We start from the raw sequence: 56,157 nt of genomic DNA, 5'->3' as shown, positions 1-56,157 counted from the left end.
GCTGCTGGGCGCGGCGTCCGCGCTGGCCAGGCGGGTCGGCGAGGTCGACGTGGCGATCCGCTGGGCCGCCCGGGGCGTACGCGCGGAGCCGTCGAAGATCGGCGAGGTGTGGCTCGGGTACGCCTACCGCAGCGCCGGCCGCACCCGCGAGGCGCTGACGGCACTCGGCCGCGCCGTGGAGCACGACCCCGACGACCTCACCGTCTACGCCGACATCGCCGGAACCCTCGCCGACAACGGGCGGCTCGACGAGGCGCTCGACTGGATAGACCGGGCGCTGGCCCGGGACCCCTCCTTCGACTGCGCCGTGCACACCGCGCACCGGCTGCGGCACCAGCGCGACGGCGACGTGGCGCACCTGGTCGCGCTCGCCGACTTCGTCCGGGACCATCCCGACGACACGCACGAGCACGGCGACCTGGCCGAGAGCTGCCGTGGCCGGCCCTGGCTCGGGCAGGTCACCCCGGCCACCGGGGCGGTGGTGGACGCGCTGCGTCAGGCCGTCGCCGACGAGCGCGTGGGCCTCGGCGCCGTACGGCTGGACTCGCCCGCGCCGCCCAGCGCCACGCGTACCGCCGCGACGGCCGCGCCCGGGCTGCGCATCGAGGTGGCCGGCGTGCCCGACCCGGACCCGCGCGAGCCCCGCCGGGCGGTCGCCTCGCAGCTCTGGCGCCACGACGGTACGACCGTCGCGCCCGCCGTGCCGGCGCCCTCGCCGGAGGCTGCCGCGCGACTGCGGCAGCTCGCCCACCCGGCGTGGCCGCACCCGCCGGCGGCGTACGACGCGGCGGTGGGCCTGGCCACCCTGGAACTGGCCGACCTGCTCGGGCTGCTGGCGCACCCCCCGGAGGCGCCGCCCACCGCGCTGGGCCGGGTACTCGGGCAGGACCCCTCGCTCTGGGTGCGCTGCGTCCAGGTGTGGGCGTGCCTCGGTCTGCTGCACCACCGCACCGACGAGCCGTGGGCGGAGTCGACCCGGCGCCGGGTGCTGCTGGACCTGGTCTGGGGTGTCGAGGACTGGGTCACCGAGGCGGCACTGTTCGCCCTGGTCACCGCCGCCTGGGTCGACCCGGCGGTACGCCCCGACGTGGCCCGGGTGGTCGCCGAACGGCTGGCGGACGCGGCGGCGGCGGCCCGTACCCGCGCGGTGCCGATCGCGCCGTCCCTGGCACACCTGGCCCTGGCCAGCCCGGCCCTGGACCCGGAGACGGCGACCCTGGCCACCTCGCTGACGGCCACCCGCCCGCTTCCCCGGCCGCGTTCCCGCCTGCACCGTCTCTGGCGACGCCTCACGCGCCGGTGACGGTGGGGCCGGCTACCTCCCGCCGGGGCAGCCGCTCACGAGCTCCAGCCGGAGGCCGAGCAGTTCCACCCCGTCCAGGGGCACCCAGTCCAGCTCGGGCACCCGCACGAAGCCGCGACGCTGGTAGAGCCGCTGGGCGGCGGCGGCGAAGCCGCTGCGGACGCAGATGACCACGGCGGAACAGCCCAGCTCGGCGGCCCGCGACACGCAGGCCTCGACCAGCGCCGCGCCGACGCCCCGCCCCTGCCCGACCGGGTCCACCGCCAGCATCCGGAACTCCGCCTCGCCCGGCCCGGACAGTTGGGCGTACCGCGTGCCGGGCAGGACGAAGGTCACCGAGCCGAGCAGTTCGCCGGTGGCGTCGTCGGCGGCGACGAACACCTCGCCGTCCTCCGCCCGGGACGCCACGTCGGCGAGCACCGTGGCGTAGCCGTGCTCGCTCTTGAGCTGGCCGTCCGCCTCGTACGCGGCGACCGTCAGCCGGGCCACCGCCGGGAAGTCGGCCGGCCCGGCCCTGCGGACCGACAGGCCGCTCAATCGATCACCGCGATCAGGTCGCCGTCCTGCACGACGTCGCCCTCGTTGACCGCGAGCTGCTTGACGACACCGTCGGACTCGGCGACGACCGGGATCTCCATCTTCATCGACTCCAGGATCACCAGCGTGTCCCCCTCGGACACCGTGTCCCCGGCCGACGCGACGACCTTCCAGACGTTCGCCACCATCTCGGCGCGGATCTCCTCGGCCATCTTCAGAGCCCTCCCTCTAGCGACTTCCTGCCGACGTATCCAATCATGCGGGTGCCCTCCGGCGGGCGTGGAGCGGACCGGAGCGTACGGATCGACTCCGGTGCCGGGCGGCGGCGTGTCGCCCGGCGCGGCGTACGGCCGGCTGCCCCGGCGGACGACGGTGGGTGCCGGCCGCACTAGCATCAGCGGGTCGGACCCCGGCGCCGGGAGGACCGGTGCGTGCACCGGCGCCGAGCTCGTGCGCAGGCGGATCCGACCATCACGAGGAGGTCACCATGGCGAAGAAGGCCCGTAAGAAGAAGGCCCGTAAGAAGAGCGGCGCGAACCACGGCAAGCGCCCCAACTCCTGACCGGCTGCCGGGCCCCGCGGCCCGGCGTCGAGCAGTCAGCAAAACGCCGGTGGCCCGGGTCGTCACGACCCGGGCCACCGGCCGGCCCGGCCTCAGTCGGCCAGTTCCCGCGACTCGGTGTTCTCGAAGACGACCAGCTCGGTGAGGCGCAGCCGCAGCCGCTCCCGCAGATCGTCGGGCGCGGTCTCGTTGCCGCAGCAACGGGCGACCAACGCCCTCACCTCCTGCTCGATGCCGTACTCGCGCAGGCACGGCCCGCACTCGTCGAGGTGGTACCGGATCAGCGTGCGCCGCTCCTCGGCGCACTCCAGATCCAGGTAGAGGTAGACCTCCGCGATGACCTCTCGGCAGTCCGTCTCGTGCGGCTTCCCACAGCTCACGTCACACCTCCCGGCCGGCGGCAGCGGTCGAGCCCTTCTTCGACGCCGCGGCGCTGAAGCCCCGCTCGGCGGCGTACTGCTCAAGCAGCTTGCGCAGATTACGCCGGCCGCGGTGCAGGCGCGACATGACCGTGCCGATCGGCGTGCCCATGATGTCGGCGACTTCCTTGTACGAGAAGCCCTCGACGTCGGTGAGGTAGACAGCCAGCCGGAACTCCTCCGGCAACTCCTGGAGGGCCTCCTTGACGTCGCTGTCCGGCAGCCGGTCCAGCGCCTCGGTCTCGGCCGACCGCAGCCCGCTGGAGGTGTGCGACTCGGCCTCGGCGAGCTGCCAGTCGGTGATCTCGTCGGTCGGCGCCTGGATGGGCTGACGCTGCCGCTTGCGGTAGGAGTTGATGTAGGTGTTGGTCAGGATCCGGTAGAGCCAGGCCTTCAGGTTCGTGCCCTGCTCGAACTGGTGGAAGGCCGCGTACGCCTTCAGGTACGTCTCCTGGACCAGGTCCTCGGCATCCGCCGGGTTGCGGGTCATCCGCAGCCCGGCAGCGTAGAGCTGATCGACGAAGGGCATCGCGTCCCGCTCGAAGCGGGCCCTGCGCTCGTCCGTCTTCTCGGTGGTCAACCGCACATCCCCTCGCGTCGGATGCTTTCCCGCCGAGGATACGCGTACGGACGTACCGGCAGATTCACTTCCGGCGGGTGTGCTCGTACTCACCGTGCTCGCCGCTGCCGGGCCGAGCGGCGGCATCGCCGCAGGCCAGTCCGGGCCACCCAGCAGCCGTCGTACCTGCCGCGCTTCCCGCTCGTCCCGTTCCCGGGCCCGCGTCTCGGTCGGCACCGGTCTCCCCCCTCGCCAGAAATGTCATCCGGAGGGTGCAACGCCCTCGACGGGGCGGGGCATTCCGCTGTCCTCCCCCCGTTCCTGGTCCCGGCGCAGGCAGAGGCCGACGCTGGGACCAGGAAGGGCCTGGGAGGACAGGCGCCGACCGCCCGGAGCGGGCGCGCGACACCATCCGATGCAACGACCCGCCGCGCCCACCGGACACGGCCCCCCGACCCGCCCACCCTGCCCCCTCCCCGTCCCCTTCTCCCCCAAAAAGCACCCCACCGACACCAGCCCGCGGACCAGGATCCGCCACCAACACCGCCGATCTTGCACTTTGGGGCCACGAGATGCACTTATCGCCCTTTTTGTCGGGGCGCAAACTGCAAGATCGCGGGCGTTCAGGGGCTGCGGGGCGCGACAGGCTCGGGGGCAGGGGTGGGGGTCAGGGGTGGGTCCAGGGTTGTTGTTGGAGCCAGGCGCGTACCACTGCGGCCGTGCCGGGCGGGTCTGCCCGTAGGTCGTGCCGTTCCCCCGGGCGGGTCACCACGCGCACCTCCGGCCCGGGCTCCGGCACCCCGAACGGGTCACGGTCGCCGTTGACCACGAGGGTCGGCAGGCCGGTCGCCAACTCCGCCGCCCGCGACCGCTCCGGGCGGCTGGGCGGATGCAGCGGGAATGCGAGCGCCACGATCCCGGCGGCGCCCACCGCCGCTGCGGTGCGACACGCCACCCGCGCGCCGCTGGAGCGTCCACCCACCAGCAGGGGTACGCCGGGATGCCGCTGCCGCAGCACGGCGAGCACGGCGATCCACGCCTCGTCGAGGTGCCCCGCCGGAGCCGGTGCGCGCCGGCCTGCGACCCGGTACGGCTGGGTCACCCGGGCCACCACCAGCCCGGCGGCGACCGCAGCGTCTCGAACCGCACGCAGGTCGGGGGCGTCGACGTCACCGCCCGCGCCGTGGCCGAGCACCAGCAGGGCGCTCGGCGCGCCCGCCGGCAGATCGGTGTCGACCCGGGCGGGTCCGCGCGGGGTGGGGATCTCGTCGTCCTGCGGCACCGGCCCATTCTGCGGCGTCCGGGTCACGACGGACAGCCGGCCCGCCGAGCACGTCAGGCTGGCTGATGCCACCCGGCCGCCGGCGACCGCCACCCGGGCCTACTACGGCGGCCAGATACGGCACAGGCCGACGGCAGCAACGCCGACAGCAGCCAAGGCCGGATACGGCAGGCCGACGGCGGCGGGCCGGATACGGCGGAGGCCGACCAGGTGGCTGGATACGGCGGAGGCCGACATACGGCAGGTCGGATGTGGGCGGTTCAGTCGAGGGTCAGCTCAGCGGCACCAGCGTGAGCAGCCGGTCCCGGACCGGCGGACCGGCCTCGTCGGCGGCGTCCGGATCCGGTTGCACCTCATCGCGCCAGGCGACCAGCATGGCCCGCCGTTCGCGCGGGGTGGTGCCGCCCCAGACTCCGTGGCAGTCACCCACGTCCAGCGCCCAGGCCAGGCAGGATCCCTGCACGTCACAGCTTCGGCAGAGCGCGACGGCCGCGTCGGCCGGCTCGTTCGGCGCCGGAAAGAACGTTTCCGGGTCGACGTTCTGGCATGTTCCCCTGGTCCGCCACGCCTCGTCCTGTCGCCGCTCCCGCAACGCCCGCAACAGCCGCGGATCTCGTCGTGCGGCGGCCACCTCGTGCGGGCGGGGCATACGTGCCCGTGTCATCCACCCACCTCCCCCGTGGGACCGGCAAGATCGATGAGCGTCGTCCGCCCCGTGCGAGTCGCGCCCACTACCGGCGCTGTGTTGTATCGCACTTCCGGACATCGGGACAAGACTTCACGGTAAATTCGGGCCAACAACGATGCGACGTTTCGCCCGCAACTCAGGCAAATCACACCCGACAATGTGTCGGGCTGTCAGAAGAGCGTCATTTCCTCCGGCGCGGCGGCCCGGGCGATCGACACTCTTGCCGTCAACTCCGGCCCGTCGTTGCGTACGTCCCCCACCGCCCTCCCCACCGGGCGGATCTCCAGCGTCGCCAGCCAGTCGGGCGGGGGCGGGGCGAGCAGCCCCTCCGGCTCACCGGTCGACGCCAGCCACGCCCCCCAGCGCTCCCTGGGCAGCAGCAACGGCATCCGGTCGTGCACCTCGGCCAGTTCGCCCAGCGCGGCGGTGGTGAGCACGCTGAAGGTCAGCAGCGGACTGCCGGAGCCCTCCCAGACCGACCAGATGCCGGCGAAGGCGAGCACCGAGCCGTCCAGCGGGGTCATGTAGTAGGGCTGTTTGTGCCCGTCCGCCGAGCGGACCCACTCGTACCAGCCGTCGGCGGGGACGAGGCAGCGGCGACGGGCGAAGGCCCTCGCGTACGCCCGGCTGGTGGCGACCGTCTCGGCGCGGGCGTTGATCATGCGAGCGGCGCCGGCGGGCGACCGGGACCAGGCCGGTACGAACCCCCAGCGACCGACCGACAGCGCGCGGTGGCCTTCCGGGCTGACCCGCACCAGCGGCACCGGGTCGGTGGGCGCGACGTTGTGGTCAGGGCCGGCCCGGCCGTCGGTCTCGTCCTGGGACTCGAACAGCGCGCTCAGGTCGCCCGCGCTCCGGGTCGTCGCGTACCTCCCGCACATGCCGCACACGCTAGCCCCCCGCAGGCCGCCCGGCTGTCCCGCTGACCGGGAGCACGCGCACCGGCCAGCCTCGCCCGCCGTCCGGACACGGCAGAATGTAGGCGTGGGGAACCTGATCGCGACCCGGCCGCCGCAGCCGTGGACCGCTCCGACCGCCTCCGACCCGGTCGAGGCGATGCTGCGCCTGCCCGGGTCCAAGTCGATGACCGCGCGCGCCCTGGTGCTGAGCGCGCTGGCCAGCGGCCCGTCGACCCTGGCCGGTCCGCTGCGCGCGCGGGACACCGAGCTGATGGCCGCCGGGCTGCGCGCGATGGGCGCGCACATGTCGATCAGTGACGACGAGCGCTGGCTGGTCCGCCCCCACCCGCTGGTCGGCCCCGCGCACGTCGACGTCGGCCTGGCCGGCACCGTGATGCGCTTCGTCCCGCCGGTGGCGGGCCTGGCCGACGGGCGGATCACCTTCGACGGCGACCCGCAGGCCCGCACCCGGCCCCTCGGCCCGCTGATCGGGGCGTTGCGTTCCCTCGGCGTACGCGTCGACGCCCCCGCCACCGGCAGCCTGCCGCTGACCGTGCTCGGCGCGGGGCGGGTGACCGGCGGCGAGGTGGTGATCGACGCCTCCGCCTCCAGCCAACTGGTCTCCGGGCTGTTGCTGGCCGCACCGCGCTTCGACCGGGGTGTGGTGGTCCGGCACGTGGGCCCGCCGGTGCCCTCCGCGCCGCACCTGCGGATGACGGTGCAGATGCTCCGGGCCGCCGGCGCTGCGGTCGACGACGGCACCCCCGACGTGTGGGTGGTCGAGCCCGGCCCGTTGACGGGGCGCGGCTGGGAGATCGAGCCCGACCTGTCGGGCGCCGTGCCGTTCTTCGCCGCCGCCCTGGTCACCGGCGGCGAGGTGACCCTCCAGGGCTGGCCACGCAGCAGCGCCCAGCCCGTCGAGCAGCTCCGCTCGCTGCTCCAGCGGATGGGCGGCGAGGTGACGCTCTCCACCGCCGGGCTGACGGTCCGGGGCACCGGCGTGGTGCACGGCCTGGATGCCGACCTCTCCGACGTCAGCGAGCTGACCCCGGCGCTGACCGCGCTGGCCATGCTCGCCGACTCGCCGTCCCGGTTCACCGGCGTCGGCCACATCCGGGGGCACGAGACCGACCGGCTGACCGCGCTGGCCCGGGAGTTCGCCGCGCTCGGCGCCGACATCACCGAGTCCGCCGACGGGCTGGAGATCCGGCCCCGGCCGCTGCACGGCGGGGTGTTCGAGACCTACCACGACCACCGCATGGCGCACGCCGCCGCGGTGGCCGGTCTGGCCGTGCCGGGCATCGAGTTGAGTGACGTGGCCTGCACCTCGAAGACCATGCCCGAGTTTCCGGCACTATGGTCGGCGATGGTGACCGGCAAGAGCTGACACGACGGGGGGGCGGTCCTGGCGACCAGACGGCGGGAGTACGACGAGGACGACGTCCGGGTGCGGCCCGGCAGGTCGTCGCGCCCGCGTACCCGCACCCGACCCCGGCACGAGGACGCGGTCGACGGCTTCGTGATCGCCGTCGACCGGGGCCGCTACACGTGCGTGCCGCCCGACGCCGGGCCGGACGTGCCCACGATCACCGCCATGCGGGCCCGGGAGCTGGGGCGCAAGTCGGTGGTGGTCGGCGACCGGGTCGGCCTGGTCGGGGACACCTCGGGCGCGGCCGGGGCGCTGGCCCGGATCGTCCGGATCGCCGAGCGGACGTCGGTGCTGCGGCGTACCGCCGACGACGACGAGACCACCGCCGAGGGGCGGCTGGAACGGGTGGTCGTCGCCAACGCCGACCAGTTGGTGATCGTCAGCGCGCTCGCCGACCCGCCGCCGCGCACCGGTTTCATCGACCGGTGCCTGGTGGCCGCGTACGACGCCGGCATCGAGCCGCTGCTCTGCCTCACCAAGGCCGACCTGGCCGGCCCCGAGACGGTGCTCGGCTACTACGCCGAGTTGGAACTGCCGTACGTGCTGATCCGCCCCGAATCCGACCTCGACGCCCTGCGCAGCCTGCTCGCCGGGCGGATCTCGGTCATGGTGGGGCACTCCGGGGTGGGCAAGTCGACGCTCGTCAACCGCCTCGTGCCGGACGCCGCGCGGGCGGTCGGCACGGTCAGCGCGATCGGCCGGGGCCGGCACACCTCCACGAGCGCGGTGGCACTGCGGCTGCCCCGGCTGCCCGATGGCGACGATTCACGCGCGTCCGCCGCCGCGCCGCGCCCCGGAGCCGACGCCGGCTGGATCGTCGACACCCCGGGCGTGCGCAGCTTCGGGCTGGCACACGTCTCCGCCGACAGCCTGCTGCACGGCTTCCCCGACCTGGTCGAGGGGACGGTCGACTGCCCCGCCAACTGCCCGCACACGCCGGACACGACCGACTGCGGCCTGGACGCCTGGGTGGCCGCCGGCAAGGCCGACCCGCGCCGGCTGGCCTCGTACCGCCGGTTGCTGGCCTCCCGGTCCGGCGAGGGCGACCCGCGGGGGGAGACAACCGACCAGCGCGACCCGCCCGCCGGGGCCTGACCCGGGCGTCGCTACCGTTGCGGCATGCCCGGGTATGCCGACGACATCGCCCTCGCCCACCTGCTCGCCGACGCCGCCGACGCCGTCTCCACGGCCCGGTTCCGGGCGCTCGACCTGCGGGTCGAGGCGAAACCCGACCTGAGCCCGGTCTCCGACGCGGACACCGCGGTGGAGCGGGAGATCCGCGCGCTACTGGCCGCGCACCGGCCGGGCGACGGCCTGCTCGGCGAGGAGTACGGCGAGGAGCCCGCCAGCGGCCCGGGGGGCCGGCGCTGGGTGGTCGACCCGATCGACGGCACGAAGAACTTCATCCGCGGCGTACCGGTCTGGGCCACCCTGATCGCACTGCTGGAGGGGGACCGCCCGGTCGCCGGGCTGGTCTCCGCACCGGCGCTCGGGCGGCGCTGGTGGGGCGCGCTCGGCGAGGGCGCGTACGCGGGCCCGGACGCCGCCAGCGGTGCCCCGATCCGGGTCTCCGCAGTCCAGAACCTCGCGGACGCGAGCTTCTGCTACTCGTCGCTGACCGGCTGGGAGTCCACCGGCCGGCTGGACGCGATGCTCCAGCTCATGCGGGACACCTGGCGCAGCCGGGCGTACGGCGACTTCTACGGCTACATGCTGTTGGCCGAGGGTGCGCTGGACGTGATGGTGGAGCCGGAACTGTCGCTGTGGGACGTCGCCGCGCTGGTGCCGATCGTCACCGAGGCGGGCGGGACGTTCACCGACCTGGCCGGCCGGCCCGCCCCCTCCGGCGACGCCGGCACCGAGAGCAGCGCCGTGGCCAGCAACGGCGCGCTGCACGCCGACGTCCTCTCCCGGCTGGGTCGGCCAACCGAGCACTGACCTACCGCAGCCTCTATCCTCGCCAGGTGGTCTCCTCCGGTTGGTGTTTCCTGGCGGCGATGATCGTCGCGTACGGCGTCGCCAACCTGCTCCAGTCGGTCGCCGCCGCCCGCACCACCGTGCACCACTCCTTCGACCCGGGGCTGCTGCTGCGGCTGGCGGGGCACCGCACCTACCTGGTCGGGCTGGGCTGCCAGGTGGCCGGGTTCGTGTTGGCCCTGCTGGCCCGGCGGGACCTGCCGCTCTTCCTGGTCCAGTCCGCCGTCGCCGCCGGGCTCGGGGTCACCGCCCTGCTCGGCGTACTGGTGCTGAAGTGGCGGTTGCCGGCCGCCGAGGTGGCGCTGCTGGTGCTGTTGTTCGCCGGGATCACCGCGCTGGTGCTCTCCGCCGAGCCCGCGCCGGCCAAGCCGCTCGGCAAAGCCGGCATGGTCGTCCTGGCGGTGACACTCGGCGTGATCGCCGTGGTCGGCTTCTTCGCGGTACGCCTGCACGGTGCGCCCGGTTCGGTGGCGCTCGGCGCGCTGGCCGGGTTGGCGTTCTCCGCCGCCGCGGTGGCCGCCCGACCGCTCGCCTCCGCCCCGACGCCGGAGGCGTTCGTCCAGGATCCGCTGCTCTACCTGCTGATCGCCCACTCGATCGTCGGCCAACTGCTGCTCGGCCTGGCCATGCAGCGCGGCTCGACCACGGCCGCCGTGGCGGCGATGGACGCCGCCGGGGCGGTGCCCGCCGCGATCGTCGGCCTGCTGCTGCTCAACGACAAGATCTGGCCCGGGCGGGAGTGGCTCGCCGCGGTCGGGTTCCTGGTCACGCTGGGCGCGGTCATCGGTCTCACCCGGTACGCCGAACCCCAGCACCACCACGCGGTCGCCGGGGAACGGGACCGGGGCATGGTCGGCGTCGGGGCAGCCGGCCGTCCGCTGTAGCACCCGGCCGCCGGTGTGTCGTGGACCTTCGCGCGCCGGCCGGCCCCTCAGGCCGCCTCGACCGGCTTGCGGCGGCTCACCACCCGCTCGTAGAGGCGCTCCAGCGCGCCCGCCGTCCGTTCCCAGGTGTAGCTGCACCGCACCCGGTCCACGGCGGCGTGCCCGTACGCGAACCGCCCGGCGTTGTCGGCGAGCAGCCGGCGTAGCGTCACGCCCAGCGTGCGGACGTCGCCCGGCGGCACCAGCCGCCCGGTGACCTCGTCGACCACCGCGTCGGCGATCCCGCCCATGGCGTAGCCGACGACCGGCACCCCGCAGGCCATCGCCTCCAGCGACACCCGGCCGGCGGAGGAGTAGTGCGGGGTGCAGGCGACCACGTCTGCCGAGCGGTACCAGGTGGCCATCTGGTCGTGCGGCACCGCGCCCACCAGCTTCACCTGGTCGGCGACCCCGCTGCGCTCGGCCAGCTCGCCCAGCCGCCGGGCCTCGGCGTGGTTGGCGAGCTGCCCGGCGGGCGGGCCGCCGGCGATCACCAGTTCGGCGTCGCCGACCAGGCGCATGGCCCGGATCAGGTCCTCCTGGCCGTGCCCGGCCGAGAGCCCGCCGACGGAGAGGATCCGGGCCCGCTGGTCGCGGGGGGCGGCCTCGCCGTCGGGGTGGAACTGCGTGGTGTCGACGCCGGCCGGCACCATCGCCACGGAGGCGCGTTGCAGCCCCATCCGGGTCAGCTCGTCGACCTCGTCGTTGCACTGGGCGACCGCGATGTCCACCGCCCGGGTCAGCGCCCGCTCCAGCGGGATCCGCTCCCCCGGCCCGTCGTACTGCCGGCCGAGGTGGCGCAGCTGTTCCACGCCGAGGGAGTGGAAGGTCTGCACCACCGGGATGTCGGTCTCGCGGAGCGCCTGCGCGGCGGCCAGCCCGCCGATCCAGTAGTGCCCGTGCACCACCTCGGGGCGCCAGTCCCCCGCCCACCGGTCGGCCAGCCAGGCGCCGAACGCGGACACGTGCGGCACCAGCTCGGCGGTGGGCAGCGGGGCGGCCGGGCCGATCGGCACCCGCTCCATCCGGTAGCCGTCGACCGTCGCCGTCTCCGGCAGGTCCGGGTCGTCCCGGCGTTCGTACACCCGGACGTCGTGGCCCCGCGCGGCGAGTTCGGCGGCGACCCTGGCGATGTGCTGGTGGGTGCCGACGGTCAGGCCGTCGACGCCCCTGGGCGGGCCGGCGTGCGCGCAGACGAGGCCGACGCGCATGGGTCACCTCCATGCGATCTTCTCGAGTGGTGGTCCTCGGTCAGAGGGTCCCATTAACCGAACCCCCGGGAGCCGAAACCTGGCAGATCGGGAAGAGCCCGGCGGGTACTTGCGTCACGGCAACTGTTGTCGGATGCCGTCCGGCTCCACGGGCCATCCGATCGGCGTCGGTCGCATGACCCCTGCCAGCGGGGGTAGGGGCGAGAAATGCCTCTCACCCGCAGCCTCGCCGACGCCACCGTCGTGCTCACCGGCGCCTCCAGCGGCATCGGTACGGCCACCGCGTACGCACTCGCCCGGCGCGGTACCGCCGTCGTGCTGGCCGCCCGGAGCGAGGTGGCCCTGGAGGAGGTCGCCCAGCGATGCCGGGAGCTGGGCGGGCGGGCGCTGGTGGTGCCGACCGACGTGACCGACCCGGCAGCCGTGGACCGGCTCGCCGCCCGCGCGGTCGCCGAGTTCGGCCGGATCGACGGCTGGATCAACAACGCCGCGGTCGGCGCGGTCGGGCTCTTCGACGAGATCCCGGTCCAGGAGTTCCGGCGGGTGCTGGAGGTGAACCTGCTCGGCGCCGCGTACGGCACCCGGGCCGCCCTGCCCCAGCTGAGCGCGGCGGGTGGCGGGGTGCTGGTCAACAACGCCTCGGTGCTGGCCGAGGTGGCGATGCCCTACCAGTCGGCGTACAACACCACGAAGCACGGCATCCGCGGGCTGGCCGACACGGTCCGGCAGGAGATGCGGGTGACCGGGCGGGGCAACGTGTCGATCTGCACGGTGCTGCCGGCCACCATCGACACCCCGTTCTTCCGGCACGCCGCCAACCACACCGGCCGGGAGCTGGTGCCGCCGCCCCCGGTCTACCCGCCGGAGGTGGTGGCCGAGACGATCGTCCGGCTGCTGCGCCGGCCCCGACGCGAGGCGTACGCCGGCGGGGCCGCCCGGCTGATCAGCCTCCAGTGGCGGCTCGCACCGGCGCTCGCCGAGCGGCTCCTCGCCTGGTACGCGCACCGCACCCAGTTCGGGCCCGCCCCCCGGCCGGACAGCACCGGCAACGTCTTCCACGCCGACGCGGCGGCGCGGCGCGAGGGCGGCTGGCACGGCCGACGACGGCACCTGGTCCGGATGACCGCCGCCTTCGGGCTGGCGGCGGCGGGAACAGCCGTCGGGACGGTGGCCGCGATGACCCGGCGAGCGCGGACGGATCGCTGATGTCGGGGGCCGAGCGGTCGGGTGCGCGATCCGGGCCGGCGGTGCACAATGAAGCGATCATGCCGACCGACGTGCGCTGCCGCGTGGAGACGGACGAGGCCTCCGGGGTGGTCCGGCTGACCGGCGTGCTCGACCGGTCGGGCGTCGACGTGGTGCGCGACGGCCTGCTCGCCCGGCTCTGCGGCCGGCCCGGCCCGGTGGTGGCCGACCTCACCGGCCTGCGGGTGACCGATCCGGTGGCCGGGGGCGTGTTCGCCGAGGTGCGCCGGGAGGTGCGCGACTGGCCCGCGGCCGACCTGCTGCTCTGTGATCCGAGCGGCGCCGTCGACGGGGTGCCGGCCTGGCCGACCCTGGACGGGGCGAGGGCCGGGCTGGCCGCCGCGCCGACCGCGGCGGTCCACGCCGACCTCCCGCCCGTCGTCGAGGCCGCCCGGCAGGCCCGGCAGCTCGTGGCGGAGGCGTGCGACCGCTGGGGCCTGCCCGAGCTGGTCGAGCCGGCCTGCATCGCGGTCACCGAGATGGTGAACAACGTCGTCGCCCACGCACGCACCGCGATGACGGTCCGCCTGGCGCCCCGGGACGACACCCTGCGCCTGGCGGTACGCGACCACTCGCCCCGGCGGCCGGCGTTCGCCGGGCCGGCCCCGCTGGACACCGTCGGCGGGCGGGGCCTGCTGCTGATCGACACCGTCGCCCGTAGCTGGGGTAGCAGCCTGGTGCCGGACGGCAAGGTCGTCTGGTGCGTCCTGCACCCCGACGACGAGGCCGCCGCCCACCACGGCTGACCGCCGTCCCGATCCTGCCCCGCCGTCCCTCTTCCGCCCTGATGGCCACGGGCGGTACCGGTTATGCCGGGAGGGCAGTGGGTAGTGATCTGCCATGCGCGACGACGAGTACCCGACCCCCGTGTCCGACCCCGAGGCGGACGGCCTGCCCGACACCGCCGACGACGACTCGAGCGCCAACGACGACGTCCTGACCGGGCGCGAGGCGGACGGCCCGGAGCCGGCCCAGCTGCCCGGTGACCGGACGCCGGTCGCGGTGGACCGGTACGGGACCACCGCCGACGAGCAGCTCGACGGCGAGTCGCTGGACTACAAGCTCGACCGGGAGCAGCGCGAACGCGCGGTCGACGACCCGCTGGCCGGCCCCGTCGACCCGGGGATCGCCGCCGAGGCCGACAGCGAGGAGGCCGCGGCGCAGGCCCAGCTCGACGCGGATGTGATCGACCCCGGCCCCACCTCCGACCCCCACTCGCCGGTCTCCATCTACGACCACGGCAGGCTCGGCAGCGTCGCCGACAGCCAGGTCGGCCGGCTCGTCGAACCGGACGAGGGGGCGCACACCGACCAGGAGACCGACTCGGTGGCGTACGACGCGGGTTCGGCCGGCGGCGGCGCGAGCGCCGAGGAACTGGCCATCCACGAGACGCGGCCACCGCACTCGGTCTGAGAGGGGGCCAGGCCGTCGGGAACCCTCGGGGTGGTTCCCGGTGGCCCCTCAGTCGTCCAGGCCCCGCTCGATCGCGTACCGGGTCAGCTCCACCCGGTTGTGCAGTTGGAGCTTGCCGAGCGTGTTCTGCACGTGGTTCTGCACCGTACGGTGGGCCAGCCCGAGCCGCTCGGCGATCTGCTTGTAGGACATCCCCTTCGCCACCAGGCGCAGCACCTCGGTCTCCCGGTCGGTGAGCCGGGGCGCCGGGCCGGCACCTCGCGCACCCCGCCCGGCGGCAGGGTCGGCGCCACCCGGGTCGGCCGCGAGCCGGCGGTACTCGCCGAGGACCAGCCCGGCCAGGCCCGGCGTGAAGACGGGCTCCCCCGCCGCCGTTCGGCGTACCGCCTCCAGGAACTCCGCCGGGGCGGCCGACTTCACCAGGTAGCCGGTGGCGCCCGCCTTCACCGCGTCCAGCACGCTCTGCTGCTCGCCGCTGGCCGAGAGCATCAGCACCCGTACCTGCGGCAGCACGGCCCGCAGCCCGTGGATCACCTCCACCCCGGAGACGTCCGGCAGTTGCAGGTCGAGGACCACCACGTCGGGCCGCGCGGCGGCGGCGACCCGGACGGCCTGCCGCCCCTCGCCGCTGGTGGCGACGACGGTGTGACCGGCCTCGGCGAGGTCCCGGGCCACCCCCTCCCGCCACATCGGATGGTCGTCCACCACCATCACCCGCACACCTGTCACGGGCTCTCCTCCGTTCGCGACCGCGGGTCTCGCAAACCCGGCTCACTCCTCCCGCTCACCGGGCCCCCTCCCTCAGGACGGTCAGTTCCAGCTCGGTACCGACGCCCGGCGCGGAGGTGATCCGCACCGTGCCGCCGACGTCGGCGAGGCGACCCCGGATCGACCGGGCGATGCCGAGCCGGCCCTCGGCGGCGGCCTCCGCCAGCCGACCGTCCGGAAACCCCGGCCCCTCGTCGCGGATCGACACGGTCACCGTCTCCCCCTCGTCCTCGACCAGCACCCAGGCCCGCCCGTCCGTGTGCCGGGCCACGTTGTCCAAGGCGGCGGCGGTCGCGGCAGCCAACTCGTGGGCGATCCGTCCGGGCAGCGGCACCGCAGTGGCCGGCGCGGACAGCGAGACGGTCGCCGAGGCGTACCGGCCGAGCAGCCCGCGCAGGTCCACCGGCCCACCGTCGATGCTGACCCCGACCGGCGCGACGCCGCCGATCAGGGCGCGCAGCGCGGCCTCCTGCTCCCCGGCGAGCCGGGCCAGCTCACCGGCCTCACCGTCCAGGTGGGCGCCGCGCCGCTGCACCAACGAGAGCACCTGAAGCACCGAGTCGTGGATGTCCCGGGCCAGCCGCTCCCGCTCCCGGGCGGCGGCCTCCAGTTCCACCGCCCGGTGCAGCCGCTCCTCGGCGGTCACGGCCAGCCTGGCGACGTGCCCGACCACGACCCCGGCGAGCAGCAGCAGGATCGCCCCGGTGAGCGACGACTGGCCGATCCGCTCGCGGGTGGCGAGGTCCGCCGCGCCGAGCGCCAGGGCCGCGACGACACCCCGGCGCCGGCCGCCGGAAACCGCCCAGGCCAGCACCGGGCCGGCCAGCCACGCCACCGCCAGGGTGGGCACGCCGGCGGCGAGCGCCGCCCGTCCGATCACCCACGGGGTGGCCAGCATGATGCCGAGGACGACCCCCAGGTCCGCCAGGAGCAGCGGCCAGCCCCGGCGGGCCGGGTCTGCGTAGCCGACAGCGGTCACGCCGGTCCAGGCCACCATCAGCAGGACCAGGCCGCCGGCCGCGAGCGGATGGGCGTACCGGTCGGCGTCCCGGAGTGCCAGCACGCAGACGTACGCCAGGGAGGCGACCCGGAACACGGCGATGGCCCGCCAGAGCGGGACCTCGAAACCACCGGGCGGCGTCGACACGCCCGTCACGATGCCACAGCCGACGGAACGGCCGGCGGGCCGACCGATGCACCCGGGAAACCTGACGTACGGTGGGAAAGCCGCGAAACCTCCGCGATCCGCTGTCAGGACGGGGCCATGACGAATGCGGAACCCGGTGCACAGCGTACGGTTGTGCCCATCGAACCTTCCCTCCTCATCGCCGAAGCCTTCGACCGGGCTCAAGTGACCGAGCTTCGACACTCGGTCACTTCCTGCGCGCACGCGGCGGGTCTGGGTGGGCAGCGCCTGGACGACTTCGTACTGGCGGTCAACGAGCTGATCACCAACGCGGTCCGGCACGGCGGCGGGCGAGGCACGCTGCGGATGTGGCAACAGTCCGGGAAGCTGTTCTGCGAGGTCTCCGACGACGGGCAGGGAATCAGCACGCAGCGGCTGGACGACCGGAGCCGCCCCGCCGCGGACACCGCCGGTGGATGGGGCCTCTGGCTGGCCCGGGAACTGAGCGACAGCATGGACGTCGAGACCAGCACGAACGGCACGACGGTCCGCATCGGCACCATCGTCGCCGCCCCGCACCCCACCGTCCGCCGCCGCCACCCCTGAACCGGCGCCCCTCGGCACCTCCTTCGCCCCGCCCCGCGCGCCCCTCCCCTCCCCTCCCCTCCCCTCCCCGCCCCGCCCCGCCCCGCCCCGCCGATCATGCACTTTGGGCCCGCGATGTGGGCGTTCTGTCGTGGTTTGTCGGGGCAAAAACTGCAAGATCGACGGGGCGGAGCGGGGCGAGCGCGAGGTTAGGGGCGAGGGTGGGGTGAGGGTGGGGGCGAGGGCGAGGGTGGCCTGGGTCAGGAGAAGAGGGTGCTTACCGATTCGCCGTTGTGGATGCGGCGCATCGCTTCGGCCAGGGCCGGCGCCACGGAGAGGATCTTCAGCTTCGGTACGCGCTTGTCGCCGGGGAGCGGCACCGTGTTGGTGCAGACGATCTCCAGAACGCCCTTCTGCTCGCTCAGCCGCTGCAACGCGCCGCTGGAGAAGAGGCCGTGTGTGCAGGCCAGCCGGATCGAGCGGACCTTCAGCTCGCGCAGGTGCTCCATCAGCTCGATCACCGTGCTGCCCTTGGCGATCTCGTCGTCCAGCACGATCACGTCCCGGTCGGCCACGTCACCGATCACCGCACTGATCTTGACCCGGTCGTCGCTGAACCGCTGCTTCGCCCCGGCGGCCACCGGGGTGCCGAGCCGCCGGGCGAACGCCGCCGCCTCCTTGGCGTTGCCCAGGTCCGGCGAGACCACCACCGTGTTGCTCAGGTCGTAACGGGTGAAGTGGTCGGCCAGTTCGCGCAGCGCGTGCAGGTGGTCGACCGGCACGCTGAAGAATCCGTGCACCTGCGGCGAGTGCAGGGTCATCGCCAGCACGCGGTCCGCACCCGCCGAGGTGAGCAGGTCGGCGACGAGCCGTCCGCCGATCGAGATGCGCGGCGCGTCCTTCTTGTCCGACCGGGCGTACGCGTAGTGCGGCAGCACCACCGTGATCCGGCCGGCCGAGGCGCCCCGGGCGGCGTCGATCATGAGCAGCAGCTCGACCAGGTTCTCCTGTACGGGCGGCACCAGCGGCTGGATCAGGAAGACGTCCCGCTCCCGGCAGTTGGCCTGCAACTGCACTTCCAGACAGTCGTTGGCGAAGCGGGACACCCGCACCGGATGCAGCGGCACACCGAGGTGGGCGCAGATCTCGGCGGCGAGTTCGGGGTGGGCGGTTCCACTGAATACGGCGATGTCACGCACGTTCGCACATCGTACGGGCGGGGGCCGGGCCGGGCCCCGTCGGCCGGCGGAGGGCGGCCGGTCCGGGTACGGTGCTGCCGTGACCCCCCAGTACGTCGCCGCCATCGACCAGGGCACCACCTCCTCGCGGTGCATCGTCTTCGACCGGGCCGGAGAGATCGTCTCCGTGGCCCAGCGGGAGCACCGGCAGATCTTCCCCCGGCCGGGCTGGGTGGAGCACGACGCCGAGGAGATCTGGGACAACGTGCAGCGGGTGGTCCGGGAGGCGCTGCACACCGCGGGCACCGACGCCGCCGGCCTCGCCGCCGTGGGCATCACCAACCAGCGGGAGACCACGCTGGTCTGGGACCGGGCCACCGGCCGCCCGGTGGCCAACGCCGTCGTCTGGCAGGACACCCGCACCGGGTCGCTGCTGCGCGAGCTGGATCAGGCGTACGGCGAGGAGCGGTTCCGCTCCCGCACCGGGCTGCCGCTGGCCACCTACTTCGCCGGGCCGAAGCTGCGTTGGCTGTTGGAGCACGTCGACGGGTTGCGCGGGCGCGCCGAGGCCGGCGAGGTGCTCTTCGGCACGATGGACAGCTGGCTGATCTGGAAACTCACCGGCCGGCACGTCACCGACGTGACCAACGCCAGCCGCACCCTGCTGATGGACCTGAGGACCCTCGACTGGGATCCGGAGCTGCTCGACGCGATGGGCGTGCCGGCGGCGATGCTGCCGGAGATCCGCAGCTCCGCCGAGGTCTACGGGGAGGCCACCGGGGTGCTGGCCGGGGTGCCGGTGGCCAGCGCGCTGGGCGACCAGCAGGCCGCCCTGTTCGGGCAGACCTGCTTCCAGCCGGGCGAGGCCAAGTGCACCTACGGCACCGGCAGCTTCCTGCTGCTCAACACCGGCGCCAGCCCGGTGCCCTCCACCCACGGCCTGCTCACCACGGTCGCCTACCGCATCCACGACCAGCCGGCCGCGTACGCGCTGGAGGGGGCGATCGCGGTCACCGGTTCGCTGGTGCAGTGGTTACGGGACAACCTCGGGTTGATCTCGACCGCGGCCGAGGTGGAGGAGCTGGCCCGTACCGTCGACGACAACGGCGGCTGCTATGTCGTGCCGGCCTTCTCCGGGCTGTTCGCCCCGCACTGGCGCAGCGACGCGCGCGGGGTGATCGCCGGCCTGACGGGCTACATCACGAAGGGGCACCTGGCCCGGGCGGCGCTGGAGGCGTCGGCCTGGCAGACCCGCGAGGTGGTCGACGCGATGAACGCCGACTCCGACGTGGCGCTGCGCCGGCTGCGGGTCGACGGCGGGATGACGGCCAACGGGCTGCTGATGCAGTTCCTCGCCGACGTGCTCGACGTGCCGGTGGTCCGGTCCCGGATCACCGAGACCACCTGCCTCGGCGCCGCGTACGCGGCCGGCCTGGCGGTCGGCTTCTGGCCGGACCTGGCGACACTGCGCGGTCAGTGGCGCTCCGACGCGCAGTGGGAGTCGACGATGGAGCCGGCGCACCGGGAACGGGAGCTGCGCAACTGGCGCAAGGCCGTCCAGCGGACCCTCGACTGGGTGGAGTGAGCGCCAGCCCGCCCGCCTGAGGGCTCAGTCCCAGCGGTTGCCGGTGAGCTTCTCGTAGACGTCCACGTAGCGGGCCCGGGTCGCCTCGACCACCTCGGCCGGCACCTCGGGCGCCGGGGCCTGCTTGTCCCAGCCGCTCTCCACGGCCCAGTCCCGGACGTACTGCTTGTCGTAGGAGAACTGCGCCCGGCCCGGCTGGTACGACTCCGCCGGCCAGAACCGGGACGAGTCGGAGGTGAGCAGCTCGTCGCCGACGGTCAGGGTGCCGTCCGGCGTCCAGCCCAGCTCGATCTTGGTGTCGGCGACCAGGATGCCCCGGTCGGCGGCCAGCTCGGCGCCCCGGCGGTAGACGTCGAGCGTGATCCGGCGCAGCCGCTCGGCGGTATCGGCGCCGACCTTGTCCACCACCTCGGCGAAGGTGATCGGCTCGTCGTGCTCACCCACCGGCGCCTTGGTCGACGGGGTGAAGATCGGCTCGGGCAGGATGGACGCCTCGACCAGGCCGCGCGGCAGCTCGACGCCGGAGACGGCCCCGGTGCGCCGGTACTCCTTGAGGCCGCCGCCGGTCAGGTAGCCCCGGGCTACGCACTCGACGGGAACCATCTCCAGGCGCCGGCAGCGGATCGCCCGACCGGCGAACTCCGCCGGCACGTCGGTGGCGGAGATGACGTGGTTCGGCACCAGGTCGGCGAGTTGCTCGAACCACCACAGCGAGAGCGCGGTGAGCAGCTTGCCCTTGTCGGGAATCGGCGTGGGCAGCACCACGTCGTAGATCGAGATGCGGTCGGAGGCGACCAGGATCAGGTCCGCGCCGTCGGCGTAGACGTCCCTGACCTTGCCCGAGTGCAGGAGTTCCACGCGCCCTAGTACACCATGTGGGCCGCGTACGGCCGCCGCCGGTGGCTGCGGGCATCGATGCGTACGCCTGGGACGCGACGGTGTGGCCGGACGTACGTTGACACCCTCCCGCGGTGCCTGCGTGAATGGTCCGGCCGCCCGCCCCCACCGGTCCGCCAGGAGTTTCCGTGCCCGCTGTCCGTTCCCCGCTGCCCCGCGCCGGAGCAGATCCGGGCCGGCGTCGGGTGCTCGCCGCGTTGCTGGGTGCGCCGGCCCTCGCCATCGGCGGGCTCACCGGGTGCAGTGAGGACCGGGCGGCCCAGGTGGAGAGCGGGCCGGTCGAGCTGTCGGTGTTCTGGTACGGCGGTGCGAAGCGGGCCGAGCTCACTGAACGGGTGCTGCGGCTCTACACCGACCGCAACCCCCGGGTCGGTTTCCGGGTCACCTGGCAGGGCCCCGACGGCTACTACGACCGGCTGGCGACCCAGGCCGCGGGCGGCAACGTGCCCGACCTGATCCAGCTCGACGACAGCATGCTCACCGAGTACGCCCGCCGCGAGATCGTCCTGGACCTCAGCGGGTACGCCGCCGATCACCGCCTGGACCTGCGTACCCTGCCCTCGGGCCTGGTCCGGTACGGGCAGGTCGACGGGCGCACGGTCGGCGTCGCCGCGGCACAGACCGCCGCCGCCGTGGTCTACGACCGCACGCTGCTGCGCCGGCTGCGGCTGCCCGAGCCGAGCACCGGAATGTCCTGGGCCGAGTACGTCGCCTGGGCGCGGCAGGTCACCCGGGTCGGCGAGGGGCGGGTGGCCGGCACGATGGACCCGTCCGGCGACTACCGGGCGTTCTGGCTCTGGCTGCGTGGCCAGGGCGACGAGCTCTACCGGGGGCAACAGCTCGGCTTCGACGCGGACGCACTGATCGAGTGGTTCGAGCTGTGGCGCCGCGCCCGGTCCGGCCGGGCCACGCCGAGCGCCGCCCTGGTCGAGCAGGCCGACGGCGGCGAGCCGACCCGGCAGCTCGTGGTCACCGGTGCCACGGCCGCCTCGTTCGCCTGGTCGCACCAGCTTCCGGAGCTCCAGCGGCTCACCGCCGCCGAACTCGGCCTGGCCGCCCTGCCGGGCCCCCCGGAGGCGCAGTGGCACCGGGCGTCGATGTACTGGGCGGCCTTCCGCGGCACCCGGCACCCCGCCCTGGTCGCGGACGTGATCAACTTTCTGACCGGCAACGGTGAGGCGGGAACCGTGCTCGGTCACGAACGCGGTCTCAGCCCCAGCCTCGCCGTGCGCAGCTACGTCGAGGGCAGCATCACCGACCCGGCCCAGCGGCGCGCGGCGGCCCTCGGCACCGCGCTGGCCGACCGGCTGGGCCCGGCACCCGGCCCACCGCCGGAGGGCCACTCCCGGGTGCGGGCGCTGCTGCTGGAGGCCGCCGAGAGCATCCGGGGCGGCGCGGCCGGCACCCGGGCGGCCACGGCCCGCTTCATGACTCAGGCGAACGCCGCGCTGGCCAGGTAGGGCCAGCCGCCGCGAGGCAGCGCGCGTGGGTTCCGGGGGCGGCACGGCGCGGTGGTGCCAGGGCGTACCGCTTCGGGTTGGCGCGGCGGTGCCGCCACTCAGCGCGGCGGGCCGCCCCGACGGTTACGCATCATGCGCAGCAACAGGAAGACGATGCCGGCGACCACGACCAGGCAGCAGAGCAGGCCGATGAAGCCGAAGCCGCCACCGCGCCGCCGCCGTGCGGCCTCCACCACGAGCTCACCCGTGCCGGTGGACGCCCATGCCGCGACGGGCACGAACACCGACAGCACGACCGCACCGAGGACAGCGGTCAAACGGCCCCACCACTTACCAAAGGAAGACATGCCTACATCCTCGCCGACATCCGCAACCTCGGCACGTCGGTCGGCCGGGGAACGCGCCGCCGAGTCCGGCAGTCTTCCCGCCGGCCGGCCCGGTCCCGACGCGGACGCCGACGGGCACGCACGTCGACGCCGGAGGCCGGAAATGCGGAACGGCCCCGAGGAGATATCCTCGGGGCCGTTCCGACGTGGTAGCGGGGACAGGATTTGAACCTGCGACCTCTGGGTTATGAGCCCAGCGAGCTACCGAGCTGCTCCACCCCGCGTCGGCTCGTTAACTCTAGCGCACCCGACGTCACGATGATCAGCGGACCCCCGAACCCGCCGCGACCCCCGCCCTGACCAGCACAAACGACACCCTGTTACGCCGAGCGGCCTGCCGCGCACCCCGGACAGGGACGGCACCTCAGCGAGCGGAGTGCCCTGGAACCCGGGAACGGACGACACCGGGCCGGGCGTCTCGGAAATGCAGAACGGCCCCGAGGATATATCCTCGGGGCCGTTCCGACGTGGTAGCGGGGACAGGATTTGAACCTGCGACCTCTGGGTTATGAGCCCAGCGAGCTACCGAGCTGCTCCACCCCGCGTCGGTCTCCATACGGTATCCCACCTACCCCCGTCACCGCAAAACGACCCGGCGGCCGGCCGCCCGGGCCCGCATCCGACCCGGGCGGCGTACGCCTCAGCGCAGCCAGTCCTCGATCGCGTCCACCGCCCGCCGGCTGTCGGCGTCGACCTGGGACCGCGGCGACGAGGTGCCCTCCCAGCCCTGTTCCCAGAGCACGGTCACCACGTCGTCGACCCGGATCGCCCGGACCAGCCGGACCTCGTCGCCGCCAGTGGGGTTGCCGTCGACGTCCCGGGCCGGGGTCCGCATCTCGAACAGCACCGACCCGTCGCCGAAGCCGCCGTCGGCCAGCAGCCGCAGTCGGGAGGTCGACGCGTTGCCACCGCCCACGCCGGGCTGGGTGGGGCAGTCCCGCACCGCCGCCCGTAGCTCGCGGAGGAACTCGTCGGCCCGCCCCGGGCGGTAGAGGGTGACGGTGTGCGCGTAGCTGCCGTCCGGGACGTACCCCTTCGGGGTCTGGGGCAGCTTGTAGGCCAGGTTGCGGGTGCGGCGCTGGACGATCCCGGCGTCACTGCGGTAGCGGGCGTCGCAGAGCGCCGGCAGCGCCTCGGTGTCCCGGAAGGCCGGCTCCATGCCCGTCCGGTTCCCGGCCGCCTGGACGAAGAACGCCCGGTCCGGGACGGAGCGGGGTGCCCTCGGCGGCGCGGCGGCGGTGCTGCCCGGCGTCGCGGCGGGCGTGCCCGTCGCCGAGGGCACCCCGCTGGGCGGGGTCGTGGCGGCCGGTGGCGCGGACGCGGTCGGCGACGCCGGCGCGGCGGGCGGCGGAACGGTGGCGGGCGGCGGAACGGTGGCGGGCGGCGGAACGGGACCGCGCCTCTCGGCGAGCACCAGCCCGGTGCCGGTCGCCAAACCCCCGACCAGCAGCGCCGTCCCGAGCACGGCGCCGGTGACCCGGAGCCGGGCCCGCCGGTCGGCGCGCCGCCGCAGCTCCTCAGGGGCGGCCGGGGTACGGCCGTCTGCGTCCTCGGCGAGCGACCGGTAGAGATCGGACAGTTCACGCGACATCGTTCGCCTCCAACTCCTCCGCGAGCAGGCCGGGCAGCAGCGTCGCCAGCCGCGCCCGCCCCCGCGACAACCAGGACTTCACGGTGCCGGCGGGCACCTGCGTCTCCCGGGCGATGTCCCGCACCGACATGTCGAAGAGGTAGTGCAGGGCGAGCGCCTGCCGCTGGGCGGCCGGCAGCCGGCGCAGCGCGCCCGCCAGCAGCACGGCGTCCTCGTTCGGCGGCGGCACCGGCTCGGGCGGCCCGGTGCGGCTCAGCGCCGCACGCCAGCCCTGCAACCGGCGCCACCGGTCGGTGGCCAGCCGGGCGACCACCAGCCGCAGCCAGGCCTCCGGCGCCGGGTGGGCGGCCAGGGTGCCCCACTGCCGCCAGGCCCGGGCGTACGCCTCCTGCACCAGGTCCTGCGCCTCGGTGTGGTCACCGGCCACGCCGTAGCCGTAGCGGAGCATCCGCCGGGAGGTGCTCCGGTAGAACTCGTCGAAGCTCGTCGCGTCTCTCATGTCCCCGACCACGCTCCCCCGGTCGTACCCGCCTCTTGCAGGAGAGACGGCGCCACGTGGCGGCGGGTTGCGGGTGCCCGGCCGGTCGTCGCGAACGCGACAGCGCCCCCGGCGTCGGGACCGGGATCGGTCCGTGGGCCGGGGGCGCTGTCGGGAAGGGCGCGGGTCAGCCGCCCGGGGTGGGTGTGGCGCTGCCGCCCGGTGCCGGGGACGCCGGCGCGCTGGCGCCGGGCGACGGGGAGGCCGGGGCGCTGGCACCGGGGGCCGGGGTGGAGGCGGCCTGCTGGGCCTGCTGGAAGGCGGTGAGCGCCTCGTCCAGCGCCTTCAACGCGCGCCCGTACCGCTCGAAGTCGCCCGAGGTCTGCGCGGCCCGGACCTCCGCGATGGCGGTCTGGACGCGGTTCGCCGCCTCGGCCAGTTCGCCGGTGAGCGGGGGCGCGGTCCCGCCCGGCGGGGTACCGCCGGGCGGCGTGCCACCGGCCGGCGGCGGCGTGCCCGGGACGGTGGCCTGCTTGCCCTGCTCGACGAGCTGCTTGATGCCGTCGGCCACGTTGTTGGCCAGCACCACGTACGAGCCGCCGTCACCGTAGGACATCAGAACCCGCTGCAACAGCGGCGGCGCGTTCTGCGCGGCGGTCTTCACGTAGACCGGCTCGATGTAGAGCATGCCGTCGCCGAACGGCAGGGAGAGCAGGTTGCCGTACTGCACCTGGGCCTGCTGGGACTGGAGCAGGTTGAGCTGCTGCCGGATGTTCGCGTTGTTGGTCATCGACTGGTGCACCTGCACCGGGCCGGAGACCCGCGTCTGGTCGGGCAGGTCGAGCACCTCCAGCCTCGGCTGCCCGTCCACGTACGACCCGGAGATCAGCGCGGCCAGGTTCTCCCGGCCGTTCGGGGTGACCGCCGAGGTGAGTTGGAAGCGCGCCGAGTCCTGGCCGGGGAACTGCGTGAAGAGGTAGTAGGGCGGCTGCTTCTGGCCGGTGTCGGGGGCGTCCGGCACGTTCGGCACCTGCCAGAAGTCCGTCTCCGAGTAGAAGGCGCCCGGGTCGGTCACGTGGAACCGGGTCAGCAGGTTGCGCTGCACCTTGAACAGGTCGGCCGGGTAGCGGAAGTGCTCGGCCAGCTCCGCCGGGATCTCCGACTTCGGCACCACCAGGTCGCCGCCGAACGCCTTGTTCCAGGCCTTGAGCACCGGGTCGGCCTCGTCGAACTCGTAGAGCTTGACCGTGCCGTCGTACGCGTCGACGGTGGCCTTCACGGAGTTGCGGATGTAGTTGACGTTCTCCCGGGCGAGCTGGAAGGTGCCCCGACCGGTCAGCTCGTCGGCCGTCTGCTCCTGGAGGTTGACCCGCTCGGCGTACGGGTAGGTCGCCGCCGTGGTGTAGCCGTCGATGATCCACTGGATCCGGCCGTCCACCACCGCCGGGTACGGGTCGCCGTCGAGGGTGAGGAACGGGGCGACCTTCTCCACCCGGTCCCGGGGGTTACGCACGTAGAGCAGCTTGGAGTTGTCGTTGACCGCGTCGGAGAGCAGGAAGTTCGACTCCTGCTCCTTGATCGCGTAGAGCAGCCGGCGGGTGAACGAGCCGATCTCGACGCCGCCCTCACCGGTGTAGGTGTAGGACTCGCCGCCCTCGCCGACCGGGCGGTCGAACTCCGCCTTCCGCTCCGGGTTGCTCTGGCCGACGATCGCGTAGTCGCTGGAGTCCATCCGCTCGCCGTAGTAGACGCGGGGCTGCTTCGCCGCGATCTGCTCGGTCTGGGCGGCGCACTGCTCGCTCGTCTGCTGGCCCTGCTCCTTCTGCTGCTCCTGCGGGTCGCCCAGGAAGCCGGAGACGAAGAAGGGCTGGCCGCCGCAGACCACCCGGTTGCCGGGCGCCGCCACCAGCCCGTAGCCGTGGGTGTAGACGGTGTGCCGGTTGATCCAGGTGTTCTGCTGGGGGGTCAGCTGCCGGTAGTTGACCTCGCGGAGACCGACCACGTAGTCCTGCACCTTGCCGTTGACCCCGTACCGGTCGACGTCCAGCTTCTCGCCGAAGTCGTAGAACTGCCGGACCTGCTGGCGCTGGGTGTACGTCTCCGAGACCAGTTGCGGGTCGAGCAGCCGGATGTTCGGCACCACGGAGGTGTCCGTGGCCAGGCTCGCCGGTGGGGTCAGGTTGCTCGCCGCGTACGGCGTGGTGGTGGCCGACTGAAGGCCGAACGCCGCGCGGGTGGCGGTGATGCTGCGCTCGATGTACGGCGCCTCCTTCTCCTTCGCGCTGGGCTTGACCTCGAAGGTCTGCACCGCCCAGGGGTAGATGCCGCCGATGGCGACGGCGGAGACGCCCAGCAGCGCGAGCGAGATGCCCGGCCAGACCAGGTTCCGCATCCAGGCGTTGGAGAAGACGATGATCGCGATCGCCACCACGATGGAGATGTACGCGAGGATCTCCTTGGCCGGCAGCAGCGCGTTGACGTCGGCGTAGCCGGCGCCGTAGACGGGACCGTTGCCGTACTCCAGCAGCATCGCCCGCCGGTCCAGCACGTACGCGATCGCCTTCAGCAGGACGAAGACCGCGACGAGCGTGCTCAGGTGGGCCCGGGCGGCGTTGGTCATCCGGTCGCCGACGCCCTGGAGCCGGACGCCGCCGAAGATGTAGTGCACCGCGAGCGCGCCGATCACCGACAGCACCACCGCGGTGAAGCCCACCCCCAGCAGGTAGCGCCAGAACGGCAGCTGGAAGACGTAGAAGCCGACGTCGATGCCGAACTCCGGATCCTTCACGCCGAAGTCCCCGCCGTTGCGGAAGAGCAGCCACTGGTTCCACCGGCTCTGCGCCGACAGCCCGGCGAAGAGGCCGACCATGCCGGCGACCAGCACGATCCACAGGCCGAGCCGGGGGCTCAGCAGCATCCGGTAACGCTCCAGGGTGGCCTGCTCCGGGGAGTGCGGGCGCAGGCGGGGGCGCAGCCGCTGGGCCAGCCAGAGGTTCCCGCCGACGATCAGCGCCATGCCCAGCCCGACGGCGAGGAAGAGCAACACCCGGGTCGTCAGCACTCCCGTGAAGACCCCGGTGTAGCGAACCTCGTCGAACCACAGCCAGTCCGTCCACGCCTGGACGCCCCAGCCGAGCAGGGTGAAGAGCACGAACACCCCGACCAGGACACCGATCGTGACGCGTCCGCGTCGGCTCATCCTCGGCAGGGGGCTGCTGCTACGCATGACCACTGTTGGCTCCGCACGCTCGATGTGATCGGCTCCGACCAGGCACCCAGAGTACGGGGTGTTCCTGAACGTCTCGGCCCAAGGTCACACGGCGAGCGCCCGACGCCACGCCGGACGGCAGGGCCGTCGATGGACGCGTCCCGCTCGGACGCCGCCTCTCGCACGCCGGGACCGCCCGCACGGCAGGGGTCAGCAGCGGGTCGGCTGGCCCCCGGCACGCAGCGTCTCCAGCGCGGTCAGTGCCTCGTCCAGCGAGCCGACCTTCAGCAGCGGCAGCCCGGGCTGCGGGTTGCGGACGGCCTCGGCGCAGTTGTCCGCCGGCACCAGGAAGGCCACCGCGCCGGCGTCCTTCGCGCCCACCAGCTTCTGGGCGATGCCGCCGATCGGGCCGACCCGGCCGGAGTCGTCGATCGTGCCGGTTCCCGCGATGATCTTCCCGCCGGTCAGGTCCTCCGGGGTCAGCTTGTCCACGATGCCGAGGGCGAACATCAGGCCGGCGCTCGGCCCGCCGATGTCCTCCAGGTCGATGCTGAGGGTGAACGGGTGCGGCTGCTGCTGCTCGATGTCGACACCGATGCGGGGCCGGCCGCCCTGCTCCCGGCTGGTGACCGTCGCCGTCGCGGCGACGCCGCCCCGGGTGTAGCCGATCTCCAGCGCGGTCCCGGCCGGTTTCGCCCGGATCAGCTCCGTGAGCCGGGCGGCCAGCGGCACCGGCTGCCCGTCGACCGAGGTCAGCACGTCGCCGGGCTTGAGCACGTCGGCCGCCGGGCCGTCGGCGGCGACGGTCTTGACCACCACCTGCACCGGGTACCCCAGCTCGCGCAGCGCCGCGGTCTCGGCGCTGGTCTGCGAGACCTTGAAGTCCTCCGCGTTGCGCTCCTCGACCTGCTTGCGGCTCTCGCCGGGCGGATACACCAGCTCGCGGGGCACCACCGCCTCGTCGTCGGAGAACCAGCCCTGGATGGCCGAACGCAGCTTGACCGTGGGCTGCACCCCGACCGTGGTCAGCCGGAGCTGACCTGCGGAGGTGGACGTCTCCCGGCCGGTGATCTGGATGACCTCCTTGCCGTCCTCCTTGCCCAGCGTGTTGACGGTCGGCCCGGGGCCGAGCACCACGTACGGGATGGGCGCGCCGAGCACGCCGATGCTGAGCAGAGCGGTGAGCAGAGCACCGAGCAGGACGGTCACGCCGCGACGTCTCATGCGGCAGAGCGTACCGACCGGGGTCGGGGCTTCCGGCGGGTGAATCACGACTTCGCCCTCAGCGCAACGCCAGCGGCGGCTACCTGGGGCGCGGCGCGCGTACCGTAGACGTCGTGCCTGATATTCCGTTCGGTTTCGCGCTCCCCGGTGGGCAACCACCAGACCCCAACGATCCCGCGCAGATGCAGCAGTTCATGTCGCAGTTGCAGCACCTGCTCTCCGCGTCGGGCAGCGGGCCGGTCAACTGGGACCTGGCCCGGCAGGTGGCCGCCAGCCAGCTCGCCGCCTCGGGCGACCCGGCGGTGTCGCCCTTCGAGCGCAACGCGGTGGAGGAGGCGTTGCGGCTCGCCGACCTGTGGCTGGAGCCGGCCTCCGCCCTGCCCTCGGGCATCCAGACCTCGGTGGCCTGGAACCGCAATGAGTGGATCTACAAGACGCTCGACGTCTGGCGCAAGCTCTGCGACCCGGTCGCCAGCCGGATGGTCGGCGCGATGGGTGACCTGGTGCCGCCGGAGGCGCGCGCCCAACTCGGCCCGATGCAGTCGATGGTCGCCACCCTCGGTGGCGCGCTCTTCGGCGGTCAGCTCGGCCAGGCGCTCGGCTCGCTCGCCGCGGAGGTGCTCTCCGCCGGCGACATCGGGCTGCCGCTCGGCCCGGCCGGCACGGCCGCGCTGATCCCGGCCAACATCCGGGCGTACGGCGAGGGCCTGGAGCTGCCCGAGGACGAGGTCCGCCTCTACGTGGCCCTGCGCGAAGCCGCCCACCAGCGGCTCTTCCAGCACGTGCCGTGGCTGCGCGGGCACGTGCTCAACGCCGTCGAGATGTACGCCGCCGGCATCCGGGTCAACCGGGAGGCGATCGAGGAGGCGATGGGCCGGGTCGACCCGACCGACCCGGAGTCGATGCAGGCGATCGCGCTGGAGGGCATCTTCACCCCGGAGGACAGCCCCGCGCAGAAGGCGTCGCTGGCCCGGTTGGAGACCGCCCTTGCCCTGGTCGAGGGCTGGGTGTGCCACGTGGTGGACAGCGCGGCGAGCGGCCGGCTGCCCAACGTCGTGAGCCTCGGCGAGGCGTTCCGCCGCCGCCGGGCGGCCGGTGGCCCCGCCGAGCAGACCTTCGCGGCGCTGGTCGGCCTGGAGCTGCGTCCACGCCGGCTGCGTGAGGCGGCGGCGCTCTGGGCGGCACTGACCGAGCACCGGGGCATCGCCGGCCGGGACGCCCTGTGGGGCCACCCCGACCTGCTCCCCTCGGACGACGACTTCGCCGACCCGGTGGCCTTCGCGATGTCCGAATTCGACCTCAGCGAGCTGGAGAGCTTCGACTTCGGCGCGCCGGGTGGCCCGGAGGAGAAGGCCCCGGGCGAGCCGGAGCGGCGTCCGGACGACACCGACGGCGGCGACTCGCGCCCCTGACCCGGCCAGCAGCGGGTGCCGCCCGACCTGCCAGGGTCGGGCGGCCTGACCGTGATCCGGTCGCCCGACCGTGGTCTGGGCAGTGGTCTGGCGACACTCTGGCCCGGTGGTCGGGTCAGCGAGGCCGGGCGGTGCCGGAGAGCAGGGCGCGGGTGGCCTCCCAGCCCTCCACCGCCGGATCGAGGAAGGCCAGGTCACCCGGCCCGCGCAGGCGCCGCCAGGCCGGGGTGACCGCCAGGTCGCCGGGTCGCGGCGCTGCCGCGCGCACGGCCGCGGGCCGCGAATTGTCCATGTCCAGCGCCGGCAGCCACGCCGGTACGGGCAGACGCGTGGCCACACCGAGCAACCCCGGTCCGCCACCCTCGACCGGCGCGACCGCGACCGACCGGGTGGTCAGCGGCCGCAGCAGCTTGCCGATGGTCAGGCCCGGCACGTCCGGCGCGTCGCCGGCGATCACGGCCACCTGGTCGTAGCCGGCGCCGGCTAGGGCGGCGAAGACGGCGTTCGGAGTCGCCTCGGGTACCTCGTACACGGCCGTGTCCGGCCAGACCACCACGTCGGCCAACTGCCGGTCCGTCGGGGTGACGGCGACCGCCGTCTCCACCTCGTTGAGCGTGGCGAGCAGGTCGACCACGTCCTCGGCGAGCGCGGCCCGCCAGTCCACCGGGTCGACGCCGGGCGGCGCCCAGGCCACCGGTCCGAGCAACGCCACCACCACACGTCGGGCCACCCCACGACCCTAGCCGGGCCCCGCCCGGACCGAGGGCGCGGGACAACGAGCCCAGAACGACTATCGCGGGCGGGGCCGTGCGCCGAACGACGAGCGACAGGCGCGGAACGACAGGCGCAGGCACGAGACGACGAGCGTGAGCGCAGAACGACGGGCGCGGGCGGACGCGGGCACGGGCGGGCACGGGGCGGGCGGGCGGGGGCGGGGGCGGGGCGGGACGAGCTGACTCAGCCGGTGGTCCTCGCCGGTTGAGCGACGAGTGCGGGCGCGAGACGACGAGCGACAGGCGCGGGATCACCAGCGACGACGGGCACCCCGACCGTGGGGGCCATCAGCCGGAAGCGTGGCTGGGCGGCCATCATGAGGCGGTGTCGAGATCTTGGTAGAAACATGCCCCTGGAGGGGCCGTTTCCTGCCAAGATCTTGCCGGCTCCACGCTTCGGCACAGTCAAAGCACCGGCAACCCCGGACGTATGTCGGGAACGGCGCGTGCCGGAGACCGCGCGCCGGCCGGAAACCGCGCATGCCAGCAACGGGCGTGTCAGCAACAGCGCGTGTCGGCAACGGCGCCGATGCCCAAGACGGCGCAGGTGCCGGCAACGGCGCGGACGCCGAAGACGGCACGGATGCCAGAGACGGCATGTGCCGGAGTGAGCTGCACGGCACCGCACGTCGAGGGGTCAGTCCGTCAGCGGGGTGCCGGAGACCGCCGCGACGCCCTCCAGGTAGCCGCGCGCCCGCTCGGACTTCGGGTAGCGCGCGACGAGCGCCCAGAACCGGGCGTTGTGGCTGGGCACGATGAGGTGCGCCAGCTCGTGCAGGAGCACGTAGTCGATCACCCAGTCGGGCATGTCCTGGACGCGGTGCGAGATCCGGATCGTGCCGTCGGCCGGGGTGCAGGACCCCCATCGGCCGTTCTGGTTGGTGACCCAGCGGACGCTCGTCGGCACGGCCTGCGTGCCGTGCTCGGCGAGGTAGAGCTTGATCAGGCGGGTCGCCCGGGCGAGCAACTCGGCGTCGGACCGGGCGAGGCGTCCCTCCCGGGCGGCGAGCCGGGCGAGCATCCTGTCGACCCACTCGCTCTCCTCGGCCCGGGAGAACTGGTCGGGGATGAGGACGACGACCCGCTCACCATCGCGGTACGCGGACACCGTGCGTCGCCGACGCTGGCTGCGTCGCACTTCGACGACCGGCTTCCGCGCCCCTGCCATCAGTGGGCCGCGCAGCCTCGGATTCCTGCCACGAAGGAAAGCTAATGCGTACTGACCAGGGGTCCGCAAGGGTCAACACCCCGACAGTCGCCCGGAAAATGGTGATTGGTCGCCCGGAGTCCCGAAAAAATCTTTGCCGGGCTGCGGCGAATCGTCGCCGTCACCCTTCGTGGCGGCCGTCGGTTGGTACGACGGGGACGCATCCACACCGTAGGTGATCTCCGTTGCGAGCGCACCCCGGGGTGCCCCGCACGGGGCATCTGGCCGGATTCGGTCGGCGTGTCCCCGCGAAACTGACTTATCCGACGTAATTCGCCATGCACACTCTCGACGTCGACTTGCTCACAGTGACGAAGCACAGCTGACATGGAACTGCCCAGACCTGGGTAGGGTCCGCGCACCAGCGGTCACGAGCGTGGCCGTGGGAGAACGACCCAGCGCCGGCGCCCGAGTGGCCCGCCGCCGGGAACCCCGCCGGGACGGCATCGGCCGGCGGACGAGACGAGGAGGGCACCGTGGCCGACCAGGCCCAGACCTACAACGGTTACTGCGTCAAGTGCAAGGAGAAGCGGGACTTCGAGGGCCGCGTCGAGGTCTCGAAGACCGGGATGAACATGGCCAAGGGCAAGTGTCCGGTGTGCGGCACAACAGTGAACCGCATCCTGGGTAAGGCGAAGGTCTGACGCGTACGGATGCGTCGGAGGGGGCGGCCGTCGGCCGCCCCCTCCGGCACGACCACACCTGATCCGCCGCTCGCCCGACCACCGGCGGCGCCCCGCCCTCCGCCCGGCCGGCGCACCCCGCCCTCGCGCCAGCGCGCCCGCCGCCAACTGTCGGCTCGCCGACATGGTTACCAGCCGGTTGTGGATATCCCCGGAAAGTCCTGTGGACAGCCCTGGACAGGGCACCGCGCACCTGTGGACAACGATCGACGGTGAGCGCAGGCACGGTCACTGTTCGTGTCATGCCCCGTGTCACACTGCCCCGACCCACCCTGCTGCCGGGCCTCACCAGACTCTGGCGGGACCGCCACACCCTCCAACTCGGTGTCGAGGCCGGTCGCGCCGTGCTGCTGGAGGTCACCGACCCCCGGGCCGCCCGGCTGCTCGACCTGCTCGACGGCACCCGCAGCGAACGGCTCGTCCTGGCGCACGCCGTCGCCGCCGAGGTGGCCCCCGACGAGGCCCGCGCCCTGCTCGACGCCCTGCGCGCGGCCGGCCTGGTCGTACCCGCGCACACCCTGCTGCCGAAGGACCTGGCCGGCCCGCCCCGGGCCCGGCTCACCGCCGAGGCCGGGGCGCTCGCCCTGGCCGCCGCCCGACTGCCGGGCACGCCCGCCCAGGTGCTGCGCCGTCGGCTCGCCGCCCGGGTGGTGGTCAGCGGCACCGGCCACCTCGGCGCTCCGGTCGCCCTCGCGCTGGCCCAGGCGGGAGTCGGGCACGTGCACCCCGACCTGGCCGGCCCGGTGCGACCGGCGGACCTGGTCGGCACCGGCATCCCGGCCGCCGCGCTCGGCCGCCCGCTCGCCCCTGCGGTACGCGACGCCGTCGAGCGGACCGCCCCCGGCACCGGCACGGGTCCCCTCCGGCGGGGTCGGGTCGACCTGGTCGTGCAGCTCGGTGCGGACCGACCGGCCGCCCTGCTCGCCGCCGGTCACACCCAACGCCGCCAGCCGCACCTGCTGCTCAGCCTCCGGGAGGGCGTGCCCGTGGTCGGTCCCCTCGTCCGCCCGCCCGCCGGCCCCTGCCTGAACTGCCTCGACCTGCACCGGGCGGACCGGGACCCGGACTGGCCGGCGCTGGCCGCCCAGCTCGCCACCGGCGCCGGCGAGCAGGCGTGCGCCACCGCGACCCTCCTGGCCGCCGGGGCGTACGCGGCAGCCGAGGCGCTGACCCAGCTCGACGGGGGCACCCCGGAGACCCTGGGCTGCGCGGTGGAGATCGCCGGGGCGGGGCGGTTCCGCCGCCGGACGTGGCCGCCACATCCCTCCTGCGGATGCTCCCGACGACGCCGGTGACAGCCCTCCGAGGCGGGGACAGGCACCCAGCCCGGCGGCAGAGCAGCCGCGGGCCCCCGGAGTCGGTAACAATGACCGGGTGACCGACATCCCGCGCCGGGCCGTGTCCCGGACCGCCAAGCTCGCCGCTCTGCCGCTCGGCTTCGCCGGTCGGACCGTCCTCGGCATGGGTAAGCGCGTCACCGGGCTCGCCTCCGACGTGATCTCCGCAGAGATCCAGCAACGCACCGCCGAGCAGCTTTTCAGCGTGTTGGGGCAGCTCAAGGGCGGGGCGATGAAGTTCGGCCAGGCGCTGTCGGTCTTCGAGGCCGCCCTGCCCGAGGAGATCGCCGCCCCGTACCGGCAGGCGCTGACCAAGCTCCAGGAGGCCGCGCCGCCGCTGCCGGTGGCCAGCGTGCACAAGGTGCTCGCCGAGCAGCTCGGCCCGGACTGGCAGGACCGGTTCGTGGAGTTCGACGACACCCCCGCCGCCGCGGCCAGCATCGGCCAGGTGCACCGCGCGGTCTGGCGGGAGCCGGGCTACGGCCCCTCCGGCGAACCGCACACCCGCGACGTGGCTGTCAAGATCCAGTACCCGGGCGCCGGAGACGCCCTACTGACCGACCTCAAGCAGCTCTCCCGGCTCGGCGGGATGTTCCGGGCCATCCAGCCCGGGCTGGACGTCAAGCCGCTCCTGGTGGAGCTGCGCGAACGGATCACCGAGGAGCTCGACTACGAGCTGGAGGCCGAGTCGCAGCGCGCCTTCGCCGCCGCGTACGCCGACGATCCGGAGATCCACATCCCGGCGGTGGTCTCCGCGTCGCCCCGGGTGCTGGTCACCGAATGGGTCGAGGGCACCCCGCTGGCGGACATCATCCGCGAGGGCACCGAGGAGCAGCGCGACGAGGCCGGCCGGCTGATGGCCATCCTGCACCTGTCCGCCCCGCAGCGGGCCGGGCTGCTGCACGCCGACCCGCACCCGGGCAACTTCCGGCTGCTGGCGGACGGCCGGCTCGGCGTGATCGACTTCGGCGCGGTGGCCCGGATGCCGGAGGGCACGCCCGAGCCGATCGGCCGCATCGCCGCGACGGCGTTGCGGGGCGACGCCGACGAGGTGGTGGCGGGCCTGCGGGCGGAGGGTTTCATCGGCTCCACCGAGGAGATCGACGCGCAGGCGGTGCTCGACTTCCTCCGCCCGATGCTGGAGCCCATCGCCGCCAAGGAGTTCCGGTTCAGCCGGGCCTGGCTGCGCGCGGAGGCGACCCGGTTGGCCAGCCCCCGCTCCCCCGCGTACCAGTTGAGCCGGCAGCTCAACCTGCCGCCGTCGTACCTGCTCATCCACCGGGTGACGCTCGGGTCGATCGGCGTGCTGTGCCAACTGGAGGCGAAGGCCCCCTACCGGGGCATCCTGGAGCGCTGGCTGCCCGGCTTCGCCCCGGTCGGCTGAGCGCCCGTCGAACGGGCGGCGGTCACGCCGGCTGTGCGCCGAACGGGACGAGTGTCCGGCAGGCGGCGGTTGGCGGGACGGGGCACGGAACGCGCTGAGGGGCGGTGGCCGGATTCCGGCCACCGCCCCTCGGCATCTCGGTGGTACTAGAGAACGCCCAGGTCGCGCGCCGCTCGGTTGCGGCTGTTCATGGCGACGGTACGGGCGGAAAGGGTTGCCTCAGTGCTCGTGGTGGTACGACCGGCCTGAGGCCGGCGCATTCGAGCCCGGGACAACGCTTCGTGAAGTAGTTGCATCTCGGCGACTCCGTCCAGAACGTTCAGCATCGTGGTCAGCTCTCTCGTCGCCGGCGTGGCACCGGCGTGGGTGGGATGGATCGGGTGCATGTCAGGCCGCCAGCCGGACCGTGGTGCGCGACTCGGACAGCCCACTGGCCGCCAGTCGGGCCTCGGCCTCGACCCGGAGCGCCGCGTCGCGGGCGAGGTCCTCCTTGCGCGGGCGGCCACGGGGCCGCTTGCGCGGGACGACCGCGCCACGCTCGAAGATCTCGCCGCCCCAGACGCCCCACGGCTCGGCCCGCTCGACCGCCCCGGCCAGGCACTCGACGCGCAGCGGGCAGTCCCCGCAGAGCGACTTGGCCAGCTCGAGCTCGGCGGGCGAGTCGGAGAACCACAGGTCGGGGTCGAACTTCCGGCAGGGCAGGTTCGCCTCCACTTCGACGCTCACGTCGAGCGGGGCCAACGCCAGACTCATCGCCCGGTCACCTCTCTCTCACTTCGATCTCGTGGATCGCATTTCCGACGTACTTTTGGCGGGCAAAAAACTGAGGCCGCGGATCCCGGTAGCGGGTTCCGCGGCCTCGAGGTGAGCCGGTGGTCTGAGATCAGACCGGTCTACCTCGAGGTGGAACTCCGCGGACGTCCATACGCCGCTTGGCGACATCGACGCCCTTGCCCGTGAAGCCACTGGTGCCCTGGATCCCGTTTGGCGCGGTGGCGAGGATCAGCTCGGCCTGAACCTCGACCTGGTGCACCTGGGAAACCGACGGTCGCGCAGCGGCGAGGGCCACCCGGACAACCGACAGCGGAGCGACGACAGCGGGCAGCGCCGCCGGACGCTCGCAGTTGTAGACGATCTCCATGGGGGCCACCTCCTCTGACGTTCTCTCGTGCCGAAACGGTCTCTACCCCTCGTGAGCAGCCCGAATGGCGCCGCTCGCGAGGTGTGTCATGAGGCTATTCCTCGCCACCGGGCGAGGGCAAACGAATTTACGGCGAGATTTCGAAAGTTTTCTCAGGGCAGATGTCGTCGACCGCCGCGCCCGCCACCAGCGCCAGCACCGCCTCCCCGTAGAGGCCGAGCTTCCGGGGCCCGATACCGGCGATGGCGATCAGCTCCTCCGCCCGGCCGGGGCGCCGCTCCGCGAGCGCGACCAGCGTGGCGTCGGTGAAGACCACGTAGGCCGGTACCCGCTGCCCGCCCGACACCCGCCGGCGCCACTCGCACAGCCGTTCGTGCAGCTCCTCGTCGATGTCCGACGGGCAGGTCGGGCAGCGGCCGAGCTTACGGTCCGGCCCGGCGAGCAGGGTGGCGCCGCAGATCCGGCAGGAGACGATCTGGGTCCGGCGACGCTCCGGGCGGCGCGCCGCCGGGGTCGCCCCGGCCCGCTCCGTCCCGCCGGAGCGGTCGAGCTGCGGCAGGAACCGCGAGGGCCGCCGGGCCCGCCCGCCCGGGGAACGGGCCGAGGCGTACGACAGCCAGAGCCACTCCCTCGCCCGGGTGAGGCCGACGTAGAGCAGCCGGCGCTCCTCCTCGACCTGCTCGACGGTCTTGGCGTACGTGGTGGGCAGGGTGCCCTCGGAGAGACCGACCAGGAAGACGGCGTCCCACTCCAGGCCCTTGGCGGAGTGCAGCGAGGCCAGGGTCACCCCGTCGACCGTCGGCACGTGCTGTGCGGCGGCCCGGCGGGCCAGCTCGTCGTTGAAGTCGGCCAGGGTGACCGGGCGCTCGACCGAGGCGGCCGGCCCGATCGGCAGCACCTGCGGGGTGGCCGCGTACTCCTCGGCGAGTTGCACCAGCGCGGCAAGCGCCTCCCACCGCTCGCGGGCGGCGCCACCGGCCGGGGCGGCGTCGGGGGCCCAGCCGACGGCGGCGAGCGCCTCGACCACGGCGGCGGGCAGCGGGGTCTCCCCGGGGATCGAGCGGGTGGCGGCCCGCAGGGCGACCATCGCCTGCCGGACCTCGGCACGCTCGAAGAACCGCTCCGCCCCCTGCACCACGTACGGCACCTGCGCCTCGGTCAGCGCCTTCTCGTACGCCTCGGACTGCGCGTTGGTCCGGAACAGCACGGCGATCTCCTTCGCCGGGGTGCCCGCGTCGACCAGGGTGCGGCAGCGGGCGGCGACGGCATTGGCCTCGGCCGGCTCGTCGGTGAAGATCCGCACCTGCGGATCGGGGCCGGGCGGGCGCTGGCCGACCAGTTCCAGGCGCAGCCGCGCCTCGGCGCCCCGCGCCTGGGAGATCACCGCGTTGGCCAGCCCGACGACCTGCGGGGTGGATCGGTAGTCGCGGACCAGCCGGACCACCGTCGCCCCCCGGTACCGGCGCGGGAAGTCGACCAGGTAGGACGAGGTGGCCCCGGTGAACGAGTAGATCGTCTGGCTGGCGTCGCCGACCACGGTCAGGTCGTCCCGCCCGCCCAGCCACGCCTCCAGCAGCCGCTGCTGGAGCGGGTTGACGTCCTGGTACTCGTCGACGACGAAGTGCCGGTACTGGGCGCGGACCTGCTCGGCGACGTCCCGGTGCTCCTCGATGCCCCAGACCGCGGCGCGCAGCATGTCCTCGAAGTCGATCACCCCGTTGGACCGTTTGAGCCGCTCGTACGCCGCGAAGACCTCCGCGACCCGGGCCGGCTCGTGCGGGGTGTCCCGCATCGCCTTGGCCGCCGCGACGACGTACTCCCCCGGCTCCACCAGCGACGACTTGGCCCACTCGATCTCACCGGCGAGGTCCCGGGCGGCCGCCCGGTCAGCGCGCAGGCCGGCCTTGGCCGCGGCGAGGGTGACCAGCCGGACCTTGCTGTCCAGCAGTTCGGGCATCGCCCGCCCCTCCAGCAGCCGGGGCGCGAAGTAGCGCACCTGGCGCAGCGCCGCGGCGTGGAACGTCCGCGCCTGGACTCCGCCCACCCCGAGCGTGGCGAGTCGGGCCCGCATCTCGGCGGCGGCGCGGGCCGTGAAGGTCACCGCGAGCACGTGCCGGGCGGAGATCTCCCCGGAGAGTGCCCGGTGGGCGATCCGGGAGGTGACCGCGCGGGTCTTGCCGGTGCCGGCGCCGGCCAGGATGCAGACCGGACCGGCGGGGGCGGTCACGGCCGAGCGCTGCTCCGGGTCGAGCCCGGCGAGCACGCGTTCGGATGCTGAGTGAACCACCACAGCGAGGAATTGTCTCAGCTCCGCCGGACGTTGCAGCGGTTAGCCTGGGCTTGACCGGCAAGCCGCCGTGGACCGTTGGAGGATCTGAGCATGCTGACGATGTATTCCACCCCCTGGTGCGGCTACTGCCACCGGTTGAAGTCGCAGCTCGACCGGGAGGGCATCAGCTACGAGGTGGTCGACATCGAGCAGGACCCGAAGGCCGCGGAATTCGTGATGAGCGTCAACGGCGGCAACCAGACCGTCCCGACGCTGCGTTTCGCCGACGGCAGCGCCCTGACCAACCCCTCGATCACCCAGGTCAAGCAGCACCTGACCACGATCGACGCCTGACCCGCGCGCCATCCACCGACGAGCGGCCGCCCACCCGGGCCGGCCGCTCGTCGCGTCCTGCCGTCCGCCCGACGCGCCGACGGTCCCCGGTCCGTCCTTCACCCTCCCGGGCTCGGCGGTGTCGTACCGACGACCTCCTGGCCCGCGGTGTCGGCCCGGTCGGCGGGGCTGGGCCCGGCGGCCGGCCGGCGGGGGGCGGGGATCCGGGCGGGCGGCGGCGGGCTGAGCGTGCGGCCGTGCCAGAGGTAGCCGCCGGCGAGCAGGGTGGCCACCCCGATCAACGCGAACAGGAAGCGGTAGTCCAGCACCCCGACGACCAACGCCCCCGCGCCGATGGAGAGCGCCTGCGGGCCGCTGACCACGGCCTCCGAGGCCGCGGCGACCCGGCCGAGCAGCCCCGGCGGGGTACGCCGCTGGATCAGCGTGTGCAGCCCGACCATGGTCAGCGGCAGCGACACCCCGGCCAGCAGCACCGCGACGAAGCCGAGCCAGAGGTTCGGATACACCAGCGCCAGCGAGGCCGGCCCGAAGAACGCCACCCCGGCGGCGAGCGTCCCCACCTCGCCCGCGCGGCGTACCACGGCCGGGGAGAGCAGCCCGCCGACCAGTCCGCCGATGCCCTGCACGGTGACCAGTACGCCGACGAACGCGGCGTCCCGGCGGAGCCCCTGGTCGACGTACGCGAAGATCAGCGACTCGCTGAAGCCCATCGCCAGCGACCCCAGCGCGTAGCCGAGCAGCGCCCGGCGCAGCGCCGGCTCCCCGGCCAGGTGCCGCAGCCCGGCGCTCAGCTCGGCCGGCCAGCGTAGCCCCGGCCCGGCGGGCGGCGTCTCCGGCGCGCGGATCAGGCTCACCACGACGGCTGCCGACAGGAAGCCGGCCATCCCGATCACGGCCAGGATCCAGCCACCGACGGCGGCGTAGAGCCCGGCACCGGCCAGCGGGCCGATCAGCCGCAGCCCCTGGCGCACGGTCTGGAGCACCCCGTTCGCCTCGGCCAGCAGCTCCACCGGCACGAGCTGGCGGATCAGGCCGCTGAGCACCGCGCTGAGCGTGATGTACGACAGGCCGTACAGGGCGGCCACCATGTAGATGATCCACACGTCGGTCCGGTCCCGTACCGCGAGGAGCGGGGTGAGCAGCACGGCCGTGACCAGGTTCGCCGCCACGAAGAACGGACGCCGAGGGTAGCGGTCGACGATCCATCCCACCAGCGGGGCCAGGGTCATCGGGGCGATGACCGCGAAGATGGTGGCACCGGCCAGCCCGTCCGACCCGGTCAGGTCCTTCACCCAGATGGCGAGGGCCAGCAGCAGGATCGACTCGGCGGCCATGCTGGCGAGCAGGCCACCGAAGAGCAGGCGGAATTCCGGGCGGCGCAGGACGGTGCGCATGGGGGTCCCTCCGGCGGGGGTGGTGCGCGGTATGGCGCGGGTGGGGGTGGCGCGGGCGGGCCGACGGCGCCGCTCCGGACGCCGTACCCTCCACGGTCCTCTTTCTGCGAGACACGCCCCCACCGGAACCTCCGACGGGAGTCGCGCCGTCCATACTGACCGTGGGGGGTGAATTTCATACAGTTACCGTCGCGTCCGCGTCGGTCCACGGGAAAGAGGACGTCGTGCCTCCTGCCTCACCCAGCCCGATCCTGCGCCGCCGCAGGTTGGGCACCGAACTGCGCCGGCTGCGCGAGGCCGCGGGTCTCACGGGAGACCATGTCATCGAGCGGATCGGCTGGGCGTCCGCGTCCAAGTTGTCCCGGCTGGAGAACGGCCGCAGCCGCCCGGACCCGGACGACGTCCACGTACTGCTGGATCTCTACGGCGCCGACGAGGCGCTGCGCCGGGAACTTCTCGGCATCACCCAGGAGGCCGGCGACATCCGCGGCTGGCTGCGGAACTACCCGGTGATGACCCAGCAGCAGCGCAGCTTCGCCGAACTGGAGGCGGGCTGCGCGGAGATCTCGGAATACAACCCGGTCCTGGTGCCGGGCCTGCTCCAGACGCCGGAGTACGCGTCGGTGCGGATCGCCTCGGCCCGGCAGGTCGGCGAGGAGGCCGGCGACCCGGAGGCCGGGGAGGACATCGACATCGAGGTGCGGGCCCGGCTGGCCCGCCAGTCGCTGCTCACCCGCGCCACCGACGCGCCCCGCTACACGGCGGTGCTGGAGGAGGCGGCGCTCGGCGGCCGGACCGGGCCGCCGGAGGTGCTGCGCGAGCAGCTCGTGCAGCTCTGCGACCTGGCGATGCTGCCGAACATCACGCTGCACGTGCTGCCGCGCGACACCCAGATCGGCGACTGGTACCTCCCGCCGACCGCGTTCTCGGTGTACCGGTTCGCGGATCCGCTCGATCCGGAGACGCTGGCGATCGAAGGGGGGTTCACCGACGTCATGTCGACCGAGGCAAACGCCTTAAATCGCTATAAAGTGGTGTTCGAGTGGCTATGCACGGCGGCGCTCTCCGAATCGGACACCCTCTCCTGGCTGATCGAGGCGACGGGGCGGCTGCCCGGCACGGCGACCGCGTCCACGGTGGCGTACGGATCGGCAACGGCGCCGGGCCAGCGCCGCCGGCACTCCGGGCGCCTGACGGAATGGTGACCACGGGGGACCACCGTCGGGTCGTGCGGCGCCACTCGTCCATCGGAGCAGTTCACGTCAGGAGTGGCACGATGAACGAGATCCGCAACACGCCGTCCACATTCGCCCAGCTCACGGACGCCCCGTGGCGTAAGAGCACGCGCAGCCAGACCTCGAACTGCGTCGAGGTCGCACCACTGAGGACCGGGCCGGCCGCGGTGGCCCTGCGGGACAGCAAGGACCAGAACGGTCCCGTACTGCTGTTCAACCGGGCGGGCTGGCTGGGCTTCATCGCCGGCGCGAAGAACGGACAGTTCGATCTGAACTGATCCGCCGACCGTCGCGGGGCCGCCGGCACGATGCCGGCGGCCTCGTCGCGTCTGCGCCCTGCCACCCCGCCGACCAGGCATCCGCTGATCGGACGAGGGTGCGGACCGATCGTCGCGTTTCACTTGATGAGACGACCGCGCGGCGTAACATGAGCGCAGAGTGACGTAGAACTTCCACCCGTTCTCGACCGTCGCGATTCATCCGGAGACCCAGATGCGTTTCCTGATCGTTCGCACCGACATCCGCGCCGTCGCCGACGTGGACATCGCCGCCGCGTGGGCGTGCGGTGACCGCCTGCGGGACGAGACCACCACACCCGAACCGCGCCGCCAGATCGTGCACGCCGAGGAGCGCGACGCCGCGCTGCTGCTGGCCCGGGCCCTCGCCACGGTCGGCGCGGTCCGCGCCGGAAAGCAACGGGTCAAGGTGCTCCCGCTTGACGAGCCGCGCCTCGGCCGCCGGGCCACGCCCGGCGACCGCGGCAGCTGACCCGCACCCAGACGTCCGCCGTGGTCGGACCGGCTCCCCCGCCGCGCACCTTGCCCCAGCCGACCACGGCGGCCCGGGTTCCCGGTCCGTGACCGTCGCGGCAACGACGGCCACGGACCGGGGGCCGCACGACCACCCCCGCCGCCCCGCCCGCCCCTCGCCCCCTCGCCCGCCCCCTCGCCCGCCGCCCGCCGCCCGCCGCCCGCCGCCCCCGCGATCTTGCACTTAGGGCCCCCGTTGCGCCCCTTTAATGGCATTCGCCCGGGCAGGAACTGCAAGATCGCGGAGGCGTGGAGGGGCGGGGCGCGGAGGGACGGGGCGGAGGGGAGGGGAGGGGCGGGGCGGGGCGGGTCAGCAGTGTCCGTCGAGCCAGCGGTGGATCAGGAAGAGCGCGATCGACGACGGCGGCGGCAGTACCAGCGAGGCGCCCCCCACGTCCACCGGCCGCCCCGCCAGGGCCGTGCCGATCTCCCGGCGGGAGAACCACCGGGCGTACGCGATCTCCGTCGCGTCCACCCGCACCGGATGCTCCGGGTCGGCGGTGGCGAGGAAGCCGAGCATCAGCGAGCCGGGAAACGGCCAGGCCTGGCTGCCCGCGTACGCGATGTCCTCGACCGGGACGTCGACCTCCTCGCGGACCTCACGCAGCACCGCGGCCTCGGCCGACTCCCCCGGCTCGACGTAGCCCGCGAGGCAGGAGAACCGGCGCTCGCCGGCGGTGTGCGGCCAGGTGGCGTTGTTGCCGAGCAGGCACCGCCCGTCCGGGCCCCGGACACCGTCGTGCACCAGCACGATCATGGCGGGATCGGTACGTGGCCAGATCCGCTCCCCGGCGGGGTCGACCCGGGACCAGCCGGCCTCGTCCACCTCGGTCGGGTGCCCGGTGACCGACGAGTAGCGGTGTCGCAGGTGCCAGTTGACCAGCGCCAGCGCGGTGGTGAACAGCCCGGCGTCCCGGTCGCCGAGCAGGTGGCCGACCTCGCGCAGGTGCGCCGCCCGGGCCCCGGGCACCGCCGGCAGCGGGGCGTCCACGGCGAAGACCGGCATCCCGTCCGGCTCGACGCCGAGGAACATCGGGGTCACCGACGCCGGCAGCCCGGCCCGGTCGACCAGCACCAGCGTCGGCGGCGACGTGTCGGTACGCACCAACGCCCGGCCCCCGTCGGCGGAGTCGAGCACCAGCACCCGGGCCTGGCTCCACGCCTGCGCCAGCCACCCGGGGTCGGTGCGCCGGTGGGCCGCCCGGTCCAGGGTGGAACGGGCCAGCGGTGGTGCGGCCTCCCCGCTCACGGCCGGGCCGGCTCGGTGACGACCGGGGTCAGCGCCGACAACTGCGGCCCGATGCGTTCGGCGTCGCCCAGCACCACGGTGACCGCCCGGGCCGGGGCCAGGTAGCGGGCCGCCGCCTCGGCCACGTCGGTCACGGTCGCCTTCGCCAGCCGGGCGGCGTGCTCGGCCAGGAACTCCAGACGCAGCCCGTTGCCGGCGTACGCGCTGGTCAGCGAGGCGAGCCCGGCCTGGGTGGACATCCCGAGCTGGAGGGTGCCGAGGGCGTACTGGCGGGCCTGCTCCAGCTCCTCCTCCCCGGGCGGGAGGCTGGCCAGCCGGCCGAGCTCGTACGTCGTCTCCAGCAGCGCCGGCCCGGTGACCTCGGTGGCCACCTCGGCGGCGGCGACCAGCACCGACCCGGCCACCGAGTGCTCGACGAGCGAGTGCGGCCCGTACGTGTAGCCCTTGTCCTCGCGGATGTTCTCCACCCAGCGGGAGGAGAAGTAGCCGCCGAAGATCAGGTTGGCCAGTTGCAACGCGGCGTGGTCGGGGTGGGTGCGGGGCACCGCCGGCAGCGCCATCCGCAGCGAGGACTGCACCGCTCCCGGGCGGTCGACCAGCAGCAGCGGCCCGGGCTCCAGCGGCGGAGCAGCCGGCAGGTCGCCGGTGTGCCCGGCGCCCTGCCACCCCGACAGTGCCTTCTCGACGGCGTCGAGAGCCCGCTCCGGCTGCACGTCGCCGACCAGCACCAGCACCGCGCCGGCGGGGTGCACCCGCTGGGCGTGCAGGGTCCGCAGCACTCCCGGCCGGACCGCCCGGACCGCCTCGGGTTCGGGGGTCTGCACCGAGTACGGGTGCGTGCCGTAGACCCGCCGGAGCAGGGCGGTACGGGCCAGGTGTGCCGGCTGGCTCCGCGCCACGTGGATCCGGTCGACCAGTCGGTCCCGCTCCGTGGCGACGTCTTCGTTCGGGTAGGTCGCGCCGGTCAGCACCTCGGCGAGGATCTCCAGCATCCGGTCCAGCCCGGTGACCAGCCCGGCGCCGGAGAGCATCAGGCGGTCCGGGTCGATCCCGGCGGAGAGCCCGCCGCCGACCTTCTGCAACTCGGCCGCGATCTGCACGCTGGACATGGTGCGCGTGCCGGAGAGCAGGGTCTGCGCGAGCATGGCGCCCCGGGCGAGGTGGGTACGGCCGAACGGCATCCACAGTCGCAGCTCCACCAGCGGCACCGACGGCCGGCGTACGACGATCGCGGTCAGCCCGTTGCCCAGGGTGCGTTCGGCCTGCTTCGGCAGCTTGAACCTGCGGTTGGGGCCGAGCGGCGGCAGCGCCCGCGGCGCGGCCGGCGCGGCCGCCTGGTCCTTCTTCGTTCGCGACTGCGGGGCTCGCGACACCGGCTCACTCCTCGCGCTCACTGGCCCACCCTCGTTCGCGACTGCGGGGCTCGCAACCCCGGCTCACTCCTCGCGCTCACCGGCCCACCCTCGTTCGCGACTGCGGGGCTCGCAACCCCGGCTCACTCCTCGCGCTCACTTGGCCCCTCCGGCGATGACCTCGATGGACGCGCGGCGCTCGGGCCGCAGGGTGGCCGCGGCGGCGCGGACCTGCTCGTCGGTGACCTCGCCGACGAGCCGGGGCAGGTCGTTGAGCAGTCCCGGCTCGCCGCGCTGCTGTTCCAGCACGGCCATCTGCAACGCCCGGCCGAGCACCGCGTCGGTGTCGCGCAGCAGGTGGGTCGCCATGCGGGCCTGGGTGCGGGCCAGCTCCCCCTCGGCGACCCCGTCGGTGGCGAGCCGGTCCAGCTCCTCGTCGATGGTGCGCAGCACCTTGTCCACGTCCCCGCCGGGTGGCAGGTGCGCCTGGAGCAGCAGCGCCGTCGGGTCCCGCACGTCGAACGGGTCGCCCATGAAACCGACGTAGCCGCCGAGGCCGGTCACCGCCCGGTCCCGCTGGACCAGCCGCTCGACCAGCCGGGACGCGTCGCCGTCGGTGAGCACCTCGGCCAGCACGACGTACGGCAGGTAGGCGGCGAAGTCGGTGATCGGGTCGGGCACCCGCCAGGCGCCGGCCACCGCCGGCAGCGGGGCCAGCGCGTCGGTGTACGAGGTGCGCCGCTCCTCGGTCAGGTCGGGTTCGGCGAAGTCGGGCCGCTTCGGCGCGGGTCGGGCCGGCACGTCGCCGAAGTGCCGCTCGATCAGCCTGGTCGCCTCGGCGACGTCGATGTCGCCGCCGACCGACAGCACGGCGTTGCCGCTGGCGTAGTAGCGGCGGAAGAAGTCGGCGGCGTCCGAAACGGTGGCCGACTCCAGGTCGACGAAGGAGCCGTAGCCGTCGTGGGCGTTCGGGAAGGTGTCGAACATCACCGGCGGCAGGGTCAGCCAGGGGAAACCGCCGTACGGGCGGTTGAGCACGTTGACCCGGATCTCCTCCTTGACCACGTCGACCTGGTTGCGCAGGTTCTCCTCGGTCAGCCGGGGGCCGCGCATCCGGTCGGCCTCCAGGAACAGCGCCCGTTCCAGGGCGTTGCTCGGCAGGGTCTCGAAGTAGTCGGTGTAGTCCAGGTGGGTGGAGCCGTTGAAGGTGCCGCCCGCCCCCTGCACGTGCCGGAAGTGGGCCAGCTTCTCCAGGTTCTCCGACCCCTGGAACATGAGGTGCTCGAAGAGGTGGGCGAAGCCGGTGCGCCCCTCGGGCTCGGAGCGGATGCCGACGTCGTAGACCACCGCCACCCCGATCACCGGGGCGCTGCGGTCGGGGGTCAGGACCACCCGCAGGCCGTTGTCGAGGGTGAACCGCTCGACCGGGTACTTCGTCGCTGGAATTCTCGATCTCCGCGCCGCCACGGGATCGACCCTAGCGTGTCGTCGCCCCGGTGACCGGCGACCTTTCCCCAGCGGCCCCGTCCGGCGCCCGGCGCGCCGCGCCCACCTTCCCCGGCGGCCGGGGGCAGCCCGGACGACACGGGCCGCAAAGCCGATCCAACCAATAGGAGTTACCCCTATTTGCGGGACGCACATCCCGGGATGTGGTTGGCCCTTGACGCCAGCTCACCACCTGCCCCACTCTTCCTACCAACTAAGTAGGAATACTGCGGATTGGATGGACGATGAGACGGCTACCCCTGCGTCGGTGGGTCTCCCTGGCCACCCTCGCCGTCGTCGGCGCGGCGACCCTGGGCAGCGCTGCCGCCTGCGGCGACGACAGTGAGAGCGCGGGCGGCGGCTCCGGCCCGACGACCCTGCGGCTCGGCTACTTCCCCAACATCACCCACGCCCCGGCCGTGGTCGGCGTGGAAAAGGGCATCTTCGCCGAGAAGCTCGGCAGCGGCGTCAAGCTGGAGACGAAGACCTTCAACGCCGGCCCCGCCGCGATCGAGGCGATCTTCTCCGGCGCGCTCGACGCCACGTACATCGGCCCGAACCCGACCGTGAACGCCTTCTCGAAGTCCAAGGGCGAGGCCGTCCGGGTCATCTCCGGCGCGGCCTCCGGCGGCGTAGCGCTCGTCGTGAAGCCCGGGATCACCTCGGTGGAGCAACTCCGGGGCAAGAAGATCGCCACCCCGCAACTGGGCAACACCCAGGACGTGGCCATCCGCTACTGGCTCAAGGAGAAGGGCCTCACGACGACCAAGGAGGGCGGCGGCGACGTCAAGATCATCCCGCAGGAGAACGCCCAGACGGTGGAGACGTTCAACAGCGGGGCCATCGACGGCGCCTGGGTGCCCGAGCCATTCGTGTCCCGGCTGGTCAACGCCGGCGGCAAGGTGCTCGTCGACGAGCGCGACCTCTGGCCGGACCGGAAGTTCGTGATCACCAACCTGATCGTCAGCACCAGGTTCCTCAAGGCCCACCCCGACGTGGTGAAGAAGCTGGTCGAGGGCCAGGTGGCCGCGAACGAGTTCGTCAACGGCAGGCCCGACGAGGCGCACCAGGCCATCTCCGAGCACATCGGGAAGATCAGCGGCAAGCCGCTGGACCTCAAACTGATCAAGCAGGCCTGGCCGACGCTGGAGTTCACCAACGACCCGATCGCCTCGTCGCTCAAGACCGGGCTCGACCACGCCGTAGCGGTCGAGCTCACCCAGCCGGTCAGCCTCGACGGGCTCTACGACCTCACCCACCTCAACGAGGTGCTCAAGGGTCAGGGCAAGACCGAGGTCGTCCAACCATGACGTCGACCGCGACGACGCCACGCAGCGCGACCGGCTCGGTCGCGCTGCACGGCGTCACCAAGGTGTACGGGCGCGGGGCGACCGCCGTCCCCGCCCTGGACGGGGTCTCTCTCGACGTCGCGCCCGGCGAGTTCGTCTGCCTGGTCGGGGCCTCCGGCTGCGGCAAGAGCACACTGCTCAACCTGGTCGCCGGCCTCGACCGGCCCAGCGGCGGGCGGATCGCCCTCGACGAGGGCGTCGACCCGGGGCTGATGTTCCAGGAGCCGGCCCTCTTTCCCTGGCTGACCGTCGAGGGCAACGTCGAGATGCCGCTGAAGCTGCGCGGGCTGCCCCGGGCCGCGCGGCGGGACCGGGTCGCCGAACTGCTCGGCACGGTGCACCTGGCCGACTTCGGCCGCAAGCGCCCGCACGAACTGTCCGGCGGCATGCGCCAACGGGTGGCGCTGGCCCGCACCCTCGCCCTGGACACGCCGGTGCTGCTGATGGACGAGCCGTTCGGCGCGCTCGACGCGATGACCCGGGACATCCTGCACGACGAGCTGGAACGGATCTGGACGCAGCGGCGGCTCACCGTGCTCTTCGTGACGCACAACGTCCGCGAGGCGGCCCGGCTCGCCGACCGGATCATCCTGCTCTCCAGCCGGCCCGGCCGGATCATCTGGTCCACCCCGGTCGACGTGCCCCGGCCGCGCCGCATCGACTCCCCCGAGGTCGCCGCGATCGCCGCCGAGGTCACCGGCCGCCTACGCAAGGAGGTGGGTCGCCATGGCCGGTGACACCCTCACCACCGTCCCGCGTACCGACACGGAGATCTCCGGACTGGACGCCCTCGAACTGGCCGGCCGGGGCGAACGTCGCCCCCGGGCCAGCCGGCTCTGGGCGGCGACCTGGCCCAAGCTGGCCGCCCTCACCATCGCCATCGGCGTGTGGCAGGTCGTGGTCTGGACAGGGTGGAAGCCCGAGTACTCGTTGCCCGGCCCGGCGGCCGTGGGCCAGGAACTGGTCCGGCAGGTCAGCGGCGTCCAACTCTGGGACGGGCTGGCCACCACCCTGCGCCGGGCCGCCGTCGGCTACCTCTTCTCGGTCGCCGTCGGCCTGCTGCTCGGCCTGGCGGTGGCCCGGTCGCGGATCCTGCGGGCCGCGATCGGCTCGATGATCACCGCGCTCCAGACCATGCCGTCGATCGCCTGGTTCCCGCTGGCGATCCTGCTGTTCGAGCTGAGCGAGGAGGCGATCTTCTTCGTGGTGGTGCTCGGCGCCGCGCCGTCCATCGCCAACGGCGTGATCGCCGGCGTGGACTACGTGCCGCCGCTGCTGCTGCGCGCCGGCCGCAACCTCGGTGCCCGGGGGCTGAACCTGTACCGGTACGTCATCGCGCCCGCCGCGCTGCCGGCCATCGTGGCCGGTCTCAAGCAGGGCTGGGCGTTCTCCTGGCGCAGCCTGATGGCCGGCGAGCTGATCGTGGTCGGCATCTCGCAGACCTCGCTGGGCGCGCAGCTGACCTACTCGCGGGAACTCTCCGACTCCCCCTGGCTGATCTCCACGATGATCGTGATCCTGGTGCTGGGCCTGGTCGTCGATGCCGCGTTCGGGGCGGCGGACAAGGCGATCCGGCGTCGCTGGGGCGTGCTGGACCAGGCGGGTCAGTGACGTGTACGTCTCCGCGCGCAGCGACTACGCGCTCCGGGCCATGCTCGCCGTCGCCGCCGCGGACCCGGTCGGCGGCGGCGTGCTGGTCAAGGCGGGGGCCCTGGCCGACGGCCAGGACATCCCGCTGAGCTTCCTCCAGGGCATCCTGGTCGACCTGCGCCGGGCCGGCCTGCTGGTGAGCCACCGGGGCACCGAGGGCGGGTACGCCCTGGCCCGCCCTGCGGTGGAGATCAGCGTCGGCGACGTCCTCCGCGCGGTCGGTGGGTCTCTGACGACCGTGCGTGGCCTGCCCGCCGAGCGGGCCGGCTACGCGGGCGTGGCGGCCGGCCTGCGGGACGTCTGGCTGGCCGTGCACGGCGCCATCGCCCTGGTGGTCGACCGGACCACCCTCGCCGACCTGCTGGGAGCGGGCCACCGCCCGGCCGGAGCCGGGGAGACCCGCACCCGCTGACCGCCGCTGCGGCACGCTCAGCCAGCGGTGGGAGCCGGCTGCTCCGTCGGGCTGCGAAGCTCGACCGGAGCGGCCGGCGCGGCCCCGTCCGGGGTGGCGTGCCACGGCGTGAAGACCGCGACCATGGCGAGCAACAGCCCGGCGAGCGCCACCGCGAGCACCAGCAACAGTTCCCGCGCCGCACCCGAGCCGGCGTCGCCCGCCATGGTCACCCCTCCCACGCCGGGCGCTCCCGCCCGGTTCTTCCCCCGCCCCCAGCTTCCACCACCCGCGGCGGCGCAGACAGTCGCCGATCGGACGCAACGTTCGCTGATTCCGGACTCAGCCGCCGGGCCGGGGACCGGCGCCCGGGACCGGTGCGCGGAGCGGGGAAAGGTCGGTCAGGAGGCGCGCGGAGTGCGCGGGCGCCGGGAACGGCGGGGCCGGCCCGAGGCGCGGTGCGGAGTCCGGCCGCCCTCACCGGCGCGGCCGGCGGCGGCCCCGGAGGCGGCGGCCTGCGGCGGGGGCGGCGCGATCGTCACCGGTACGCCGGACGGCTCCCGGGCACCGGTCACCCGGGCCAGGGCCACGTCGCCCGGACGCACCTGGACGGTCTCGGGACGGATGCCGGCGGTCGACATCAGCCGGGACACGTCCCGGCGCTGCTCCGGCAGGACCAGGGTGACCACCGTGCCGGACTCCCCCGCCCGGGCGGTACGCCCACCCCGGTGCAGGTAGTCCTTCGCCTCGGTGGGCGGGTCCACGTTGACCACCAGGTCCAGCCCGTCCACGTGGATGCCCCGGGCCGCCACGTCGGTGGCGACCAGCGCCGTCACCTGCCCGGTGCGGAACTGCTCCAGGATCCGGGTGCGCTGCGGCTGCGACTTGCCACCGTGCAGGGCTGCCGCGCGTACCCCCTTGGCCAGCAACTGCCGGGCGACCCGGTCGGCGCGGTGCTTGGTGCCCATGAACAGGATGGTCCGGCCCTCGCGGGCGGCGATCCAGGTCAGCGCGGTCGGCTTGTCCACCGCGTCGACGTGCAGCACGTGGTGGGTCATCGCGGTCACGGTGGCCGTGCCGGGGTCGACCGAGTGCGAGACCGGGTCACTGAGGAAGCGGCGGACCAGCTTGTCCACGCCGCCGTCCAGGGTGGCCGAGAAGAGCATCCGCTGCCCGTTCGGGGCGACCTGCTCCAGCAGCTTCGTCACCTGCGGCAGGAAGCCCATGTCGGCCATCTGGTCGGCCTCGTCGAGCACGGTGATGCCGACCTGGTCCAGCCGGGCGTCGCCGCGGTTGATCAGGTCGTGCAGCCGACCGGGGGTGGCCACGACCAGCTCGGCACCCGCACGCAGGGCGTCCGCCTGGCGTTGCAGCGACAGGCCACCGACGACGGTGGCGCAGCGCAGCCCGACCGCGCGGGCGTACGGGTCGAGCGCGGTGGTGACCTGCTGGGCCAGCTCGCGGGTCGGCACCAGCACCAGGGCCAGCGGGCGGCCGGCCCGGGCCCGCCGGCCGGCGGTGCGGGACAGCAGGGGAAGCCCGAAGGCGAGCGTCTTGCCGGAGCCGGTACGGCCCCGGCCGAGCACGTCCCGGCCGGCCAGCGAATCCGGCAGGGTCGCCGACTGGATCGGGAACGGCTCGGTGATGCCCTGGGCGGTCAACTCGGCGAGCAGCGCCGGGGCCAGCCCGGTATGGGCGAACGACGGAACGACAGTGGTCATGCGGAAGCCTTCCTCGACGGCGGCACGTGTCGAGGGAGGGCGCCGAATGCGGCGCTGTCACCGGCGGACCGAGCCGCGGGTGACTCACAAGCACGAACCGAAAGGGGTACGGGCCGGCCCGCCGCCGACCCGTTGCCTGCGTACGCAGGTCGACGGTGGGGCGGACCGGTCCCGTCACCGCACCCGGAGGGCGCGGTGGGTGCTACCTGAAGATCCGAAGATCAGAGCGGGCGGATGTTCTCCGCCTGCGGGCCCTTCTGGCCCTGGGTCACCTCGAACTCGACCCGCTGGTTCTCGTCCAGGCTCCGGTAGCCGGAGGTCTGGATGGCCGAGAAGTGGGCGAAGACGTCGGCGCCGCCGCCGTCCGGGGTGATGAAGCCGAAGCCCTTGTCAGCGTTGAACCACTTGACGGTGCCAATAGCCATTTTTGTTTCGTCTCCTTGACGGAACGTCGAGCCCACACCTGTTGTGGGCCCGAAGAGGAGCGCGCCACGCGGAACTGCCTGGCTCGCTTGTCGCTTCTGGTCGCCCCGCCCGGAGAACTCCGGACACAACAAAGAGCGCCTGGGGCCACAATCCTCCAGGCGCACACAGAGTCTCTGGGAACCATAACTGCAACGCGACCAACCTATCACGGATTCGACGGAGGACCACCGTCTGCCGGAATTTCCGGCACGGAGACGATCAACGCGGTCAGCCCGGCCACGTCGAGCAGGTCCGCCGGGCGGACCGTGACCCCGTCCCGCACGTAGTGGAACGCCGCGCCGACCCGCTCCACCGGCACGCCGGCCAGCTCCGCCCAGGCCAGCCGGTAGACCGCGAGCTGCACCGCGGCCACGTCGGCGGCGACGCCGGCGGGCTGCCGGCCCGTCTTCCAGTCGACCACGTCGAACCGCCCGCCCGGCCGGGCGAAGACGGCATCCATCCGCCCCCGGACCACCACCCCGGCGACGACTGTGGCGAAGGGCACCTCCACCTCGACCGGCACCCGGTCGGCCCACTCGCTGGCCAGGAAGCGCTCCTGGAGCTCGGCCAGCGCCTCGTCCGGCGCCGCGTCCGCGTCGGCCGCACCCGGCAGCTCGTCCAGGTCGAGCAGCCGGTCGGCGCCGAACCGCTGCTCCAGCCAGGTGTGGAAGGCGGTGCCCCGGCGGGCGTACGGATTGGGCTCGGTGGGCACCGGGCGGCGCAGCGCGCGGGCCAACGCCGCCGGATCGCGGCGCAGCGCCACCAACTGGGTCACCGACAGTTGGCCGGGCAGCGCCACCTCGACCGCGCCGGACTGGCGGGTCAGCTCGGCCCGCTCGGCGAGCAGCAGGTCGGCCTCCCGCCGCCACCGCACCACGTCCACGTCGTCGGCCGGCCGATCCGTGCCCCCCTCCGCGGTGCCGTCGCCGTCGGCGAGGAATCGGCGGACCAGGGCCGACGCCTCGGCCAGCGCCGGCCGGCGGGCGCCCAGCGGATCGGCCGGCCACTCGGCGCGCAGCACCACCTCGGTCGTCGGGTTGACGGCGTCGCCCGGCGGCTCCGGCGCCCACTCGTCGACCAGGTGCCCCGCACGGGCGTCCAGGCAGGCGTCGTGCACCTCCCGCAGCAGCACCGACGGGCCGCGCGGGCGCTTCGTGCCCTCCCCCCACCAGTAGCCGGAACAGAGCAGCAGGCGCCGGGGCCGGGTCACCGCCACGTACGCCAGCCGGCGTTCCTCCCGCTCGTCGTGTGCCCGCCAGGCGTCGGTGAAGTCCTCCAGCGCCCGGGCCACCTCCCGCTGGTCCCCGGCATCGGCCAGCGCCAGCTCGGGCAGCCCGTCGGCGTCGCCGCGCAGCGAGAACGGCAGCACGCCCAGCCCGCCGAGCCAGTGGTCGGAGTTGCGCACCGGCCCCGGCCAGACGCCCCGGCTCAGCCCGGCCACCGCGACCACGTCCCACTCCAGACCCTTCGCCGCGTGCGCGGTGAGGATCTGCACCGCGCCCTCGACCACCTCCACCTCGCCCGGGGTGAGGCCGCGCTCCTCGTCCTCGGCGGCGGCCAGGTAGGCCAGGAACCCCGACAGGGTGGCCCCCGGGGTCTCGCCGCTGAACCGGGCGGCCACGTCGCCGAGCGCGTCCAGGTGGCCCCGGGCCAGGCCGGCGTCGCCGGCCCCGTCCCGGCCGGCCCGCACCGCCACCTCCACGTCCAGCCCGATCGTCCGCTCGATGTCCGCGATCAGCTCCGGCAGGGACTGGTCCAGCCGGTAGCGCAACAGGCCCAGCTCCCGGGCGTACGCCAGCAGCCGCGCATAGCCCTCCGCCGAGTACGCCTGGGCCGGGCCCAGGTCGGCCAGCGCCTCGACCAGGGTCGCCTCGTCGAGCAGGTCCGGGGTGATCTCGGGGCTGCCGTCGTCGGCGAGCCGGCGCCGGGCCGCCGCGATGCCCTTCGCCCGGCGGTGCAGGGCCACCAGGTCACGGGGCCCGATCCGCCAACGCGCGCCGGTCAGCAGCCGCAGCAGCGCGGCCCCGTCCGTCGGGTCGGCCAGCACGCGCAGCGTGCACACCACGTCCCGCACCTCGGGGGTGTCCAGCAGGCCGCCCAGGCCGACCACCTCGACCGGCAGGCCGCGCTCGCGCAACGCCGACTCGATCGCCGGGATCTGGCTGCGCAGCCGCACGAGCACGGCGGTCGTGGGCCGCAGCGGCACCGGGATGTGCTCGGGCAGCACGCCGGGCATCCCCGCCGCGCCCCGCCACGCGTGCAGCACGCTGTCGGCGATCCAGTCGGCCTCGTCGGCGTACGTCCGGAGGAGGGCGCAGTGCACGGTGCCGCCGGCGGCGCCGCGGGCGCTACGGTGCGGCACCGGATCCTTGACGCTCATCGCCGCGTGCAGCTCCGGCACCCGGGCGCCGGCGGCCCGCAGCGGGGTCGCCAGGGCGTTGGCGACGCCGAGGATCTCGGGCCGGTTGCGCCAGCTCGTGGTGAGGCTGAGCACCTCGGCCGGCGTGCCGTCGGCGCGGGCGAACTCCGTGGGGAAGCGGTCCAGGGTGCCGGCGCTCGCCCCGCGCCAGCCGTAGATCGACTGGCACGGGTCGCCGACCGCCGTCACCGGGTGCCCGCCGCCGAAGAGCGCGTTGAGCAGCACCACCTGGGCGTGGCTGGTGTCCTGGTACTCGTCGAGCAGCACCACCCGGTAGCGGTCGCGCTCGATCTCGCCGACCGCCGGGTGGTCCCGGGCCACCCGGGCCGCCCGGGCAAGCTGGTCGGCGAAGTCCATCGCCTCGAAGTCCTCCTTGCGCCGGGCGTACGCGCGCACCAGCGGAAGCAGCTTCAACCGGGTCTGCTGGAGTTGCAGCGCCTTGCGGACGTCGGCGTAGACCCGACCAGGGCGCGCCTGCACCTCGGCGAAGAAGCGACCCGTCCACGCGGCCAGCGCGTCCGGGCCGACCAGGTGCTCGTCCAGCTCCCCGGCGAGCGCCAGCACCGCGTCGGTGACCGTGCTCGGCATCCGGTCCACCTCGGACATGTCGCCGTCGTAGTTGCGCACCAGCAGGTCGACCAACTGCCAACGGGACGCCTCGGTGAGCAGCCGGGTGGACGGCTCGTAGCCCGCCCGCAGCCCGTGCTCGGTGACGATCCGGCCGGCGTACGAGTGGTAGGTCGACACGGTCGGCTCCCCGGCCAGCGGGTCGTCGAGCGGGTCACGCCCCCGCCGCCCCAGCCGCCGCACCAACTGGTCCAGCCGGGTACGCACCCGGTGCGCCAACTCCCCGGCGGCCTTGCGGGTGAAGGTGAGCCCCAGCACCTGCTCCGGCCGCACGTACGAGTTGGCGACCAGCCAGACCACCCGGGCGGCCATCGTCTCGGTCTTGCCCGACCCGGCGCCCGCGACGACCAGCAGCGGCTCCACCGGGGCGGCGACGATCGCCGCCTGTTCCCGGGTAGGTGCGGGCAGCCGCAGCAGCTTCGCCAGCTCCACCGGCGTGTACCGGGGGCCGGCGTCGGCGACCCGGGGCGCCGGGGTCGCGCTGCTGAACAGGGCGGGCTGCGTCACGGCACCACCTC

General features: G+C 73.8%; 53 protein-coding genes and 2 tRNA genes (1 of these 55 cut by a window edge). 23 read left to right on the top strand and 32 right to left on the bottom strand.

Going from position 1 to position 56,157, the window contains the following annotated elements; genetic code table 11:
* Positions 1 to 1,303, top strand: the 3' portion of a protein-coding gene (locus AB0D32_RS11595; RefSeq protein ID WP_357087973.1) for a tetratricopeptide repeat protein. Its footprint begins 509 nt before the window's first position; only the last 1,303 of its 1,812 coding nucleotides appear in the window; its start codon lies beyond the left edge, outside the window; the stop codon is at positions 1,301 to 1,303.
* A gap of 12 nt (positions 1,304 to 1,315) precedes the next feature.
* Here the strand turns inward: AB0D32_RS11595 and AB0D32_RS11590 are convergent, their stop codons facing one another.
* From AB0D32_RS11590 to AB0D32_RS11560, 7 genes are all read right to left on the bottom strand, one after another.
* Entirely contained in the window at positions 1,316 to 1,840 is a 525-nt protein-coding gene (locus tag AB0D32_RS11590) for a GNAT family N-acetyltransferase (protein WP_357087970.1), read from the bottom strand.
* Complete coding sequence (locus tag AB0D32_RS11585) at positions 1,837 to 2,058, bottom strand: biotin/lipoyl-binding carrier protein (protein ID WP_199729539.1); 222 nt, start codon at positions 2,056 to 2,058, stop codon at positions 1,837 to 1,839. The genes AB0D32_RS11590 and AB0D32_RS11585 overlap by 4 nt, the downstream gene beginning before the upstream one ends.
* A 436-nt stretch (positions 2,059 to 2,494) precedes the next feature.
* Positions 2,495 to 2,782 carry a mycothiol system anti-sigma-R factor gene (gene rsrA / locus AB0D32_RS11580; RefSeq protein ID WP_357087967.1) on the bottom strand — a complete coding sequence of 96 codons (288 nt, stop codon included), beginning with the start codon at positions 2,780 to 2,782 and terminating at the stop codon, positions 2,495 to 2,497.
* Position 2,783: 1 nt separating this feature from the next.
* A complete protein-coding gene (locus AB0D32_RS11575) occupies positions 2,784 to 3,617 on the bottom strand; it encodes a sigma-70 family RNA polymerase sigma factor (protein ID WP_357087964.1) in 834 nt (277 codons plus the stop codon).
* A gap of 430 nt (positions 3,618 to 4,047) precedes the next feature.
* Positions 4,048 to 4,662 (bottom strand): alpha/beta family hydrolase, encoded by a 615-nt coding sequence (locus AB0D32_RS11570; RefSeq protein ID WP_357087961.1) that lies wholly within the window; start codon positions 4,660 to 4,662, stop codon positions 4,048 to 4,050.
* A gap of 271 nt (positions 4,663 to 4,933) precedes the next feature.
* A complete protein-coding gene (locus AB0D32_RS11565) occupies positions 4,934 to 5,326 on the bottom strand; it encodes a WhiB family transcriptional regulator (RefSeq protein ID WP_357087957.1) in 393 nt (130 codons plus the stop codon).
* Positions 5,327 to 5,520: 194 nt separating this feature from the next.
* Positions 5,521 to 6,231, bottom strand: coding sequence for an SOS response-associated peptidase (locus tag AB0D32_RS11560; RefSeq protein WP_357087954.1), 711 nt, complete (start codon positions 6,229 to 6,231; stop codon positions 5,521 to 5,523).
* Between the two features lie 103 nt (positions 6,232 to 6,334).
* Between AB0D32_RS11560 and aroA the strand changes: the two genes are divergently transcribed.
* From aroA to AB0D32_RS11540, 4 genes are all read left to right on the top strand, one after another.
* The gene (aroA, locus tag AB0D32_RS11555; protein ID WP_357087952.1) at positions 6,335 to 7,636 is read left to right on the top strand and encodes a 3-phosphoshikimate 1-carboxyvinyltransferase; all 1,302 of its coding nucleotides are present in this window, start codon (positions 6,335 to 6,337) and stop codon (positions 7,634 to 7,636) included.
* Between the two features lie 165 nt (positions 7,637 to 7,801).
* Entirely contained in the window at positions 7,802 to 8,773 is a 972-nt protein-coding gene (gene rsgA / locus AB0D32_RS11550; RefSeq protein ID WP_357088099.1) for a ribosome small subunit-dependent GTPase A, read from the top strand.
* 24 nt (positions 8,774 to 8,797) lie between these two features.
* On the top strand, positions 8,798 to 9,616 hold the full coding sequence (gene hisN / locus AB0D32_RS11545; RefSeq protein ID WP_357087949.1) for a histidinol-phosphatase: 819 nt from the start codon (positions 8,798 to 8,800) through the stop codon (positions 9,614 to 9,616).
* Between the two features lie 26 nt (positions 9,617 to 9,642).
* The gene (locus AB0D32_RS11540) at positions 9,643 to 10,539 is read left to right on the top strand and encodes a hypothetical protein (RefSeq protein ID WP_357087947.1); all 897 of its coding nucleotides are present in this window, start codon (positions 9,643 to 9,645) and stop codon (positions 10,537 to 10,539) included.
* A 47-nt stretch (positions 10,540 to 10,586) separates the two neighbouring features.
* Here AB0D32_RS11540 and AB0D32_RS11535 read toward each other — a convergent pair whose 3' ends face one another.
* A complete protein-coding gene (locus tag AB0D32_RS11535) occupies positions 10,587 to 11,789 on the bottom strand; it encodes a glycosyltransferase (RefSeq protein ID WP_357087944.1) in 1,203 nt (400 codons plus the stop codon).
* 207 nt (positions 11,790 to 11,996) lie between these two features.
* Between AB0D32_RS11535 and AB0D32_RS11530 the strand changes: the two genes are divergently transcribed.
* The 3 genes from AB0D32_RS11530 to AB0D32_RS11520 all read left to right on the top strand — a co-directional run bounded on the left by AB0D32_RS11530 (position 11,997) and on the right by AB0D32_RS11520 (position 14,447).
* A complete protein-coding gene (locus AB0D32_RS11530) occupies positions 11,997 to 12,995 on the top strand; it encodes an SDR family oxidoreductase (RefSeq protein ID WP_357087942.1) in 999 nt (332 codons plus the stop codon).
* 59 nt (positions 12,996 to 13,054) lie between these two features.
* A complete protein-coding gene (locus AB0D32_RS11525; RefSeq protein ID WP_357087940.1) occupies positions 13,055 to 13,780 on the top strand; it encodes an ATP-binding protein in 726 nt (241 codons plus the stop codon).
* Between the two features lie 94 nt (positions 13,781 to 13,874).
* A complete protein-coding gene (locus AB0D32_RS11520; RefSeq protein WP_357087938.1) occupies positions 13,875 to 14,447 on the top strand; it encodes a DUF5709 domain-containing protein in 573 nt (190 codons plus the stop codon).
* A gap of 48 nt (positions 14,448 to 14,495) precedes the next feature.
* Here AB0D32_RS11520 and AB0D32_RS11515 read toward each other — a convergent pair whose 3' ends face one another.
* Both AB0D32_RS11515 and AB0D32_RS11510 read right to left on the bottom strand, forming a co-directional pair.
* Positions 14,496 to 15,158, bottom strand: coding sequence for a response regulator transcription factor (locus tag AB0D32_RS11515; protein ID WP_357088095.1), 663 nt, complete (start codon positions 15,156 to 15,158; stop codon positions 14,496 to 14,498).
* 73 nt (positions 15,159 to 15,231) lie between these two features.
* The gene (locus AB0D32_RS11510; RefSeq protein ID WP_357087935.1) at positions 15,232 to 16,362 is read right to left on the bottom strand and encodes a DUF5931 domain-containing protein; all 1,131 of its coding nucleotides are present in this window, start codon (positions 16,360 to 16,362) and stop codon (positions 15,232 to 15,234) included.
* A 117-nt stretch (positions 16,363 to 16,479) separates the two neighbouring features.
* Here AB0D32_RS11510 and AB0D32_RS11505 point away from each other — a divergent pair, with 117 nt between their 5' ends.
* On the top strand, positions 16,480 to 16,947 hold the full coding sequence (locus AB0D32_RS11505; RefSeq protein WP_357087932.1) for an ATP-binding protein: 468 nt from the start codon (positions 16,480 to 16,482) through the stop codon (positions 16,945 to 16,947).
* Between the two features lie 239 nt (positions 16,948 to 17,186).
* On the opposite strand, the gene AB0D32_RS11500 is transcribed toward AB0D32_RS11505, so the two are convergent.
* A complete protein-coding gene (locus AB0D32_RS11500) occupies positions 17,187 to 18,125 on the bottom strand; it encodes a ribose-phosphate pyrophosphokinase (protein WP_357087930.1) in 939 nt (312 codons plus the stop codon).
* A 79-nt stretch (positions 18,126 to 18,204) separates the two neighbouring features.
* Here AB0D32_RS11500 and glpK point away from each other — a divergent pair, with 79 nt between their 5' ends.
* The gene (gene glpK / locus AB0D32_RS11495) at positions 18,205 to 19,689 is read left to right on the top strand and encodes a glycerol kinase GlpK (RefSeq protein ID WP_357087927.1); all 1,485 of its coding nucleotides are present in this window, start codon (positions 18,205 to 18,207) and stop codon (positions 19,687 to 19,689) included.
* 24 nt (positions 19,690 to 19,713) lie between these two features.
* Here the strand turns inward: glpK and AB0D32_RS11490 are convergent, their stop codons facing one another.
* Positions 19,714 to 20,547 carry a phosphoribosylaminoimidazolesuccinocarboxamide synthase gene (locus AB0D32_RS11490; protein ID WP_357087924.1) on the bottom strand — a complete coding sequence of 278 codons (834 nt, stop codon included), beginning with the start codon at positions 20,545 to 20,547 and terminating at the stop codon, positions 19,714 to 19,716.
* Positions 20,548 to 20,714: 167 nt separating this feature from the next.
* On the opposite strand from AB0D32_RS11490, the gene AB0D32_RS11485 reads away from it, so the two are divergent.
* The gene (locus AB0D32_RS11485) at positions 20,715 to 22,046 is read left to right on the top strand and encodes an extracellular solute-binding protein (protein WP_357087922.1); all 1,332 of its coding nucleotides are present in this window, start codon (positions 20,715 to 20,717) and stop codon (positions 22,044 to 22,046) included.
* Between the two features lie 98 nt (positions 22,047 to 22,144).
* On the opposite strand, the gene AB0D32_RS11480 is transcribed toward AB0D32_RS11485, so the two are convergent.
* The 7 genes from AB0D32_RS11480 to AB0D32_RS11450 form a co-directional block, all read right to left on the bottom strand.
* Positions 22,145 to 22,393, bottom strand: coding sequence for a hypothetical protein (locus tag AB0D32_RS11480; RefSeq protein ID WP_357087920.1), 249 nt, complete (start codon positions 22,391 to 22,393; stop codon positions 22,145 to 22,147).
* 186 nt (positions 22,394 to 22,579) lie between these two features.
* A tRNA-Met gene (locus AB0D32_RS11475) sits at positions 22,580 to 22,656 on the bottom strand.
* A gap of 244 nt (positions 22,657 to 22,900) precedes the next feature.
* Positions 22,901 to 22,977 (bottom strand) — tRNA-Met (locus AB0D32_RS11470).
* Between the two features lie 95 nt (positions 22,978 to 23,072).
* Entirely contained in the window at positions 23,073 to 24,023 is a 951-nt protein-coding gene (locus AB0D32_RS11465) for a hypothetical protein (RefSeq protein WP_357087916.1), read from the bottom strand.
* Entirely contained in the window at positions 24,013 to 24,522 is a 510-nt protein-coding gene (locus AB0D32_RS11460; protein WP_357087913.1) for a SigE family RNA polymerase sigma factor, read from the bottom strand. The genes AB0D32_RS11465 and AB0D32_RS11460 overlap by 11 nt, the downstream gene beginning before the upstream one ends.
* Before the next feature lie 166 nt (positions 24,523 to 24,688).
* Entirely contained in the window at positions 24,689 to 27,727 is a 3,039-nt protein-coding gene (locus AB0D32_RS11455; RefSeq protein ID WP_357087911.1) for a UPF0182 family protein, read from the bottom strand.
* Between the two features lie 192 nt (positions 27,728 to 27,919).
* On the bottom strand, positions 27,920 to 28,933 hold the full coding sequence (locus AB0D32_RS11450; RefSeq protein ID WP_357087909.1) for a PDZ domain-containing protein: 1,014 nt from the start codon (positions 28,931 to 28,933) through the stop codon (positions 27,920 to 27,922).
* Positions 28,934 to 29,046: 113 nt separating this feature from the next.
* Here AB0D32_RS11450 and AB0D32_RS11445 point away from each other — a divergent pair, with 113 nt between their 5' ends.
* A complete protein-coding gene (locus AB0D32_RS11445; RefSeq protein ID WP_357087907.1) occupies positions 29,047 to 30,345 on the top strand; it encodes a zinc-dependent metalloprotease in 1,299 nt (432 codons plus the stop codon).
* Between the two features lie 115 nt (positions 30,346 to 30,460).
* Here AB0D32_RS11445 and AB0D32_RS11440 read toward each other — a convergent pair whose 3' ends face one another.
* Both AB0D32_RS11440 and AB0D32_RS11435 read right to left on the bottom strand, forming a co-directional pair.
* Positions 30,461 to 31,075, bottom strand: coding sequence for a hypothetical protein (locus AB0D32_RS11440; protein ID WP_357087905.1), 615 nt, complete (start codon positions 31,073 to 31,075; stop codon positions 30,461 to 30,463).
* Positions 31,076 to 31,755: 680 nt separating this feature from the next.
* The gene (locus AB0D32_RS11435) at positions 31,756 to 32,286 is read right to left on the bottom strand and encodes a M48 family metallopeptidase (protein ID WP_357087903.1); all 531 of its coding nucleotides are present in this window, start codon (positions 32,284 to 32,286) and stop codon (positions 31,756 to 31,758) included.
* Between the two features lie 515 nt (positions 32,287 to 32,801).
* Between AB0D32_RS11435 and AB0D32_RS11430 the strand changes: the two genes are divergently transcribed.
* The 3 genes from AB0D32_RS11430 to AB0D32_RS11420 all read left to right on the top strand — a co-directional run bounded on the left by AB0D32_RS11430 (position 32,802) and on the right by AB0D32_RS11420 (position 35,729).
* A complete protein-coding gene (locus tag AB0D32_RS11430) occupies positions 32,802 to 32,969 on the top strand; it encodes a DUF5679 domain-containing protein (RefSeq protein WP_012014940.1) in 168 nt (55 codons plus the stop codon).
* 281 nt (positions 32,970 to 33,250) lie between these two features.
* Entirely contained in the window at positions 33,251 to 34,303 is a 1,053-nt protein-coding gene (locus tag AB0D32_RS11425) for a TOMM precursor leader peptide-binding protein (RefSeq protein WP_357087900.1), read from the top strand.
* A gap of 79 nt (positions 34,304 to 34,382) precedes the next feature.
* A complete protein-coding gene (locus AB0D32_RS11420; RefSeq protein ID WP_357087898.1) occupies positions 34,383 to 35,729 on the top strand; it encodes an AarF/ABC1/UbiB kinase family protein in 1,347 nt (448 codons plus the stop codon).
* Positions 35,730 to 36,116: 387 nt separating this feature from the next.
* Here AB0D32_RS11420 and AB0D32_RS11415 read toward each other — a convergent pair whose 3' ends face one another.
* The 3 genes from AB0D32_RS11415 to AB0D32_RS11405 all read right to left on the bottom strand — a co-directional run bounded on the left by AB0D32_RS11415 (position 36,117) and on the right by AB0D32_RS11405 (position 39,160).
* Positions 36,117 to 36,482, bottom strand: coding sequence for a WhiB family transcriptional regulator (locus AB0D32_RS11415; protein WP_088998544.1), 366 nt, complete (start codon positions 36,480 to 36,482; stop codon positions 36,117 to 36,119).
* Between the two features lie 130 nt (positions 36,483 to 36,612).
* The gene (locus AB0D32_RS11410) at positions 36,613 to 36,870 is read right to left on the bottom strand and encodes a hypothetical protein (protein WP_357087895.1); all 258 of its coding nucleotides are present in this window, start codon (positions 36,868 to 36,870) and stop codon (positions 36,613 to 36,615) included.
* A gap of 127 nt (positions 36,871 to 36,997) precedes the next feature.
* The gene (locus AB0D32_RS11405; protein ID WP_357087892.1) at positions 36,998 to 39,160 is read right to left on the bottom strand and encodes an ATP-dependent DNA helicase UvrD2; all 2,163 of its coding nucleotides are present in this window, start codon (positions 39,158 to 39,160) and stop codon (positions 36,998 to 37,000) included.
* A gap of 90 nt (positions 39,161 to 39,250) precedes the next feature.
* On the opposite strand from AB0D32_RS11405, the gene AB0D32_RS11400 reads away from it, so the two are divergent.
* Positions 39,251 to 39,493, top strand: coding sequence for a mycoredoxin (locus tag AB0D32_RS11400; protein WP_357087890.1), 243 nt, complete (start codon positions 39,251 to 39,253; stop codon positions 39,491 to 39,493).
* A gap of 98 nt (positions 39,494 to 39,591) precedes the next feature.
* Here AB0D32_RS11400 and AB0D32_RS11395 read toward each other — a convergent pair whose 3' ends face one another.
* Positions 39,592 to 40,887 carry an MFS transporter gene (locus AB0D32_RS11395; protein WP_357087888.1) on the bottom strand — a complete coding sequence of 432 codons (1,296 nt, stop codon included), beginning with the start codon at positions 40,885 to 40,887 and terminating at the stop codon, positions 39,592 to 39,594.
* Between the two features lie 224 nt (positions 40,888 to 41,111).
* Here AB0D32_RS11395 and AB0D32_RS11390 point away from each other — a divergent pair, with 224 nt between their 5' ends.
* From AB0D32_RS11390 to AB0D32_RS11380, 3 genes are all read left to right on the top strand, one after another.
* Positions 41,112 to 42,092: a helix-turn-helix transcriptional regulator gene (locus tag AB0D32_RS11390; protein ID WP_357087884.1), complete on the top strand. Its 981-nt coding sequence runs from the start codon at positions 41,112 to 41,114 to the stop codon at positions 42,090 to 42,092.
* Positions 42,093 to 42,163: 71 nt separating this feature from the next.
* Entirely contained in the window at positions 42,164 to 42,400 is a 237-nt protein-coding gene (locus AB0D32_RS11385; protein WP_357087882.1) for a DUF397 domain-containing protein, read from the top strand.
* 214 nt (positions 42,401 to 42,614) lie between these two features.
* Positions 42,615 to 42,890: a hypothetical protein gene (locus AB0D32_RS11380; protein ID WP_357087879.1), complete on the top strand. Its 276-nt coding sequence runs from the start codon at positions 42,615 to 42,617 to the stop codon at positions 42,888 to 42,890.
* A gap of 351 nt (positions 42,891 to 43,241) precedes the next feature.
* On the opposite strand, the gene nudC is transcribed toward AB0D32_RS11380, so the two are convergent.
* The 3 genes from nudC to AB0D32_RS11365 form a co-directional block, all read right to left on the bottom strand.
* A complete protein-coding gene (gene nudC / locus AB0D32_RS11375) occupies positions 43,242 to 44,180 on the bottom strand; it encodes an NAD(+) diphosphatase (protein WP_357087877.1) in 939 nt (312 codons plus the stop codon).
* Positions 44,177 to 45,553, bottom strand: a complete 1,377-nt coding sequence (locus tag AB0D32_RS11370; RefSeq protein ID WP_357087874.1) for a pitrilysin family protein — start codon at positions 45,551 to 45,553, stop codon at positions 44,177 to 44,179. Before AB0D32_RS11370 ends, nudC begins: the two co-directional genes overlap by 4 nt.
* A 135-nt stretch (positions 45,554 to 45,688) precedes the next feature.
* Entirely contained in the window at positions 45,689 to 46,999 is a 1,311-nt protein-coding gene (locus AB0D32_RS11365; RefSeq protein ID WP_357087872.1) for a pitrilysin family protein, read from the bottom strand.
* Between the two features lie 263 nt (positions 47,000 to 47,262).
* On the opposite strand from AB0D32_RS11365, the gene AB0D32_RS11360 reads away from it, so the two are divergent.
* From AB0D32_RS11360 to AB0D32_RS11345, 4 genes are read left to right on the top strand one after another with little or no spacing between them, the layout of a single operon-like run.
* Positions 47,263 to 48,327, top strand: a complete 1,065-nt coding sequence (locus AB0D32_RS11360; RefSeq protein ID WP_357087870.1) for an ABC transporter substrate-binding protein — start codon at positions 47,263 to 47,265, stop codon at positions 48,325 to 48,327.
* Positions 48,324 to 49,103, top strand: a complete 780-nt coding sequence (locus tag AB0D32_RS11355; protein ID WP_357087867.1) for an ABC transporter ATP-binding protein — start codon at positions 48,324 to 48,326, stop codon at positions 49,101 to 49,103. The genes AB0D32_RS11360 and AB0D32_RS11355 overlap by 4 nt, the downstream gene beginning before the upstream one ends.
* Positions 49,093 to 49,977 (top strand): ABC transporter permease, encoded by an 885-nt coding sequence (locus AB0D32_RS11350; protein ID WP_357087865.1) that lies wholly within the window; start codon positions 49,093 to 49,095, stop codon positions 49,975 to 49,977. The genes AB0D32_RS11355 and AB0D32_RS11350 overlap by 11 nt, the downstream gene beginning before the upstream one ends.
* A gap of 1 nt (position 49,978) precedes the next feature.
* Positions 49,979 to 50,428, top strand: coding sequence for an Rrf2 family transcriptional regulator (locus AB0D32_RS11345; RefSeq protein ID WP_357087863.1), 450 nt, complete (start codon positions 49,979 to 49,981; stop codon positions 50,426 to 50,428).
* A 17-nt stretch (positions 50,429 to 50,445) separates the two neighbouring features.
* Here AB0D32_RS11345 and AB0D32_RS11340 read toward each other — a convergent pair whose 3' ends face one another.
* The 4 genes from AB0D32_RS11340 to AB0D32_RS11325 form a co-directional block, all read right to left on the bottom strand.
* Positions 50,446 to 50,634 (bottom strand): hypothetical protein, encoded by a 189-nt coding sequence (locus AB0D32_RS11340; RefSeq protein ID WP_357088092.1) that lies wholly within the window; start codon positions 50,632 to 50,634, stop codon positions 50,446 to 50,448.
* 174 nt (positions 50,635 to 50,808) lie between these two features.
* Positions 50,809 to 52,128, bottom strand: a complete 1,320-nt coding sequence (locus tag AB0D32_RS11335; protein ID WP_357087861.1) for a DEAD/DEAH box helicase — start codon at positions 52,126 to 52,128, stop codon at positions 50,809 to 50,811.
* Between the two features lie 221 nt (positions 52,129 to 52,349).
* Positions 52,350 to 52,553, bottom strand: coding sequence for a cold-shock protein (locus AB0D32_RS11330; protein WP_067374184.1), 204 nt, complete (start codon positions 52,551 to 52,553; stop codon positions 52,350 to 52,352).
* A gap of 206 nt (positions 52,554 to 52,759) precedes the next feature.
* Positions 52,760 to 56,146, bottom strand: a complete 3,387-nt coding sequence (locus AB0D32_RS11325; RefSeq protein ID WP_357087858.1) for a UvrD-helicase domain-containing protein — start codon at positions 56,144 to 56,146, stop codon at positions 52,760 to 52,762.
* Positions 56,147 to 56,157: the final 11 nt, after the last annotated feature.

This window comes from Micromonospora sp. NPDC048170 (genome assembly GCF_040652795.1).
Taxonomy (GTDB): domain Bacteria; phylum Actinomycetota; class Actinomycetes; order Mycobacteriales; family Micromonosporaceae; genus Micromonospora.
The sequence above is the reverse complement of the archived record's forward strand: the minus strand, read 5'-3'. Positions and strand labels throughout refer to the sequence as shown.

What these genes read in the sequence shown, in the direction of transcription:
- AB0D32_RS11560 (WP_357087954.1), bottom strand. Translation starts at nt 6,231, where the DNA reads ATGTGCGGGAGGTACGCGACGACCCGGAGCGCGGGCGACCTGAGCGCG.
- AB0D32_RS11515 (WP_357088095.1), bottom strand. Translation starts at nt 15,158, where the DNA reads ATGGTGGTGGACGACCATCCGATGTGGCGGGAGGGGGTGGCCCGGGAC.
- AB0D32_RS11395 (WP_357087888.1), bottom strand. Translation starts at nt 40,887, where the DNA reads ATGCGCACCGTCCTGCGCCGCCCGGAATTCCGCCTGCTCTTCGGTGGC.
- AB0D32_RS11455 (WP_357087911.1), bottom strand. Translation starts at nt 27,727, where the DNA reads ATGCGTAGCAGCAGCCCCCTGCCGAGGATGAGCCGACGCGGACGCGTC.
- AB0D32_RS11330 (WP_067374184.1), bottom strand. Translation starts at nt 52,553, where the DNA reads ATGGCTATTGGCACCGTCAAGTGGTTCAACGCTGACAAGGGCTTCGGC.
- AB0D32_RS11565 (WP_357087957.1), bottom strand. Translation starts at nt 5,326, where the DNA reads ATGACACGGGCACGTATGCCCCGCCCGCACGAGGTGGCCGCCGCACGA.
- AB0D32_RS11350 (WP_357087865.1), top strand. Translation starts at nt 49,093, where the DNA reads ATGGCCGGTGACACCCTCACCACCGTCCCGCGTACCGACACGGAGATC.
- AB0D32_RS11505 (WP_357087932.1), top strand. Translation starts at nt 16,480, where the DNA reads ATGACGAATGCGGAACCCGGTGCACAGCGTACGGTTGTGCCCATCGAA.
- AB0D32_RS11400 (WP_357087890.1), top strand. Translation starts at nt 39,251, where the DNA reads ATGCTGACGATGTATTCCACCCCCTGGTGCGGCTACTGCCACCGGTTG.
- AB0D32_RS11520 (WP_357087938.1), top strand. Translation starts at nt 13,875, where the DNA reads ATGCGCGACGACGAGTACCCGACCCCCGTGTCCGACCCCGAGGCGGAC.
- AB0D32_RS11355 (WP_357087867.1), top strand. Translation starts at nt 48,324, where the DNA reads ATGACGTCGACCGCGACGACGCCACGCAGCGCGACCGGCTCGGTCGCG.
- AB0D32_RS11425 (WP_357087900.1), top strand. Translation starts at nt 33,251, where the DNA reads ATGCCCCGTGTCACACTGCCCCGACCCACCCTGCTGCCGGGCCTCACC.
- AB0D32_RS11380 (WP_357087879.1), top strand. Translation starts at nt 42,615, where the DNA reads ATGCGTTTCCTGATCGTTCGCACCGACATCCGCGCCGTCGCCGACGTG.
- AB0D32_RS11360 (WP_357087870.1), top strand. Translation starts at nt 47,263, where the DNA reads ATGAGACGGCTACCCCTGCGTCGGTGGGTCTCCCTGGCCACCCTCGCC.
- AB0D32_RS11335 (WP_357087861.1), bottom strand. Translation starts at nt 52,128, where the DNA reads ATGACCACTGTCGTTCCGTCGTTCGCCCATACCGGGCTGGCCCCGGCG.
- AB0D32_RS11415 (WP_088998544.1), bottom strand. Translation starts at nt 36,482, where the DNA reads ATGAGTCTGGCGTTGGCCCCGCTCGACGTGAGCGTCGAAGTGGAGGCG.
- AB0D32_RS11340 (WP_357088092.1), bottom strand. Translation starts at nt 50,634, where the DNA reads ATGGCGGGCGACGCCGGCTCGGGTGCGGCGCGGGAACTGTTGCTGGTG.
- AB0D32_RS11385 (WP_357087882.1), top strand. Translation starts at nt 42,164, where the DNA reads ATGAACGAGATCCGCAACACGCCGTCCACATTCGCCCAGCTCACGGAC.
- AB0D32_RS11460 (WP_357087913.1), bottom strand. Translation starts at nt 24,522, where the DNA reads ATGAGAGACGCGACGAGCTTCGACGAGTTCTACCGGAGCACCTCCCGG.
- AB0D32_RS11465 (WP_357087916.1), bottom strand. Translation starts at nt 24,023, where the DNA reads ATGTCGCGTGAACTGTCCGATCTCTACCGGTCGCTCGCCGAGGACGCA.
- AB0D32_RS11410 (WP_357087895.1), bottom strand. Translation starts at nt 36,870, where the DNA reads ATGGAGATCGTCTACAACTGCGAGCGTCCGGCGGCGCTGCCCGCTGTC.
- hisN (WP_357087949.1), top strand. Translation starts at nt 8,798, where the DNA reads ATGCCCGGGTATGCCGACGACATCGCCCTCGCCCACCTGCTCGCCGAC.
- AB0D32_RS11480 (WP_357087920.1), bottom strand. Translation starts at nt 22,393, where the DNA reads ATGTCTTCCTTTGGTAAGTGGTGGGGCCGTTTGACCGCTGTCCTCGGT.
- AB0D32_RS11435 (WP_357087903.1), bottom strand. Translation starts at nt 32,286, where the DNA reads ATGGCAGGGGCGCGGAAGCCGGTCGTCGAAGTGCGACGCAGCCAGCGT.
- AB0D32_RS11535 (WP_357087944.1), bottom strand. Translation starts at nt 11,789, where the DNA reads ATGCGCGTCGGCCTCGTCTGCGCGCACGCCGGCCCGCCCAGGGGCGTC.
- AB0D32_RS11525 (WP_357087940.1), top strand. Translation starts at nt 13,055, where the DNA reads ATGCCGACCGACGTGCGCTGCCGCGTGGAGACGGACGAGGCCTCCGGG.
- AB0D32_RS11530 (WP_357087942.1), top strand. Translation starts at nt 11,997, where the DNA reads ATGCCTCTCACCCGCAGCCTCGCCGACGCCACCGTCGTGCTCACCGGC.
- AB0D32_RS11450 (WP_357087909.1), bottom strand. Translation starts at nt 28,933, where the DNA reads ATGAGACGTCGCGGCGTGACCGTCCTGCTCGGTGCTCTGCTCACCGCT.